Below are 57,236 nucleotides of genomic sequence, written 5' to 3' on the forward strand. Positions count from 1 at the left end.
CGTAAACTCGCAAAAACCAACCAATCACCGAACCTTGCGATCCAGCCCCAATCGACCAGTTTTCCGGAATTTAGAGCGCAGCGCCCTGTCGCCAGCGACGTTGCCGCCGTCGATGAACCGGGTTATAGGCCTGCCCTCTTTCCGGGTCAACAGGGAAAATGAAAGTTTTTGAAGTTTTTTGCAGCGCGGCAGAATGCGGTGGATATTAGGTGAATATTTACCATGAAATTGGCTATATTCTGCCGATCTTAGCCAATTGGCGCGTTTCCGAATCCCATCAAACGCTGTCCGGCATCAACAACAAGGGTATGACCGGTCACCTGTCGGGCATTTAAATAATATCGCAGCGCACCAACAATATCCTCCGGTCCAAGCCCCGGACCCAAAGGGGTCAGCTTCTGGCGTGCATCGAAGTTTTCCTGGGTCTGATCACTGGGCAGGATCAGGCCTGGCGCAATAGCATTAACCCGAATGCCCTTTGGACCAAGGTCATAGGCTGCCAGCCTCGTTGCGCCTTCCAAGGCGAATTTTCCGCAAAAATAGCTGAAGCGTTCCGGAGAGGCCGACTGCATTTGGGTATCGAGCATATTGAGAATGAGCCCCCCGTCCGGAAGCGGATCCTGCTGGGCAAAAGCCTGCATCAAAAACACGGGCGCTGCGGCATTGACGTTCATCAGAAATTGCCAACTATCGAGCGTCAGATCAGACAGGCAATCCGTGTTGAACGCAGACGCGGAGTTTACCAAAACGGATACCGGCCCACCCAAGGCTTCGGCCGCATCGGAAACTAACGTCCCGGCCGTTTCCGGGTGGCTCAGGTCTTTTTGCAAAAGAACTGACTGACCACCGTCAGCACGAATCCGGTCATGAAGTTCTTCAGCGCCGTCAACCGATGAATTGTAGTGAAGACCGACGGCGTATCCTTCGGCAGCTAGACCTTCTGCGAGTGCCTTGCCCAGCCGTTTGCCCGCACCGGTTACTAGTGCAATCTTTTGGTCCGCCATCGTATCCCCTTCCAAAACTCAAGCGCATTACGCGTAATCCTGCAAGTTCAAAACTGGCTGCACCCGCGGAACCTCATGGCTGCGCACCATGTTTGCTTTCGACAGGACAGCTATGGTGGCCGCACTGGTCTGCGCCACACGAACCTCATCCCGGAATAGGAAAACATGACCGGTCAGCTGGACGGTCACCGGCCAGCCCAACTCGCGCAACCGGAAGGATTGCAGAATACTGTCTGTCTGATACCGGATCCGGTCCGGACCATCCGGCAGATTGAGGGCGAAACCGAACCCGGGATCAACCCAGAGGCGCTCGATGCCCGCGTCTTCCGCCATGGCGACACGGTCCTTGAAGAACAGCAGCTGTGCGTCAAAAACCTGGTCAACCGGTGGCAGATCATCGCTGGAGCGTGCGTTTTCTCCGGGCGTGTAACACAAGATCAATCCAGCTTCGTGTTTGGCAATCGCCTCATAGAAACTCTTGTCGTCGACCCGGCCGGTCAGGTTGACCACCCCGGCACCGGCTTCCAGCAGAGCGACGGCGACTTCCGGATGATAGGTTTCAACGGACACAAGGATGTTCTCACTCGCAAGTGCCGACACAGTCGGCCGCATCCGGTCGATCTGGCGTTCTATGGAAACAATGTCCGCTGTTTCACCTGTCGATTCGCCGCCAATGTCCACCATGGCAGCCCCTTCAAGGGTCATGCGGCGCCCCCGGTAAAGCGCTGCCTCAAGAGTGTGGCATACCGTTTCCCGATAGGAGCTGTCCGGCGACAGGTTCAAAACCCCCATTTGGTAGGTTCGGTCCTCGAATGTTTTTCCAAATTTTGGAAAGTCAAAGGTTCGGATCGGGGTATCCAGCGCCTCCCGGTACTTTAGCCAAAGGGGAAGAACGCGGTCTGCGGAAATCATTTAGAAGTATCTCCTGGAGGGGAAAGGCGTGTACCGGCTGGCAGATAGTCCCGTGCATGGCACAGGCAAGGTCAGGCGCGTCGCTTACGTGAAATCCGGATGCCGACGCCGGCCGCGTCTTCAAAGATCTCAGGTTTTGTCACCTTGACCGTCACATAATCGGCAAGCGGGTTCTGCAAGGCAAAAGCTGCAACCGCCTCGGCCCATTCTTCCACCAGTTCAACATGGCCGCCGTTGGCGACTTTGTCCTGAATGAAAAATACAGTGTCCGCATAAGAGACATAGGATCCGGTCTCGGCGACGATCTTCCGATAGCCAGGCACGGTCCTTATTTCGACATCAAAGCGGAGCCCTTGTGTGCGGCCTTTTTCGCTGTCGAGGACTCCAATTTCGGCGGCCACGAGAAGGCCTTCGATCACAATCGTGTCCCGGCCATCCTCAATGATATCTAATGTGCTCTCGTGATCCGTCTGTGCAGATATGTCCATCGTGCCCTGTTCCTGCTTGCATGCTCGAGACAGGGATGGCGTTATTAAGCCCCATCGGTCAAGCCACACTTTCTTGCGAGTTTTCAGAGCGGGTTAACTAGGGGAAGCCTCATAGACATCAACAGTGCGCATGACACCGCGCAATTCGGCAAGTCCGCGCAGACGCCCGATGGCCGGGTATCCAGGTGTCGATGTCTCTTTCAAATCTGAAAGCATACGATGGCCATGATCAGGACGCATGGGAATGGCCTTACCCCTTTTACGCTCCAGCGTCCGCAATGCCCGGACGATTGCGACCATGTCGACGTCGCCCGCCAGATGGGCATCTTCATGAAAACTGCGCGGGTCCGCTTCGCGTTTTGTAGCCCGCAGATGTGCGAAATGGATCCTGTCGTCCAGGGCGTCAATAATCGCCGGAAGATCATTGTCCGGATGAACGCCGAGAGAGCCAGAGCAGACCGTGAACCCATTGGCTTGAGATGTGTTCAGGTTTTTGATCCGGATGAGATCCTCAAGGGTGCCGACGATCCGCGGCAAGCCGAAAAGCGACCGCGGCGGATCATCTGGATGAATGGCAAGCTTCACCCCTTCTTCCTCCGCCACCGGCACAACAATCTCCAGAAAGTTCGCGAGGTTCTGGAAGAGGCTCGCCCTGTCGATTGTTTTGTAAGCTGCCAGATGTTCCCGGAATGTGTCGAGCGTGTAGCTTTCTTCAGATCCCGGCAGTCCTGCAATGATGGTTCGAACCAGACGATCCTTGTCTTCGTCGGTCCGCTGATCAAGCCACGCTTCAGCATGAGCAACATCGTTCTGACTGTAGTCGGCCTCAGCGCCCTCACGTTTGAGGATAAAAAGATCAAATGCCGCGTAGGCAACGAATTCAAACCGCAAGGCGGTTGCCCCATCGGGCAATTCATAATCGAGATCCGTCCGGGTCCAGTCGAGTACCGGCATGAAGTTATAGCAGATGGTGTGGATGTTCTCACGAGCCAGTGCCCGAACCGTTTCGGCCCAGTTTTCCGCCCAGCGCTCCCAACCCGATGCCCCGGTCTTGATGTCCTCGTGGATCGGGATGCTTTCACACACTTCCCAAGTAAGGCCCGCTGTCTCAATCATGCGACGGCGTTTTGCGATTTCTTCTTCCGGCCAATAGGTGCCGTTTGGAATTTGATGAAGCGCTGTGACGATACCGGTAGCGCCGGTCTGACGAACATCGCGCAGGGAAATCGGGTCATCCGGACCAAACCAGCGCCAGCATTCGATCATCGCATCTGTCTTTCTTTTTGTTTCATGCCGCCGAACACCCCCCAGTGCCTCACGTGAACCAGAATGGATTATCCAGCCACGCTAATTCGATACAGCCGCGGGCTTATATAGATACCCGTCAAATTCGGGATCTCCCACATCTGAGAGCTCCAAAAGCGTCAACCGAACATTCTCAAGGTGCTGCCACATGGCTTTGCGCGCAGCTTCCGAATTGCGGTGCCGCAGGGCTTCAAGAATCTCAGCATGATCATCGAGCCACTTGGCGCGGTAGCTGAGATCAAATATCCGATCATGCAAGCGGGCCCACATCGGGCTGTTCTCGCGTTTGCTCCAGAGCTCCTCCACCTGTGCCACAAGAACACTGTTTTGGGTGGCTTCAGCAATTTGAAGATGGAACTGGCGGTCAGCCAAATAATCCTCTTCGCCGTTTGCGATGGCTTTCCGCTCCAGTTCCAGCGTGTCTCGCAGCTGAACGATGTCGCTCTTGGTGATCGTGCTGGCCGCAAATCCGGCAATGCTGCTTTCCAGAAGTTGGCGGGCCTGCAAAAGTTCAAAAGGGCCGAAATCGGGTTTCGGATTGCTCAGAAAGAGCTTCTCGCCGCTGGCAACATAACTCCCGGACCCTTTGCGTACGTCAAGATAGCCCTCAATTTCCAGCATAATGAAGGCTTCACGAACCAAAGACCGGCTGATGCCCAGTTCCTCGGAAATCTGACGCTCTGTTGGAAACTTGTCGCCTGGCTTGTAACCGTCATGGGCGATCCGCCGCGCAAGGATCTGCGCAATTTCCTGATACCGGCGTTTGTGAGTGTCGCTGGTCATGATGCTTTCCTTGCATCCTCCTGACCGGCCGCGATCTGATGATAGTACTCGGCCAGGATATGGAATGCCTTTTTCTTGGTCTTCTTATCGGCGGCGATCAGGCCTTTATGATTGTAGCCATTTTGAAAGATGTTCTGACGCCGTTCCACGCGGAAATCATACAGGATCCACGGCGACATGCCTTTGACATACGCAAGGCGCCGCAGGGTGGCAATCTGTTTGGTGTAGACTTCCGCCATGTAGTCTTCGCTGAAAAGACCTGTTTTCGGGCCTTTGCCGCCAATAACACCATCAGCCCCGGTCTCGGAGATGACCACCGGGCGATCCGGATCTGAGTTCTCGCCGATTGCCGCCAAATCCTCGAAGTCTTCCTCGTACCAGCCGTAGTACTCGTTGAGACCGATGACATCGATGTGCTGTGCAAGACGGTCTTCAATCCGGTTCCGGGCATGATTGACGAGACAGGCTGCAGAGGTCAGCCGTGTCGGATCGAGCCGTTTCGCAGTCTCAGCGAGGTTCTTCATGAAGTCCAGGCGCGCATCAGTGTCGGGGTTTTCATTGCCGACCGACCAAATGACAACGCTCGCCCGGTTACGGTCACGCTTGATCAATTCGCTCAATTGGTTTTCCGCATCCCGGTAGGTTGCCGGGTTTTCAAAATCGATCGCCCAATAGACCGGAATTTCCTCCCAAAGGAGAAAGCCAAGTTCGTCGGCCAGTTGCGCAGCCAATTCATGGTGCGGGTAGTGCGCAAGGCGCAAGTAGTTGCAACCGAGTTCGCGGGCGTGATCAAACCGGGCACGCAGATCGGCTTCGGTTGTCACCTTGCCCAGCGCGGCATCATCTTCATGCACAGAAATCCCGCGCAGAAACAACGGTTCACCGTTTAGAACAATGTCTGTCCCACGGCGTTCGATTTGGCGGAAACCAATGCGATCACTGACTATGTCCCCGCCATAGCCAACCTCCGCTTGATAAAGCACCGGCGTATCCGGGCTCCATAATTGAGGATTTGCTGCAAACTCAATCTTGCCGTTGCCGGATGAACCAAGCGGTACTTCCAACTCCACGCCAAGGCCCGGAATTGAAAGACGCGCCGGTTCGCCGCTAAGTGGGCCATCAATGGCCACTTCGGCACATAGTTTTCCGTAGCTTCCATCCGGCACAAGATAGAGAAAGAAATCCTTGATCAGGCTTTTTGGCGTCTGGAACAGACTGATTTCCCGGTAAATTCCACCGTAGTTGAACCAGTCCGTATTGCGCATTGGGACGCGGTCGCGGGTGCGGGTGTTGTTCACACACGCCATAATCCAGTTCCGGCCGGTTTTCAGCTTGCCGGTGAGTTCAACACAGAACGGGGTCGAGGCACCGTAATGGTTACCAATGAACTCGCCGTTCAGAAAAATCTTGCAGTCGTAAGCCGCCGCACCAAAGCGAAGGAATGTACGTTTCGTCTCGTCAAGGACATCGACGTCCAGGGGGCGGGTGTACCAGGCACTGCCCTCGAAGAAATACCATTTTTCCTTCAGCATGGCCCAGTTGGACGGGACTGGAACGGTTTCCCCCATATAGGGGTCGTAGTCCCACGGTTCTGTCCTGTTTTCCGGGGCTTCCGGCAGCATGGCAAACCACTTCTGCCGGAGGCCGGTGTCGAGGAGGTCGACGCAAAAGGTCCAATCTCCATCCAGACTTTCCGATGCCCGACCGCCCATGAAGATCAAGCCGTCATGGTTTAAAGACTGGGTGTTTAACGGAACATCATAGTCTTCATCATGCAGCGCTTGCAGCGCATTGTCGGCCAAATGGGAACGTTCGAGCATCGGTCAGGTCCTGATTGCAAATTATTGCGGCGCGATCGCCTTGATGCGCTTGATGAGGTCCGCAACTTTTTCGGACTTGGCAGCGGCTTCTTCATGCATCGGCAAGACCGCTTCGATGAACGGGCCCTTGTCAACTTCGATGAATTTCACACCGAGTTCGTTCTTCGCGGTTTCGATACCCTCAGCAACCATGGCATCCCACTGCTCGCGGTGGAAATCCATGGATTCACGCGCTGCTTTGGTCAGTGCACTCTTGTGATCATCGCTGAGTTCATTCCAGGACTTAGTGGAGATCATCACAACAGACGGGATCATGGTGTGACCGTCGTTTGAGTAGACCTTGCTCACTTCGCCGTGGCGGGCGGACGTCAATGCCAGAGGGTTGTTCTCGGCGCCATCAACAACACCCTGCTGAAGTGCGCTGTAAAGTTCACCCCAAGCAATCGGGGTTGGGTTGCCACCAAGCAGTTCGACCATGCGGATCGCGGACGGGCTCGGCTGGACACGGATTTTCATGCCCTGAAGGTCTGCCGGAGAATTGATTTCCTTGTTGGCGTAGAACGACCGCGCACCTTCAACATAGTAAGCTACGCCAATGAAGCCCTTGTCCTCTGAAGCCTTAAGGATATCGGCGCCGATGTCGCCGGACAGAACATCATAATAGTGATCATCGTTGACGAAGATGTAAGGCAGGTTCAAAGCGCCATAGGACTCTTCAAAGGCTTCCAGCTCCGAAGCATTGGAGCGGGCCATATCGAGCGCGCCGTTTTGCATCAGTTCCATGGATTCACGCTGCGTTCCAAGCTGCGCGTTTGCATAGATGCGGATTTTCAGATCACCGTTGGTCAACTCCTCCAAGCGATCCGCCATGAATTCCATGGACTTGTGCAGCGGATGGTCTTCCGGGTTGTTGTGATTTAGGCGTAGCGTCTTGGCGTTGGCAGCTGAGCCGAACGCGACGGCGCCCGCGGCCAAGAGAGCCGCAACCTTGATGAACTTCGACATGACTTCCTCCCAGGTGAGGGCTGGACCCGGCTCGGCTCCCTCATGGAACGTTCCGGTATACCCATTTCACGGCTTCAGGCGCCGTTGAGGTCGAATTGTTCGTCCAATTTCGAAAATCAGTCAACCTTTTTTGCAAAATTGGTTGACCAATTTTGTTTCCTGGCGCAAGTGTAAGGGTGCCAAGCGTGTGGGTGTCCAACTCGCCATGCACGCGATTGACAGGCTGGGAGGATCATCGTGACCGCTTTAACCCGAGGGGTGGACTTCGTTCTGCGCCTCGTCATCACATCGGCTTTCGCCGTCTTGGTTGTCTGTGTCGTTTGGCAGGTCTTCTCGCGATACGTTCTGGAAAGCCCGAGCACCGTAACCGACGAAATGGCACGGTTCCTGTTCATTTGGGTCGCCCTGCTGGGCGGCGCTTACACTCTCGGCCAACGGCGGCATCTGGCAATTGACCTTCTGCCCGTTGTAACGACCGGCAGAGCCAGGTTCGCCGTCAACGCAGGCATCATCGGCGCAATTGCTCTTTTTGCCGGTCTCATAATGATTTACGGCGGCCTCGGATTGGTCAGCCGTACGCTTGAAACCGGTCAGGTTTCGCCAGCGCTCCGCATCCCGATGGGGTTCATCTACGTTGCAATCCCGTTTTCCGGATTTTGCATTCTTTATTACTGCCTGACGTTTTTAGCCGACCTCGTGCGCGATGGCCGCGGCCCCAATGAACAACTTGAACCGCCGGCCCCCGGCGGACCGCTGACCTAGGCCCTGAGGAGCTCATAAATGGATATCCAAGCCGTCGCGGTCCTGTTCGGGACCTTTGTGCTGCTCATGGTTTTGGGCGTTCCGATCGCCTTTTCTATCGGCCTTGCCGCCTTTGCGACTTTTCTCCTGTTCATGTCCTTCGACCAGTCGGTCTATATCGTCGCCCAGCAGGTGGCCTCGGGATTGGACAGTTTCACCCTGCTCGCCATCCCATTCTTTATTCTCGCCGGCAACATCATGAACCGGGGCGGCATTGCCCTGCGGCTTATCGAGTTTGCCAAGGTTCTGGGTGGGCGTTTGCCTGGGTCACTGGCGCACTGCAATGTTCTCGCCAACATGATGTTCGGGTCGATTTCCGGGTCGGCAGTAGCTTCTGCCGCAGCTGTTGGGGGTGTCATGTCGCCCTTGCAGAAAAAGGAAGGTTATGACCCGGCTTACAGCGCGGCTGTCAACATCGCCTCTTGCCCGACAGGCTTGCTTATTCCACCCAGCGCAACCTTCATCGTCTATTCACTGATCACCAACGGGACTTCGATTGCAGCACTGTTCGTGGCCGGTTATGTCCCGGGGATCCTAATGGGTCTCTGCCTCATGCTGGTTGCGGGCATCATTGCAAAGCGCCGCGGATATCCAATCGCGCCGCGGCCCAGCACCCGCGAAGTCATCGACAAAACCCTTGGGGCGGTCCTGCCGCTCGGCCTGATCGTCATCGTGATGGGCGGGATCATCGGCGGGATTTTCACTGCAACCGAAGCCTCAGCTGTTGCTGTCGTGTACACGCTGTTTCTGGCTGTCATCTGGTACCGCGAAATCACCTGGCGCCAGCTGCCCAGCATTATTCTGGAGAGCGCAGTTACCACATCTATCGTTCTTTTGATGATCGGCTGCTCCATTGCCATGTCGAAGGCCATGGCCTTTGCCGATATCCCATATGCAATATCCGATATCCTTCTCGGGCTGTCAGACAATCCGCTTGTTCTTTTGTTGATCATTAACATCGCGCTGCTGATTGTCGGCACCTTCATGGATATGACCCCGGCACTGCTGATCTTCACGCCGATCTTCCTGCCGGTTGTCACAGATCTTGGCATGGATCCGGTGCATTTCGGCGTCATGATGACCTTCAACCTCTGCATTGGGATCTGTACGCCACCAGTGGGTTCTGCGCTTTTTGTCGGTTGTTCGGTTGGTGGGGTCAAAATCGGGGATGTGATCAAGCCGATGCTGCCGTTTTACGCGGTGCTGGTCGGCCTGCTACTGGTCGTCACCTACATCCCGCAAATCAGCCTGTTCCTGCCTCAATTGCTGCTCGGATACTGAGTTCAGATATGAAAGCACTCAAACACTGGACACTGGCCGAGCAGACAGAAACTGGCATCAAGCTTCTCGTCGACGACCGGCATGCGCTTGTGATCCGGGTTCTGGAACAAGCCCTCATCCGGGTCTCGCTTCTCAAAGACGGGGTTCACCGGCTGGACCGGACCTGGGCGATTGCGCCGAAGGACGATGTTCCCTGGGAAGGGCGATCTCGCGATGATCTCAGTGGGTTCACTTGTCCGGAGTTCTCGCTCACCCAGGACGATACCCAGCTGCAACTCATGACAGACTGTCTGCGTCTGACTGTCGAAACACCATTGGCTCTCATCTGGGAGAGCCGGGAAACGCCAAACGCAGAATGGCAGGAAATTGCGCGAGACCGCCCGCAGGACGCCTACATGATAGGCCGCCGCGATCACCGCAAATCTCACTTCATGCGCCGGTTTGATGGCGAACGCTATTACGGCCTGGGTGAGAAAACCGGCTCCCTGGAAAGATCCGGGCGCCGCTTCGAGATGCGAAATCTCGATGCGATGGGATATGACGCCCGAACAACCGACCCGCTCTACAAGCACATCCCCTTCACAATAACGGACCGCGGACCGCTCGGCGCCTATGGGCTTTACTACGACACGCTCGCCCATTGCTGGTTCGATCTTGGGAACGAGAAGGACAACTATCATCCTGCCTTCCGCGCATTCCGCGCTTCGGATGGTGAACTCGACTACTATTTTTCGTGGGCTCCAACGGTGCTGGAGATCGTTAAGCGCCACCACTGGCTCACCGGAGGCACTGCCTTCATGCCACGCTGGGGCTTGGGCTATTCCGGCTCTACGATGGCGTATACGGATTCAGAAAACGCCCAGGAACGTCTGGAAGGCTTTTTGGCAAAACTCGCCGAAGAAGACATGCCGTGCGACAGTTTTCAAATGTCCTCCGGCTACACCGCCATCAAGGAAAAGCGGTATGTCTTTCACTGGAACACGGATCGCTTTCCGAATGTTCGAGCCTTCACCAAAGCTTATGCCGATGCGAACATCAATCTGATCGCTAATATCAAGCCAGTACTTCTGGAAGACCATCCCCTTTTTACGAAAGCCGAAAAGGCCGGTCTTTTCATCAAGGACAGCGAGACCGACGCTCCGGAGCAATCGCCATTTTGGGACGGAACCGGGTCGCATCTCGATTTCACCAATCCAGCAACCATTGCTTGGTGGCAGAAAAATCTGAAAGAAAAGCTGTTCGAAAAAGGCATTTCCAGCACCTGGAACGACAACAATGAATATGAAGTCTGGGATGACGGGGCCGTTTGCACCGGTTTCGGGAAGGAAATCCCCGTTGGTCTGATCCGCCCGTTACACAGTCAGCTGATGACCCGCGCATCCTATGATGCGCAGGTCACAGATCAGCCGGCGAAGCGCCCCTATCTGATTTCCCGTTGCGCCGCACCGGGCACACAGCGCTACGCCCAAACCTGGACCGGCGACAATTTCACCAGCTGGGACACGCTTCGGTGGAATATTCCGATGGGGCTCGGGCTTAGCTTGTCGGGCTTTTACAACATCGGCCACGATGTCGGCGGTTTTGCTGGCCCGAAGCCGGAACCGGAGCTGTTTCTCCGCTGGGTGCAGAACGGCATCTTCCATCCACGCTTCACGATTCACTCCTGGAACGACGACGGAACTGCGAATGAAGCCTGGATGTATCCGGAGATCACCCCGCTGATCCGCAAGGCTCTCAATTTTCGGGCCCAGCTGATCCCGTACCTCTACACACTTCTATACCGGGCCGTTACTGACGGCGAACCGATGCTGCGCCCCCTGTGGCTGGATTTTCCGGAAGACCAGCTGGCGCAAGCCTCTGAGTTCGAATTCCTTCTTGGGACCGATCTGCTTGTCGCAACGGTCATTGAAAAAGGCACGCAGAGCCGCTCAGTTCCCCTGCCCGCCTGTCCGGAAGGCTGGTGGGATTTTGAAGGAACAACCTGGTATCCGGGCGGGCAGATGCTGGATGTGCCAGTCACTCAAGACACTATTCCGCTTTTCGTCCGTGGCGGCACGGTGTTACCGATGGCCGGTCCGAATGCGCGCAGTACGGCACAGACTGACAAGACACGAACGTGGCGCATATACCCGCAGGACCCAGATGCCCCAGCGCGCGAGAACCGTGCTTATGATGATGACGGTGTCTCTGCCAATGCTCTTGTCTCAGACCATTGTCTGACACGCATGACCCTGTCACGAAACAGCGCAAAGGTTATGCTGAACTGGCATATGAGTGGCACTTACAAGCCCGCGTATGATCAAGTCGACCTCTGGCTTGCCGGGTCTTCTCCGCTAGTTGTCAACGGTGCTCCAACCAGCACGGAGACACCCCTTTTCTTTGTTTGAGCCTTTAATATATGTCCGTAAACCTCTCCCTCCCCGACTATGATCGCAGCCTACTTAAGACCCGCGTATTTCATATTGGATTTGGTGCCTTTGCCAAGGCGCATACTGCGGTCTTTCAAGACGAGTTATTGCGCCAAAACAAAAGCGACTGGGGCATGGTGGGTGCCCGATTGAACTCGGGAGCAGACGAACTCTCCGCGCTTGATAAGGCGGGCTGTTTGTTCACGGTCGGTGAAATGTCTGACGATACCCTTGCGCTCAGGCAAGTCGGCGCCGTGATCAAGACACTGCATCCCCATCGCGATGGCATCGGCGCACTGATTGCCCAGATCTGCGATCCGGATCTATGCGTGATCACTTTGACGATCACGGAAAAGGGCTACGGCCTCACCCGCGGGCACCTCGATCTTGAAAATGCTGGCATCGCGGCCGACCTCAAACAGCCAACCAATCCGAAGACGGTCATCGGCCTTTTGGTCGAGGGCTTGCGCCTGAGAAGCCAACAGGAGCTGCCCGGGCTTACAATTCTGTCCTGCGACAATCTCCCGTCAAACGGCAAACTCTGCAGAACGGCCGTTCTTGAGTTTGCCGAAAAACGGGATCCCGAGCTGAAAGACTGGATCTTTGAAAACTGCCGGTTTCCCAGTTCCATGGTCGACCGTATTACGCCAGCCATGACCGAGGCGTCTTTTGAGAAACTGACTGGCGCGCTCGGCGCGCCCGACCCCAACGGCATCTTGTGTGAACCGTTCAGGCAATGGGTGATTGAAGACAGTTTTGCCGGAGAAAAGCCCAGCTGGGATTTGGCAGGGGCAAGTTTCGTCCCCGACGTCGAACCCTATGAAGAGATCAAGCTCCGCATGCTGAACGGCAGCCACTCGTTCCTGGCGTATCTTGGCGCTCTTGCAGGCAAGGAGACGATTGCCGATTGCATGGCTGATCCTGTCTTCAAAACCGCGGTCCGAAACCTCATGATGGGCGAGCAAGCCCCAACTTTGTCCGTTCCGGGTGGCTTCGATATCTCTGCTTACGGCGACGAACTGATCACGCGTTTTTCCAATCAGGCCCTTCGCCACAAAACCACGCAAATCGCTTCAGACGGCAGCCAGAAACTGCCGCAACGGCTTTTGGCGCCAATCAGACGTCATATAGAAGCAGACCGCCCCTGGCAGTTGTCTGCGTTGGCCGTCGCCGGTTGGATGCGGTACTGCCGAGGCACTTCAGAGACCGGTGCAGACCTGCCCGTCAACGACCCGCACGCCGGCCGCATCAAGGAACTTGTAGCGGGATCAGACGATGATGATTATGTGCTGAACATGATGTTGCTGGCCGGTATCTTTGGATCTGACCTTCCTGCCGAGCCCGCTTTTGTCCAGCAGGTGACAGACGCCTACAAAACACTGAAACAAGACGGCGCGCGCGCAGCACTGGCAGCGTAGCTCCAAGGACCTTTTCATGACTGCACCCTTTCTCGGCCCGGACTATCTGCTTGATACCGCGGCCAGCCGTCGCCTCTACCATGACGTTGCAAAGCATCTTCCGATCGTCGACTTTCACAATCATCTGGATCCGGCAGCCATTGCGGAAAATAAATCCTGGCGGTCGATTGGAGAGATCTGGTTGGAGGGCGATCACTACAAGTGGCGCGCCATGCGTTGGAACGGGGTACCCGAAGAGCTCGTGACAGGTACTGCGGACTATCGGGACAAATTCGATGCTTTCGCGCAAACCATCCCGCATTGCCTGGGCAATCCCCTCTATCACTGGACCCATCTGGAACTGCAGCGCTACTTTCAATGGGATGGCAATTTCGGACCCGACACCGCCGAAGAAGTCTGGGAGCTCGCCAATGCTGCCTTGGAGCAGCCGAGCCACAGTGCCCGGGGCCTATTGACCTCTATGAAGGTCGAATATGTGGGCACGACAGACGATCCGACAGACGACCTTGCCTCACATGCCACCCTGCAATCCGATCCGAACTTTCCGTTTCCAGTGGCCCCGAGTTTCCGGCCGGACAAGGCGCTCGTTCCCGCAGCGCCAGGATTTGCCGCTTATTGCCGCAAACTGGGTGAGACCAGCGGCATTGCAGTCGACAGTTTCGACACGTTGATCGCAGCTTTGCTCAAGCGGCTCGACTTTTTTGTGTCTCTTGGCTGCAAGGCGGCGGATCACGGTCTCAACGATTTGCCGGCCTTTGAAAAACGCCCTCCTCGGGAACTCGATATCATCCTGAGGAGCGGGCAAAACGGCTGGCCCATGTCGGCACAAGATGCGGCCGACTTCAAAGCGGCGGTGCTGATTGAACTAGGTGAAGCTTATGCCGAGCGCGGCATCGTCATGCAGTATCACATCGGTGTCTTGCGCAATCAGAACAGCCGTCTGTTCCGAGCGCTCGGCCCCGATGTTGGCGGCGATTGCATGTCAGATGCCGGGATCGGTGCGTCGCTCAATTCCGTGCTCGACCTGATCAATTCCCGAAAAGGCCTACCGCGCACCATCCTTTATGCACTCAACCCGATCCACAACGAGATGCTGGTGACGATTGCCGGTAACTTCCAGGATGGGTCTGAGCCGGGGAAAATCCAGGCAGGGCCAGGCTGGTGGTACAACGATCAGCTGGACGGGATGGAACGGCAACTCACGCAGGTCGCCCAGATGGGCCTCCTCTCACGTTTTATCGGCATGCTGACCGATTCCCGGTCTTTCCTGTCGTTCCCACGGCACGAGTATTATCGTCGGCTTGTTTGCCGGATGGTCGGCCGATGGGTCGAGGATGGATCTATTCCCGCGCATAAAGAGCTGAGCGACGGCCTTATCCGCCGCATCTGCTACGAAAATGCCCGGGACTGGTTCTTGCCCGGAAGTTAGGCCCTTTACTCGATCTCGGCTGTCGCCTCGATCTCGACCAAGGCTTCATCTTCGATCAGACCGGCGACCACGACCATCGACATTGCTGGAAAATGACGTCCCATGACCTTACGGTAAGTCGCGCCAATTTCGCGCTGACGGGCGAGGTATTCCTTCTTGTCGGTCACAAACCAGGTCAAACGGACGATATCCTCGGCCTTACCGCCAGCTGCAAGAACGACATCAAGTATGTTCCTGAGCGCCTGTTCCATCTGCCCGATGAAATCATGGGTCTCAAAAACTTGGTCGGCATTCCAGCCGATCTGACCGCCGATATGCAAAACGCCCTTGCGGCTTAAGACACCGTTGGCATACCCCTTCGCCGGGGCCCAGCCGTCGGGATGAATGATTTTGTGGCTCATAATGCGTCTTTCTTATTTGCCCGGGACTTAAGAAACAAACTCTCTAGATCCCGAGATATTTTTCTCCGGTCTCCGCGTCCAAATCCGCCATCCGGCCTGACCAGACCGTTCGGCCCCGTTCCAGAATGACACCCTGATCGGCGACCTGCTGCAGCTCTTTCAAAGACTTGTCGACCAAGAGGATCGACAGTCCACTGCTGTTCTTCAGATGGCTGATGGCCGCCCAGATTTCCTGCCGGATGATCGGGGCAAGGCCTTCCGTCGCCTCGTCCAGGATGACGAGGATCGGATTGGTCATCAGGGCCCGGCCGATCGCCAGCATTTGCTGTTCACCGCCAGACAGCGAGGCAGCCTTCTGGTTCCGGCGCTCGGCGAGACGCGGAAACAGCTCGGCGACCTTGGCGAAGTCCCAGGTGCCGGGACGAGCTGCAGCGGTCAGGTTCTCCTCAACCGACAGATCGGCAAAGCACCGCCGCCCCTCCGGCACCAGCCCCACCCCTAGGCGCGCGACCTTGTGGCTCGGCATCCCGCCAATCACCTTGTCCTTGAACCGGATTTCTCCGCCGGACGGCAACATGCCGCAAATCGTCTTGACCGTTGTTGATTTGCCCATGCCATTGCGGCCCATCAAGGCGACCACTTCGCCTTCGCCGATTGACAAAGACACGTCAAACAACGCCTGACTGGGTCCATAACTGGCCGTGACATTGGAGAGAGCCAAAAGCGCACTCATGCTTCGTCTCCCAGATAAGCATCGCGCACATCTTTATTTGCGCGGATTTCCTCAACTGTGCCAGTTGCGATGACCTTGCCATAGACCAGCACGCTGATCCGGTCGGCCAATGCAAAAACGGCGTCCATGTCATGTTCAACCAACAGGATCGGCGCCTGATGGCGAAGATCGCCAAGGAACTCGGTCAGCCGCTTGGAACCCTCTGTACCAAGGCCTGCCATGGGTTCATCCATCACAAAGGCTTTCGGTTTCAATGTCAGGGCAACGGCCACTTCCAGCTGGCGTCTCTGACCGTGACTCAGTTCTGCCGTGCGTGTCTTTGCATGATCTTGAAGACCGACGCGCTCCAACGCCTCCATGGCCGTGTCCAAAAGATCCTTGTCTTTCAGAACCGGCTTGAAAAAACGCCACGGATTTCCCTGACCACCCAGCGCACCCAGCACCGCATTTTGAAGAACTGTGTCTTCCATCGCGAGTGCCGAGATCTGGAAAGTCCGTCCGAGCCCGGCGCGGGCCCGTAGTTCCGTCGGCAGATCAGTGACGTCCTCTCCCAACAGCTTGACCGTTCCGGTGTCCGGCTTGAGACCGCCACAGATCTGCTTGATCAAGGTCGATTTCCCGGCCCCATTCGGTCCGATGATCGCGTGGATTTCTCCCGCCATCAGATCAATGGAAACGTCGTCACTGGCCTTCAGCGCCCCGAAGCTCTTGGAGATGCCTTGTGTTGCGAGAATTGCCTCAGTCATGGGCCACCTCCCGGCCGAGCAGCATGCCGATGATGCCACCGCGTGCGAACAGCACGACACCCAGCAACAGGACACCCAAATAGATGTGCCAGTAGTCAGACAAGTCGCCAAGGATGTGCTCAAGCGCCACAAAAACAACCGCCCCCACAACCGGCCCGTAAAGCCGGCCAAGCCCGCCAAGGATGATGAAAATGATCAATTCCCCGGACATCTGCCAGGAGAACATGGTCGGGCTGACAAACCGGTTGAGATCAGCAAAGAGAGCCCCGGCGAGACCCGTGATCGCACCCGACAAGACGAACGCAACCAGACGCAAGCGCATCGGGTTCAGACCAACGGTTTCGACCCGGTCCGGCACTTGGCGTGCCGCGTTGAGCGCAAGGCCAAAAGGCGAGCGTTGCAATCGTGCGGCAAAGAACATCACTGCGGCAAGGATAACAAAGCACAAGGCATAGAACTGGATCGGAACGAGCGTGTTCACGCCCGGAAAACCATTGCGGACATAGATCGACAAGCCGTCTTCACCGCCATAGGCACTCCAGCTGATCGCGAAGAAAAAGAACATCTGTCCGAATGCCAGCGTGATCATGATGAAGTAAACGCCGGAGGTCCTCAGTGACAGGAGGCCAATGAAATAGGCCACAACGGACGACAGAACCACGGCGACCAGCCAGATCACCGGCATGGATTTGGTGCCCTCGATAACGAAGGGCCATTCCATCAATGGGGTGTAAGTCTGCGCATGATGGGCAAGGATACCCATCGCGTAGCCGCCAATCCCGAAAAAGACAGCGTGTCCAAGGCTGACAAGGCCGCCAAGACCCAGGGCGATGTGTAGACCGACCGCCGCCAGCGCAAGAATGACTGCGCGGGTGGCAAGGGTCACAGTGAACGGTTCACCGGAAAAATGCGCCCAGAGCGGAACGAGGGCCAGCGCGGCGAGCGCGGCCGAGTTGAACAGTGTTTCCCGGGTCATGCACGCGCTCCAAACAGACCGGTTGGGCGCAACACAAGGACTGCAGCCATCAGGATGTAGATGGACATGGAGGCGATCGAAGACCCGATGGAAGTGGCCGTTGCCGGGCTGAAGAAGAGTTTCATCAGCTCAGGCAGGAAGATGCCGCCGAGCGTATCTGTGAGGCCGACCAGTATCGCGCCAATGAGCGCGCCCTTGATGGAGCCAATGCCGCCGATGACGATGACAACAAAAGCCAAAATCAGGACAGGCTCGCCCATGCCGACTTGAACCGACTGGATGGCTCCGACAAGCGCTCCGGCAAGACCGGCAAGCGCGGCCCCGAGTGCAAAGACGATGGTGTAGAGCTTGGCAATGTCGACACCGAGCGCTGCGATCATTTCGCGATCGTTTTCCCCGGCCCGGATCTGGATCCCAAGGCGAGTGCGCGAAATCAGGAGGAACAAACCGGCTGCGACAAGCAATCCGACAATGATCAGCGTCAGCCGGTAAAGCGGATACTCAATTCCGCCGGGAAGTGTCACCGGTCCGGACAGCGCATCGGGAATATCCAAAAAGAGCGGAAAAGAGCCGAACAGCCATCGCGTGCCTTCAGAAAAGATCAGAATCAGCGCGAAAGTCGCAAGCACTTGATCCAGGTGATCCTTCGTATAAAGCCGCCGGATGACGACAAGTTCGACAAGGGCTCCGGCTATGGCAGCCCCGGCCAGCGCCGCAATCAATCCCAGCAGGAATGATCCGGTCGCTCCGGCAACAGCTGCGGCGCAAAAGGCCCCGATCATGTAGAGCGATCCATGAGCCAGATTGATTAGCCCCATCACTCCGAAGATTAGCGTCAGACCTGCGGCCATCAGGAATAACATGATCCCGAATTGGAGGCCGTTCAAAATCTGCTCTATCAGCAATATCAAAGACATGCAGTTCCACCCGAAAGCTGGCCCCGATCCAATGACCGAGGCCAAACATCACCTTACATGTTGCACTCGGACCAATAGGCATCTGAATGGCTGTTCAGCGCCTTGCCGATGATCTTGTTGGTGAAGACATCGCCTTCTTTGATGACTTCCCGCACGTAGATATCCTGAATCGGATGGTTGTTGGGGCCGAATCTGAATTCGCCGCGCGTGCTCTTGAAATCAGCTTCCCGAAGCGCTTCCCGGAAAGCATCCGCATCCTTCACGTCGGCTTTTGCCATTGCGGACAGCAGCAGATTGGCGGTGTCAAACCCCTGAGACGCGTAAAGCGACGGCAAACGGCCGTATTCCGCTTGGAAGCTCTCGACGAATGCATTGTTGACCGGAGTGTTGATGTCCTTGGACCATTGGCTGGTGTTGCGGACACCAAGCGCCGCATCGCCAACAGCCTGCAGGATGCCTTGGTCAAAGGAGAACGCCGGGCCAACAACCGGCAGGTCGATCCCGCTGCCGGCATACTGCTTCAGGAATGAGATGCCCATGCCGCCTGGAAGGAAAAAGTAGACACTGTCTGCACCAGACGCGCGGATTTGCGCCAGTTCGGCCGCATAGTCGGTTTGCCCCAGCTTGGTGTAGAGCTCGCCTGCCAAATCGCCTTTGTAAAGACGCTTGTAGCCTGTGAGCGCGTCTTTGCCGGCCGGATAGTTCGGCGCGAGAATGAAGCTGTTCTTGTAGCCTTCGACATTCGCAAACGCACCGGCGGCTTCATGCAGGTTGTCGTTCTGCCAGGCCACATTGAAGTAGTTCGGGTGACACCCCTTGCCGGCCAGCATGGACGGGCCGGCGTTCGGCGACAGATAGAACTTTCCCTGCGCTGTTACGGATGGGATCACCGCCATGGCAAGGTTCGACCAGATGAGACCGGTCAGAACGTCCACATTTTCGGCCTGCACAAGTTTGTCGGCAAGCTTCACGGCAACATCCGGTTTGCGCTGATCGTCTTCGATGATGACTTCAATCTCTTCATTGCCGGACTGCTTGACCGCCAACATGAAGCCATCGCGAACATCGATGCCAAGACCGGCGCCGCCGCCGGACAAGGTGGTGATCATGCCGACCTTCACCGGCTCTGCAGACGCCACAGCAACGCCGAGGCTGAGTGCGGCAACCGCCGCAAGTAGTGTTTGTTTCATGTTGGTTCTCCTAAAGAATTTGACCTGCTGTTCCCGAGTTACGTGGCTCTGCGGCGTCTTTGACCGTCTAAAACCACGGGGCCATGTGTGATCCCCGACGCTGCCCAAACGCCGGTTTATTCTGAGTGCTGTCCTACAGCTCTTCCCGAAGCCGGAACCTTTGAACCTTCCCGGTCGCCGTTTTCGGCAATGTGTCTGTGAAAATGACGGAGCGCGGATATTTGTAAGGTGCGATGACCGCTTTCACGTGATCCTGCAACGCCTTGGTGAGATCGTCCGTTGGTTCATTGCCGTCAACAAGGACAATGTGTGCCTGAACGATGGACCCGCGATCCGCGTCTGGCGCGCCGATGACGGCGCATTCCAGCACTGCATCATGCGCCAAAAGCGCGGCTTCCACCTCCGGTCCGGCGATGTTGTAACCGGCGGATATGATCATGTCGTCATTGCGCGCTGCAAAGTGTAAATGTCCGTCTTCGCTCATGGAGAAGCTGTCGCCGGTGATATTCCAGCCATCAACGACGTAGTTTTTCTGACGTTCATCCGCGAGGTAGCGGCATCCGGTCGGACCGCGCACGGCCAAGCGTCCGACTTCGCCAGGCGCGACAGGCTTTCCATCCTGACCAACAATCTTGACTTCGTAGCCCGAGACCGGTTTTCCGGTGCAGGCTGGCTTGTGATCGTCAAACCGGTTGGAAACAAAAATATGCAGCATTTCGGTGGCCCCGATGCCGTCGAGCATCGGTTTCCCTGTCTTTGCCATCCAGGCGTCATAGACCGGTGCGGGAAGCGTTTCACCCGCTGAGACTGCCGCCCGCAGGGACGACAGGTCTGCGCCTTCTTCCATCGCCTGCAACATGACCCGGTAGGCCGTCGGCGCGGTGAAACACACCGTTGCCTTGTAGGTCTGGATGATCTCAATCATGTTGGGCGGAGAAGCGTTCTCCAGAAGCGTGGCTGCAGCCCCGAAGCGTAAGGGGAAGACCGCCAGTCCACCAAGACCGAAGGTGAAGGCGAGCGGCGGAGATCCGACAAACACATCGTCCGGTGTGACGCCGAGCACTTCCTTGGCATAGCCATCCGCGATGATCAGGATGTCCCGGTGAAAATGCATTGTCGCCTTGGGCGATCCTGTGGACCCGGAAGTAAATCCTAGCAGGGCGACATCGTCCCGGCCGGTATTGACCGCGTCAAACCGGACGGATTTGGTCAGCGCAAGACGGTCGAGTTCGGCATCATGGTTGGACGTGCCGTCAAAGCCGATGACTTTTTTGAGAAACGACGATGTCTTGGCGCAGGCGACCATCTCGTCCATCAACCGGGTATCACACAGTGCAAACTCGATTTCGGCCTTGTCGACGATCTTGGCAAGTTCCCCGGCGCGCAGCATCGGCATGGTGTTGACAACAACCGCCCCCGCCTTTGTCGCCGCCAGCCAGCAGGCCACCATCGCCGGATTGTTGGCCGAGCGGATCAGAACACGGTTGCCCGGCTTCACACCCAGATCTTCCACCAACGCATGGGCGAGGCGGTTGGTCCAGTCGGAGAGTTCCTTGTATGTCCGGCGGCGGCCATTGCCGATCAACGCCGTATGATCTCCAAAGCCCTTCTCGACCATCTTGTCGGTGAGTTCGACGCCGACGTTGATATGATCGGGATAGTCAAATCCATCCAGAAGAAACTCCGGCCATTGGTCCTGGGGCGGAAGGTTGTCCCGGGCAAAGGTGTCGGTGTGAGCGGTGGGACCCAGCATTGGCTATCCTCCCTGACTGGCGCTGTCGGCGGCAAAAGCGCCAAGTGTCTGACGTGCAATGACGATTTTTTGGACGTCCGTTGCGCCCTCATAAATGCGCAAGGCCCGGATTTCGCGATAGAGCTTCTCGACGGTTTCGCCGGAGCGCACGCCGTCACCCCCATGAAGTTGAACGGCCTTGTCGATCACTTGCTGCGCTTGTTCGGTGGCGAAAAGCTTGGCCATCGCCGCTTCACGGGTGACGCGCGGCGCGCCGCTGTCCTTGGCCCAGGCGGCGCGGTAGATCAGCAAGGCAGCTGCATCCACATCAAGCGCCATATCGGCGATATGCCCCTGCACCATCTGAAGATCGGCGAGCGGTGCGTCCTGGATCTGTCGTGTACTCACGCGCTTTAGCGCTTCGTCCAGCGCTCTTCTGGCAAAGCCCAGTGCAGCGGCAGCGACTGTGGAACGGAAGATGTCGAGCACAGACATTGCGATCTTGAAACCATCGCCCGGATTGCCGATCAGATCGGATTTTTTGACCCGGCAATCGGTGAAGCGCAGCGTCGCGAGAGGATGCGGGGCAATCGTGTCGAGACGTTCCGCAACCTCAAATCCTTGAAGATCCGGTGTTACGACAAACGCGGACAATCCCTTGGCGCCAGGCGCTTCGCCAGTGCGGGCAAACAACGTATAGACGTCGGCGATACCGCCGTTGGAGATCCAGGTCTTTTCACCATTCAGAACGTAGCTGTCGCCATCATCAGTCGCAGTCATGGTGGAATTTGCGACATCGGAACCGGATTGCGGCTCGGTCAATGCAAATGCGGAAATCGCTTCTCCCGATCGCGTCTTCGGCAGCCAGGCAGCTTTTTGCTCTGCGGTTCCAAAAAGCGACAAAGCTCCAGTGCCAAGACCCTGCATGGCCAAGGCAAAATCGGCCAGCCCGTCATGGCGCGCAAGAATTTCACGGGAGAGGCACAGGGTGCGGACATCCAACGGTGCGCCATCCTCGGAGGCTGTCGGCTGAAGCCACCCGGCGGCCCCCATTGCCTTGACAAGGGACCGGCACGCCTGATCAGTGTCAGAGTGATCGACGTGAAGCCCTTTTGCAAAGGCCTCGAGGTCTTCGGCCAGTTTGCGATGCCGGTCTTCGAAAAAAGGCCAGGAAAGAAAACTCTTGTCTGCCATCAGTTGCCCTCGAACACCGGTTTTTCCTTGTTGACAAAGGCGTTGTAGGCCCGCTCGAAATCCCCGGTCTGCATGCAGATCGCCTGCGCCTGGGCTTCGGCTTCAATGGCCTGTTCGATGGACATGGACCATTCCTGAGCCAGCATGGTCTTGGTCATCATGTGCGCAAAATTCGGCCCGGCCACTATCCGCTCGGCAAAGGCAACGGCTTCACCTTCCAACGCATCTGCAGCAACAAGACGATTGAAAAACCCCCAGCTTTCGCCTTCCTCAGCGCTCATGGAGCGGCCTGTGTAGAGCAGCTCCGCCGCCCGGCCCTGGCCGATGATCCGGGGCAAGATCGCGCAGGCGCCCATATCACAGCCTGCAAGGCCTACACGGGTGAACAGGAAAGCCGTTTTGGCTTCTGGCGTCGCAAAGCGCAGGTCGGAAGCCATGGCGATGATCGCCCCGGCACCAACGCACACCCCATCGATAGCGGCAATAACCGGCTTGCCGCAATTGACGATCGCCTTGACCAGATCCCCCGTCATCCGCGTGAAGGCAAGCAGTTCTTTCATCGACATCTTTGTCAGAGGGCCGATGATGTCATGGACATCGCCGCCGGAGGAGAAATTGCCGCCATTCGGCAGGAACACCACGGCATGAATGTCGTCGCTATAGACCAGATCCCGAAACCAGTCGCGCAGCTCTGCATAGCTCTCAAAGGTCAGCGGGTTTTTCCGCTCCGGCCGGTTGAGTGAGACCCGCGCGATGCCGCCATCAACGGACAAATTGAAGTGTTTCGGGGCTTCGGTCATGAGCGGCCTGCCTTTTTCAGTGCTGTCTCCGGCTCGCCGGAAGATCCAAATTGTTCAAAAATCTCGTTGCAAGCTGCAATGGCACTGCGATCGAGACCGCCCATCAGCTCATCGATCCAGCCCTCGTGCTTGGCGGCCAGATCTGCGAAAACCGCGTGCCCTTCCGACGTCAGCTTGACCCGGTTGGCGCGTTTGTCTCCCGGCACCGCCATGCGGACCGCATGACCGTCTTCGACCAGGCGCTCAACGATACCGGTGACATTGCCGTTCGAAACTTTCAGAAACGCGGAAATCTCGCTCATCTTCAGCCCGTCCGGATAGCGCGACAGAGCTGACAGGACATCAAACCGCGGCAGCGTGGTGTCACATTCATCGCGCAAACGCCGGCGAAGTTCGGTTTCAATGCCAGATGTTGCCTTGAGCAAGCGAAGCCAGAGACGCAGCCGGGATTTGGAGATCGGTTCCGGGGACGTATCGTGCGCGGCCATCAAATCTCGCCTCCCGAAAGACTGAGCGCATGTCCGTTAACGCTGGCCGCTCCGTCGGAGCACAGCCAGAGCGCGGTTTCGGCAACTTCTCGTGGTTGGACGAAGCGGTTCTGCGGATTGATCTTGCGCAGCGTTCCAGCCGCTGCCTCCCGGTCCATGCCGGTCTTTTCCATGATGTTTTCAATGGAACGCTCCAGCATGGGCGTTTCGAGAAAGCCGGGGCAGATTGCGTTGACCGTGATCCCGGTGCGCGCCAACTCCACAGAAAGCGACCGGGTCAGACCGACAACGCCGTGCTTGGCGGCGCAATAGCCGGACACATAAGGGTAGCCCTTGAGACCCGCTGTTGAGGCGATTGCGATCATCCGGCCCCAACCGGCATCCTTCATATCGTCCAACGCAGCCTGGAAGGAGAACGCAACGCCGGTCAGATTGACCGCCAAATTGGCGTTGAAGGCCTCGGGCGACATCTGGGAAAACGGCACGCTTTCCGTTGCACCCGCATTGGCAATAACGATTGAAATCGGACCTTGCTGCTCCCTGGCTGCATTGAAAGCCAGTTTGATCGCGGCCGGGTCCGAGACATCACACACCTGATAATGCAGTTTCTGCGCGGCGAGCTTCTCCGCATTCCGGCCCATGATGGTGACTTTGGAACCGGCCGTCTCAAAGGCATGCGCGATTTCCGCGCCTGCCCCGGATCCGCCGCCCGTCACGATCACATGTTTGCCGGCAAGCGTCATACCTTGCCCACCGTCTCGGCGTTCTTGTCTGCAAGCCGCCACAGCTGGTCGCGGCCTGCGAGATACGGCAGCGGCCAGTCGGGTGCAGCGCGGTCGCCGATCTTCGCCCCTTCATGCAGGGTCCAGTAGGGATCGGTCAGATGCGGACGGCCAACGGCGACGAGATCCGCGCGGCCTGCCATCAGGATTGAATTTGCGTGATCGGCCTCGAAAATGTTGCCGACGGCCATGGTGGTCAGCCCCGCCTCATTCCGGATACGGTCAGAGAACGGTGTCTGGAACATACGGCCATAGACTGGCTTGGCGTCAATCGTCGTCTGACCAGCGGAAACGTCGATAAGATCCGCACCAGCATCTGCGAACATGCGGGCAATCTCGATCGCTTCGTCCGGCGTGACACCGTCTTCACCAACCCAGTCGTTGGCGGATATGCGGACCGACATCGGCTTTTCTTCCGGCCAGACAGCCCGCATGGCTTTCAGGACTTCCAGCGAATAGCGCATCCGGTTTTCAAGGTTGCCGCCATAGTCATCCGTGCGGACATTCGAGACCGGTGAAATGAAGGATGACAACAAATAGCCGTGGGCTGCGTGCAGTTCGATCATGTCGAAACCGGCGCGGTCCGCCATCTCAGCCGAAGCAACAAACTGATCGCGGATCTGGTCCATTTCCGCGCGGGTGATTTCGCGCGGGGTCGCATTGCGCGACGACCAGGGGATAGCGGAAGCCGACACCAGATCCCAGTTGCCGTTTTCAAGCGGCAGGTCCATGCCTTCCCAGCCAAGATTGGTCGAGCCCTTGCGGCCGGAATGTCCGATCTGACAGGCGATCTTTGCGTCCGTGTTCTCGTGCACAAAATTGGTCAGGCGCCGCCAAGCTGTCTCGTGCTCCGGCGCATAAAGGCCCGGGCACCCAGGCGTGATGCGGCCTTCGGGGCTGACACAGGTCATCTCGACATAGACGAGCCCGGCACCGCCTTTCGCTCGCTCCCCATAATGGGTCAGGTGCCAATCGGTCGGACAGCCATCCACGGCCTTGTACTGCGCCATCGGCGAGACGACGATCCGGCTTTTCAGCTCCATCTCACGCAGCTTGAATGGCGCAAACATCGGCGCGCGCGGTGGCGTGTTCTCATTGTCTGCGACCGGCAAGCCTGCGTCCTTGCGGGCCTCGCCCATAAACCAGCTTTCAGCGCTTGCCAGCCATTTCGGATCCCGCTCGCGCAGGTTCTCATGACTGATCCGCTGGGACCGGGTGAGCAGCGAATAGTTCAGCTGGACCGGATCAAGATGGAGGTAGCGCTCGACATTTTCGAACCACTCCAGCGAGTTGCGCGCAGCAGACTGCAGGCGCAAGACTTCCAGGCGGCGCTGATCCTCATAAGTCGCAAAGGCCGAGGCAAGGTCCGGCTCGCTGTGAAGCAGATCCGCCAGCGAAATAGCGGACTCCAGAGCCAGCTTTGACCCGGAGCCGATCGAAAAATGCGCCGTTGCAGCCGCATCGCCCATCAGGACGACGTTCTCATGGGACCATTTCTCACACAGCACCCGCGGGAACTGGATCCAGGCAGATCCGCGAATGTGGTTGGCATTGGTCATCAGGCTGTGACCGCCAAGATGATCCTTGAAGATCTCTTCGCAGGTCTTGATGCTTTCCTGCTGGCTCATATCAGCAAAACCAAAGGCTTCGAAAGTTTCCGGCATGCATTCGACAATGAAGGTCGCCGTATCATCGTCGAACTGATAGGCGTGCGCCCAAACCCAGCCGTGTTCAGTCTTTTCAAAGATAAAGGTGAAGGCGTCGGAGAAGGTCTGATGGGTGCCGAGCCAGACGAAGTGGCATTTACGCACATCGATGTCCGGCTTGAATGTATCGGCATAGAGCGTGCGGGTCCTGGAATTCAGTCCATCGGCGGCAACGACCAGATCGTAGTCCTTGCGGTAGTCTTCAGCGCTGCCCACTTCGGTTTCGAATTTCAATACAACGCCGAGTTCACGGGCGCGCTCCTGCAGCAAGAGCAAGAGTTTCTTGCGGCCGATGCCGCAGAAGCCGTGGCCGCTGGACAGCTGTTTTTCTTGGCCGACCAACAGCGCGATGTCATCCCAATAGGCGAAATTCGCGCGGATTGTTTCCGCGCTGACCGGATCGTTGGCAGCCAGATTGTCGAGGGTTTCATCGGACAAAACCACGCCCCAGCCGAATGTGTCGTCCGCCTTGTTGCGCTCAATCACGGTGATCTCGTGAGAGCTGCCCCGCAGCTTCATCGAAATGGCGAAGTAAAGACCGGCCGGCCCGCCTCCAAGACACACGATGCGCACGTTCATTCTCCCCGGAACTGATCTTAGCCAAAACGTCTGGGACTGATCCTGCGCTCGATTTTCAGATATTTCAAGTATGAAATTTTATATTTAAAATATATCGCGGTGCAGTATACGCTGAATAAAGGGATTGCGGCGGGTTTGGACGCCTTGCCTAAAATGCTCTACGAACGAGTGGATCCCGGACGGCCGCTCCGCTGCGTCCGGGATGCCGGCCAACGGAAGCATTAGCCCATCGATAATGCCCGCTTTGACGGAGCTCACAGGCGGTTCACACTTCCACAACTTCTGGCATTTATAGGACGAAAGACAATTTTTTGGATTTCCTGATGCCGGTTCATCTATCGCTTGAGTACCAAGACTATTCCACACCCATGTTCGAGTTCGTTACAGAGCCAGAGAATATGGCGCTGATCGGCCTAAGCGTTGGATATCCGGTCGATGCCGGTCGTTTTGCAACGGTTGCCCGGCAGCAAAAAAATAAGAAGATCCACGATGTCTTTCCTCTGCCCGGCGTCAATGCGGTCAGCGAACGGTTCAAGGAAATTGTCGAGTCATACGAGCCGGGGGTTCATCAGTTTTTGCCCGTTGAATTGTTCGACAAAGCGGGCGATCGCGTGCCGGCCAACTATTACATCTTCAATTGTACCGTTTGTGTCGATGCAGTGCTTGTTGAACACTCCGAGGTGCGCTGGAGCCAACGGCGAGTTGAGCCCTATGATCCATTCCCCCGTGTGAAGCATTTGGACGAGGAAATCCTCAGTGCTCAGGCGATATCTGGACATCATGTTTGGTGCGGCGGTCTTTTTGAAACCAATGGCATCTATGTTTCGGATGCACTCTTTGACGATCTGAAACGCGCCAAGATCAAATACTTCAAGGAAAAGCCTTTGGCGACGATCGATGTCGCCTGGCGCCCTGAAGACAACATCCAACCGATCCTTGACTGGGTAAAACAGAACGGCCTGCCAACTGAGGGCCGAGTATCCCGGTTTTTGAAAAACTACGTTTAGCAGCAAGCCTGCCAGTTTCTCCGTCGCCACTGCCAGACTTGATCCACTGCTGTCCGGTTCAGCCAAACGACCCTTTATCGGCAGAGCCGGGCAATTTCCGCACCACTGCCCTCAAATGCACCGCCCACCATCAACTTCCATGGCAACGCCGGTGATCATCGAGGCTTCGTCCGAGCAGAGATAGCAGGCCGCGTTGCCGAGATCTTCCGGGGTGGAGAAGCGGCCGATGGGAATTGTCGAGAGGAATTTCGCCCGCATTTCCGGGGTGTCCTCGCCCATGAAGCTTTTCAGGAGCGGGGTTTCGCCGGCAACCGGGCAGAGCGCATTGACGCGCACGCCCTTCGGTGCCAGTTCGACGGCCATCGTCTTCGTTGCGGTGACCATCCAGCCCTTGGAGGCATTGTACCAGTTGAGGTTCGGGCGCGGGCTGAGACCGGCCGTGGATGCGACATTCAGGATCGCGCCGGAGCCGCGCTCGATCATTCCCGGCACAAAATGCTTCGCCATCAGGTAAACGGACTTACAGTTGACCGCCATCACACGGTCGAATTCGTCCTCGGTGACGTCCTGCATCGGCTTCGGCAGATGAGTGATCCCGGCATTGTTGACCAGAATGTCGACACCGCCGAGCTTGGAGGCCGCAGTTTGTGCAAGCTCCGAAACGCTGTCGTTGCTGGCCACATCTGCTTTTTTGGCGAAGCCACCAACCTCAGATGCAACCTGTTCCGCCAACTCGAGATTCAGATCCGCGATCAGTACCTTGGCGCCCTCAGTCGCGAACTTGCGCACAATGCCAGCACCAAAGCCGGATGCCCCGCCGGTGACAATCGCTGTTTTGCCCTGCAATCTCATGGGTCCAACTCCCTTAAATCATTTATCGTTTTGAAGATCAGCCGTGATAGGCGGCGACCGTTTTCAGCGTGGTGAAGCCATAAAGCGCTTCAAAGCCCTTTTCCCGGCCATGCCCGGATTTGCCGATACCGCCAAACGGCAGCTCCACGCCGCCGCCCGCGCCATAATTGTTGATGAAGACCTGACCGGTACGGATCTTCTTGGCAAGCCTCATTTGACGGGCGCCGTCCCGGCTCCAAATGCTGGCAACAAGGCCATAGTCCGTGCCGTTGGCAATCGCGACCGCTTCGTCCTCATCATCAAAGGGGATAATCACCTGAACGGGGCCGAAAATCTCATCGCGCGCCAGAACATGGTCCGGCTTGACCCCAGCGAACAGCGTTGGCGTCACGTAGCTACCGCCTTCCGGCGCATCCTGCAAAACGCCTTCAGCGGCCTTTTCAAGATCTGCACCCCGGTCGATGAAGGTTGAAACAATGCCCTGCTGCTTTTTCGAGATCAGCGGTCCGACATCAAAATCGGAGAGCGCTGGTCCCACCTTGAGTGCGCCGTAGCGGCCGGCCATGCGCTCAACGACCTGATCATAAAGCCCACGCTGAACCAGAATGCGGGAGGAGGCCGAACAGGTCTGGCCCGCATTCTGAATACCGGCATTCACCAGGAACGGCAGGGCCGCATCGAGGTCGGCATCATCAAACACAAGCTGCGGTGATTTTCCCCCAAGCTCCAGGGTGACCGGAATGACGTTTTTGGCAGCTGCCGTTTGAATGTGCACGCCGGTCGCAACGGAACCGGTAAAGCTGACATGATGAATGCCCGGATGGGACGAAAGCGCTGCGCCCGCCTCCGACCCAAGCCCCGGCACGACGTTCAACACCCCGTCCGGCAGCCCCGCTGCCTTGGCAAGATCGGCGAAGGCGAGGGCTGTCAGGCAGGCGTCTTCCGCAGGCTTCAAGACACAGGCGTTGCCGGTCGCAAGCGCTGCGCCAATCGACCGGCCGATGATCTGCATCGGATAGTTCCACGGAACGATATGACCGGTGACGCCGTGCGGTTCGCGCAATGTGTAAACCGTGTAGCCGTCGAGATAGGGAATGGTCTCGCCGTGGAGCTTGTCTGCGGCGCCACCATAGAATTCCAGATACCGGGCAAGGGCGATGGCGTCAGCGTGTGCCTGTTTCAGCGGTTTGCCGACATCAATCGCCTCGATACGCGCCAGATCCTCAACCTTCTCAAGAACCAGCTCGCGGAGCTTGAAGAGGATCCGTCCACGTTCGACCGCTGTCGTTTTGCCCCAAACGCCTTGGCGGGCGGCTTCGGCGGCTGCAACGGCGGCGTCAATGTCCTCCGATGTACCCCGGGCAATTGCACCGATCTCTTCCCCCGTTGAGGGATCGAAAAGCGGCAGCGTGCCGCCGCCTGCGGGCGCGGTCCACTCACCGTTGATCAGGCACTTGGCCGGATCGAACCAGAGATCCAACTCCTTGCGCATCGTTCCTCCTCAGGCCGCGCTAATATCGGCCGGCAAAACCGGCGCGGCGGCCACCAATTGTTTTGTGTAATCGTGTTTGGGCGCATCAAAGACGGCCCCGGTCGGGCCTTCCTCAACGATTTCGCCGGATTTCATGACCAGCACCCGGTCAGTGATCGAGCGGACCACGGACAGGTCATGGCTGATAAACAGATAGGTGAGATCGAGCCGGTCACTCAAATCCGCCAGCAAATCCAGAACCTGCGCGCGGACGGAGACATCGAGCGCGGACACCGCTTCATCCAGAATAATCAGATCCGGCTTGATGATGAGCGCCCGGGCAATTGCGATCCGCTGCCGCTGGCCACCACTGAACTCGTGGATGTATTTGTGCCGGTCCTCAGCGGTCAGGCCAACGCTCTCCAGCGCCTCGGCAATTGCCCGGTCCCGCTCCGCGCCCTTCGGCGGGTTATCCAACAAATGAAATGGCTCGGTGATCAGGCGCTCAACCTTCCAGCGCGGATTGAAACTTCCATACGGATCCTGAAACACGACCTGCATCCTGCGGCGGACCGCAAGGTTGGCGTGGTGATGGGTAAAGACCGGTTGACCATCGAACAGGATCTCGCCGCCCTGAACTTCTTCAAGGCCAAGGATGGCGCGGGTCAGAGTGGATTTTCCGCAGCCGGATTCCCCGACAAGACCAAGGCTTTCGCCTTTCTTGATTTCAAAGCTGACAGTGTTCACCGCTCGGAAGTGGACGGTCTTGCCCCACCAGCCGTGGGTGTGTGTGACGTAGTCCCGAACAACATTCTGAACCTTCAGAAGTGGTTTCTCCTGCACGAGCCCCTCCCGGTCCGGCACATGACTTGAGGCGGCAAGCAAAGCCTTGGAATAGGGGTGCTGCATGGTACGGAAGACCGTGTCTGCAGGCCCTGCTTCAACCACTTCACCGTTCTTCATGATCACCAGATCATCGGCAAGGTCTGCAACAACCGCCAGATCATGGCTGATCAGCATGAGACCCATGTTGTCTTCCGACACCAGCTTTTTCAAAAGCTCCAGAATTTGAGCTTGGGTGGTGACGTCCAGCGCAGTCGTCGGCTCATCCGCGATTAAGAGCTTTGGCCGCAAGGCAATCGCCATCGCAATCACCACCCGCTGCCGTTGACCGCCGGAGAGTTCATGCGGATAGCGGCTCAAAGGAAACTTATCTTGGGGGAGTTCTGCGCGGCGCAGCGCTTCGGCGGCCCGGACCATCGCCTCGGATTTTGAAACGTTTTCGTGCACCAGAATGGTTTCAGCCACCTGCGCCCCGATGGTTTGCAGCGGGTTGAGCGCGGTCATGGGCTCCTGAAACACCATACCGACGTCCCGCCCCCGAATGCGGCAGAGGTCCGGCTCGCTGAGTGCCAGGACATCTTGTCCGGCGAGCGAAATCTTGCCGGAGCAGGAGGTTCCATTTGGCAAGAGTTGCATGACGCTGAAAGCCGACATGGACTTGCCCGAGCCGCTTTCCCCAATCACGCCCAGGATCCGGCCCGGTGCAACCCGCATTGAAACATCTTTGAGAACCGGGATCCCGTGGATGGACAGCGACAGGTTTTCGATCGATAGAAGGCTCATACCCGCGCCCTCCGGAGTTTCGGATCAAGAAGATCCCGAAGGCCATCGCCCATCAGATTGAGGCCGAGCACCGTCAAAAGGATCGCAAGGCCTGGAAACAGCGCCAGATGGGGGGCCAGTGAGATCATCGTCTGACTGTCGGCGAGCATCCGCCCCCAGCTCGCCGTTGGCGGCTGAGCGCCGAGACCAACATAACTCAAGCCCGCTTCGGCCAGAATGCCGAGGGAAAACTGGATGGTGCCTTGCACGATCAGCAAGTTGGCAACGTTCGGCAGGATGTGTTCCATCGAGATCCGGGCCGGTCCTTTGCCTGCAACACGGGCCGCCAGAATGTAGTCCCGGTTCCACAAGGACAGCGCGGCGCCGCGTGTCAGGCGCGCAAATACCGGGATGTTGAAGATACCAATCGCAATGATGGCGTTAAGTGCGGATGCCCCGAAAACCGCGGTGATCATCACCGCAATCAAAAGGCTCGGGAAGGCAAACACCAGATCGTTTGCGCGCATGATGACTTCATCCAACCAGCCGCCTTTGCGCGCGGCGGCGGCCAGACCAAGAGGCACGCCGACAGACATGCCGATACCAACCGCGACCAGCGCGACGGCAATGGACGTGCGGGCACCGACCATAATCATGCTCAAAATGTCCCGGCCGAACTGATCCGTGCCAAGCCAGTGCTCCCAGCTTGGCAGTTTCATCCGGTTGGCGATGTTCAAGACGGTCGTGTCATACGGCACCCAGACAAGACTGATCAGCGCAGCAGCAACGAACAAAAGTGACAAAAACAGGCCCGGCAACAGGGTGCGGCTGTGAAAAAGGACACTCATCAGCGGCGCCTCCGCAGGCGCGGATCAACCCAGGCATAGGCCATGTCGACCGCGAAATTGACGACGATTACCGCGAACACCAGAAGCATCACCACGCTTTCAACGACAATGAGATCGCGGGCGCTGATCGACTGGAACACCAGACGGCCGAGGCCGGGCAAAAAGAAGACATTTTCTATGATGATCGCCCCAGCCAGCAGGAAGGAGAATTGCAAGCCGAGAATGGTGAGCACTGGAATCAAGGCGTTGCGCACAGCATGCCGCCAGAGCGCCTGCCCTTTTGTCAGCCCCTTTGCGCGTGCTGTCCGGATAAAATCCTCCCCAAGCGTGTCCAGCAAACTGGACCGCATCACACGCGTCAGGATGCTAGCTTGCGGCAGCGCCAGAGCGATCGCTGGAAGGGTCAAAGCCTTCATACCTGCGAAAAACCCGGCGTCCCAGCCGGGAAACCCGCCTGCGGAAAACCAACGCAGATTGATCGCGAAGACAAGCACCATCAGCATCGCAAACCAGAAGTTCGGGATCGCCACGCCAAGCTGGGTCACACCCATAACAGACGCATCGGCGGCCGAGCCTCTGCGGGACGCCGCCCAGATACCCGCTGGGAAGGCGATCAGTGTGCTGAGCGTGAGGGCGTAAATCGCCAGCGGTAGAGAGACCCACAACCGGTCACCGATCATCTCGGACACGGGCGTCCGGTAGGTATAGGAAACACCAAAGTCTCCAACCAACAACCCGCCGGCCCAGGACAGGTACCGTTGAAAGATGGAGCCCGTCAGTCCCAGTTCTTCGCGGAGCGCCTGGAGCGTATCTTCCTGCGCATTGAGGCCGAGCATGTAAGCCGCCGGATCGCCCGGCACGACTTCGAGCGCCAGAAAAATCACAATCGACGCAGCGACCAGGCTCAAGCTCAAAGACAACAGACGTTTTAGAAAATAGTGGAGCATGGACTTTCTGTTCGGCAACCGGCAAAGGCCGCCCTTGCCATGGCGTTAACTTCGGCTTGGAACGCCGAGCCGGCGCTATGTCATCTGATTTCAATCTCTTCGCAAAACCAAGAGACTGAAGGCTCACCTTGAGGAAGCGTGGCACGGGTTTCACTGTGCCAAGCCCCCTCAAGGTGATGCTTAACCCCGCGTTCCGGTGGGTTGAAACGCTTGAGGAGTTAAGGTCAAGTCAGGATCACTCCTCCCAATAGACAGCCGTCATATCTGCCGCAGGGGTTGGCTGGTTGACCCAAAGGCCCTGTATCTTCGCATTTGCCACCGTCGGGAAGGCAAGCTGGAACAGATAGCCGTTCACATAGTCCTTAGAGAGCATTTCCTGAGCCTGTTTCAAAAGCTCGGACCGCTTTTCCGGATCGTTTTCGGCGGTGAGGTTTTCAAAGAGCTTCTGGAACTCGGGATTGTCGTACTGGAAGTAATAATCCGGGCGAGCATAGATGCCGATATCCATCGGTTCCACGTGACTGACGATTGTCAGACCATAGTCCTTGCCACGGAACACTTGTTCCAGCCACTGCGCCCATTCCAGATTGGAGATCTCGGTTTCAATGCCGACAGCGCGCAGCTGCGCGGCAATGATTTCCCCTCCCCGGCGGGCATAGGAGGGCGGCGGCAGTTTCAGGGTCGTCGTAAATCCGTCCGGGTAGCCCGCTTCCGCCAGCAGCTTCTTGGAGAGTTCCGGGTCGTAGGCGCTGTTGGCGGTCAGATCGACATAGTCCGGATTGTGCGGGGCAAAGTGTGTGCCGATTGGCGTGCCATAGCCGAACATGGCGCCATCAATAATTGCCTGACGGTCGATGGCATGCGCGATCGCCTCGCGGACTTTAACGTTGTCGAGCGGCGGCAGCTTGTTGTTGGTCGATAGGATTGTCTCGCCTTCGGTCGATCCAACCAACACCTGAAACCGCGGATCAGCCTCGAATTGCGGAAGGTTTTCTGGTGCAGGAAACCCAACAAAGGCATTGACGTCTTCCGCCATCACAGCGGCGAAGGCTGCGGTCGGATCGGAAATGAACTTGAAGGTTACATTGTCCAGTTTGGCTGGGGTGCCCCAATAGTCAGCGTTTTTCTCAAGATCGATCCGGTCACCCTGAACCCAATTCGAGAACCTGAATGCGCCCGTACCGATCGGGTTGGTTTTGATGTTTTCAATAGACTCCGGCGCAACGATCACCGCATCGCCCCAAGCCAAATTGAACAACAGACTGCCATTTGGCGCTGAGAGCGTGACCGCCACGGTCTGCGGGTCGACAACTTCAACGGACTCAATGCCGGTGAACAACGCTTTTTGCGCATTCTGACTGTCATCAGATCGCGCGCGATCCAGACTGAATTTCACGTCTTCGGCCGTCATATCGGTGCCATCGTGGAACTTGACGCCGGACTGCAGTTTGAAAGTGTAGGTCTTGCCGTCTTCGGAAATCTCCCAGCTCTCTGCGAGGCCGGGCAAAATGGATCCGTCCGGTCCGAAGCGGGTCAGTCCTTCAAAGACATTTGAATAAAGGACCGAATCAATAGCGCCGGCAGCCGCACTGGTCGGGTCCAGGTGCGGTGGTTCCAGCTGCATGGCCACAGTAATATCGCTCTTTGCATGGGCCAACCCCATGCTGGCAGACAATGCCAAGGCACTGATCAGGCCTGTTCCGACTTTTCCCAAACGCATAGCTACTCCCCTTTTGCTGTCCCGCTTACCGCGGCTTTACCAGCAGCTCGACCAACGAACGCGCGACCGCCTTCACTGACACAAGCGTATCAACTACTCCGGCACCGTCGTCCGGCTTTAGCGCCACACCCAGAGTGCCAGGTCCATAGCCTACACAATTTTTGAGTTTGCCGGTCCGGTCAACAAGCTTTTGATCCTACATGCCGCCTCTGATGAGGTGGCTGACCCGTTTGCCCGCGGTCATAGGGATCGCGCACTCCAATGCATCCGCCCACTGTGGCCTGCTTTCGGTCATGCCCGGGACCATCCGGTGAAAATCGCACACATTGTAGCAAGCTCATTGTTGGCAACTCATCGATAAACTATGCTACGAACTACCTACGGTTCCTACACCGTACAATCACGGTGACTTATGCTTGAGCTCGACCAAATAGCCTACGACCATGCCCCGATGGGTCTTGTTCTGACCGAACATCGGGTTATCCGTACCTGCAACGACACATTTGCGCAGATGTTCGGATATGAGAAGGAAGATCTGATCGGCCAGAGCTTTCGGCTGCTCTACGGAACGGATCACGAGTTTCATCAGGTCCGAGACATCGGACTGGGACCCTTGCGACAGTCCTTACCGTATTCGGATGAGCGGCTGATGCGGTGTGCCGACGGAAACCGGATCTGGTGCCGGTTCCGCGCACGGACGCTGACACCTGAAGATCCACTGGCGCGGACCGTTCTGAGTTTTGCCCTGATAGAAACAAAGGACAGCGGCCCACAGCTCACCAAACGGGAGCGGGAAGTTGTCCTGTTGTTGTCTCAGGGCAAGACGAGCAAGGAAATCGCCCGCGACCTTGGCCTTTCGCCACGCACTGTCGAAGATGTACGCGCCCGGCTTTTGAAGAAATTCGAAGTCAAGAACGTTGCTGTTCTGCTCGCCCGTTTGGCGGGTCTGTCTGGGCTCTCAGGGCCTGGCTCTCCAATGAGCTAGAGGCGCTCGGCCTTCTCCGCTTCATAGAGCGAAAGGACGTCCGTCCGGCGGCAGAGTTCAGTGCCGGAGGTCAAGGCCGTTGCAGCGCCAGCCGCCACCCCCAGCAGGAAGGCCTCCTCCATCGGGTGTCCTTCCGTCAGCGACCAGACCAGCGCGCCAACAAAACTGTCGCCCGCACCAACGGCTGACTTTGCTGCAACGTGCCGGGCCGGCACCCGCAAGACGGTGTCCTTGTTAACCAGAAGCGCGCCCTTTGTGCCCAGCGTGACTGTGACGTTTTCTGCAGCGCCTTTGTCGACCAGTTTTTTCGCGAAATTCCGCACGCCGTCTTCATCAAGCGGCCGGCCTGCAAGTTTTTGAAGTTCGCCCAAGCTTGGTTTGAATAAAAACACGTTTCCATGATCCAGCGCCGCCTTCAAAGCAGGCCCGGACGTGTCGATCACAAACCGCCCCCCGCGCTGAACTACTGGATCAATCATCTTCGCATAGGTGTCTTCCGGGACACCGCGCGGCAAGGATCCGCTGGCCACCACATAGTCCGCATCGGTTTCACCAAGGAGATCAATGATCGGCTGGAGCTCGCTGCTGGCCACCTCCGGTCCTTCCGGTACAAACCGGTATTCAATCCCCGAGGTTTCCTCGTGCACCGCAAACGCCATCCGGACCGGATTCGAAATGGGAAAACTGTGCAGGGCAATTCCGGTTTCGGCTAAAAAAGCATCTAGCAGAATTCCCGTTGCGCCGCCCGAAAGATAGGTCAGTTCCGGATTTCCACCGAGTTCGAAAATCACACGCGCTACGTTGACACCGCCACCGCCCGGATCCTGCCGTTGATTGGTGGTGCGCGTCTTGTGCATGGACTGCACCCGCTCTGCATCACAGGAAACATCGATGGTGGGATTGAGCGCGATGCAAAGAACTTTGGTCATGGGATCCGTTTCGCTGGTGTCCCACTTGTTTTGCAAAAGTCTGGGGTCGTTCTCAAGTCCGGTGAACTGCGCAAGAGAAAACCCCTCTCCGATTGGGGAGAGGGGTTCGGGACTTTAGACTTCAACTGTTGTTTACCCGGCCGCGCGCCGGGGTTCAGCTTCGGTGAGGTCCCGGCTCACGGCCGGGACAGCACACACCTAAGGACTGAAAGCCAGTTATCACCCAGCCGCTGCCACAGCCCGTTTTGCCATGACTGTGACCAGATTGGCGCGGTAAGCAGCCGAACCATGCAGATCCGACAAGAGATCATCCGCATTCGGCGCAATACCGGAGACCGCGTCCGCCGACCAGTTGCTGCCAAGAGCGGCTTCCATGTCGTTCATACGGAAAACGCCATCTTGCCCTGCTCCGGTGACAGCAACCTTGACGGCCCCATCTGAGCCCTGAGCAACGAACACACCGGCCATGGCATAACGGGATGCCGGGTTCGGGTATTTGGCATATGCGCTCTTCTGGGCGCCCGGGAACTTCACGGACTGAACCACTTCGTCTTCGTCCAGAGCGGTCTCGAACATCCCGGTGAAGAAGTCTTCTGCGGAAAGTTCCCGCTTGTTGGTGACAACAGTCGCGCCCAGCGCCACAAGCGCCGACGGATAGTCAGCGGCGGGATCGTTGTTGGCAATGGAACCGCCGATCGTACCCATGTGACGGACCGCCGGGTCGCCAATGCCGCCTGCCAGAGACGCAAGGCCCGGCAGTTTGGATTTGACGATATCGTTGGACGCGACTTCCGCATGGGTGGTCGCCGCGCCGATGGCGACACCGTCGCCGTCAGCGCAGATGCCCTTCATTTCGGCGATCTGGGTCACATCCACAAGATCGGACGGCGCTGCGAGGCGCTGCTTCATGGTCGGCAGCAGGGTTTGGCCGCCGCCCAGGATTTTGCCGTCGTCAGCTTTTGCAAGCAGGTCCGCGGCTTCGGCAGCAGAACCGGCCCGGTGATAGGTTGTTTCATACATTTCAGGGTCTCCCCAAAAAAACTTCTCAATTAGGCGGGCGGCACGAACCGCCCGGAATGATGTTCGCCAACGGCCTTATTCGGCTGCCTGCTTCATGCCGGACTGCGCCAACGCCCAGACCCGCTCCGGTGTTGCCGGCATAGTTAGGTCATTGGAGCCCAAAGCATCCGTGATCGCATTGATCACAGCTGGTGGAGAGCCGATCGCCCCCGCCTCGCCGCAGCCTTTCATGCCAAGCGGATTGCCGGGGCACTCCGTGACATGGGTGGAAAGCTGGTAGGACGGCACGTCATCCGCGCGCGGCATAGTGTAGTCCATGTAGGATGCCGTCAGAAGCTGACCGCCTTCGTCATAGGCCGCATTTTCAAGGAGCGCTTGGCCAATGCCTTGCGTGATCCCGCCATGGACCTGGCCTTCCACAATCATCGGATTGATGATCTTGCCGAAGTCATCCGCAGCCGTGAAGTTGACGATTTCCGTCTTTCCGGTTTCCGGATCGATCTCGACCTCACAGACATACGTTCCTGCCGGGAAGGTGAAGTTGGTCGGGTCGTAGAATGCACCTTCTTTCAAGCCCGGCTCCATGCCCTCCGGCAGGTTGTGCGCGGTATATGCCGCAAGCGCGACCTCAGTGAAGGTCAGCTTCTTGTCGGTGCCGGCCACTTTCAGCTCGCCGCCCTCGATCTGGATGTCACCTTCGGCGGCTTCCATCAGGTGCGCTGCGATCTTCTTGGCCTTGGATTCGACCTTGTCGAGCGCCTTGACAATCGCGGACATGCCCACGGCTCCGGAGCGGGACCCATAGGTGCCCATGCCGAACTGCACTTTGTCGGTATCGCCGTGGACGATGGAAACCGTATCGGTATCGAGGCCAAACCGCTCACTGATCAGCTGGGCAAAAGTGGTTTCGTGCCCCTGACCGTGGCTGTGCGAGCCAGTTAAAACCTCGATGGTGCCAACCGGGTTGACCCGGACTTCAGCCGATTCCCAAAGACCGACACCAGCACCAAGTGACCCGACCGCTGCAGACGGCGCAATGCCGCAAGCTTCAATGTAGCAGCTGAGGCCAATGCCGCGCAGCTTGCCACGGGACGCGGCTTCCGCCTTGCGTGCAGCAAAACCATCGTAGTCTGCTGCCTTCAAGGCCGCATCCAGCGTCGCGTCGTAGTCGCCGGCGTCGTAACACATGATCACCGGAGTCTGATGCGGGAAGGCCCGGATGAAGTTCTTCCGGCGGAACTCCGCCGGAGACAATCCGACCTCCCGTGCCGCCGTTTCCATCATGCGCTCAACCAGATAGGTCGCTTCCGGACGCCCAGCGCCGCGATAGGCGTCAACCGGGGTCGTGTTGGTGTAGACCGCTTTCACGTTGGCGTGGATGGCCGGAATATCGTACTGGCCCGACAGCAGAGTTGCATAGAGATACGTCGGTACGGACGACGAAAACAGCGACATATAAGCGCCAATGTTCGCAACGGTCTTGACGCGGAAGCCAAGGATCTTGTTGTCGGCATCAAGCGCCAGTTCCGCCTCGGAGCGGTGATCACGGCCATGCGCATCGGTGAGGAACGCCTCGGTGCGGTCCGAGACCCACTTAACCGGGCGTCCGACGCGTTTGGACGCCCACAGGCAGACCATTTCTTCCGGGTAGATATAGATCTTGGACCCGAATCCACCGCCGACATCCGGAGCGATTACACGGAGTTTGTGTTCCGGCGCAACGGCGTAAAACGCGGACAGCACCAAACGGGCCACATGCGGGTTTTGTGATGTGGTGTAGAGCGTGTAGTGCTCTTCGGCATCATCATATCCGGCAAGCGCCGCGCGCGGCTCCATCGGATTGGGCACCAGACGGTTGTTGTGGATCTCCATCTTGGTAACGTGAGCGGCCTTTTCAAAGGCTTCGTTCGTTGCAGCCTCGTCGCCAATTTCCCAATCGAAAATCAGATTACCTTCGGCTTCCGGGTGGAGCTGCGGCGCGCCGGGCTTCAGGGCATCGAGCGGATCGACGACGGCGTCCAGTTCCTCGTAATCGACAACAACCGCATCCGCAGCATCGCGTGCCTGGGCTTGAGTATCGGCGATAACAACGGCAACAGCCTGACCGACATGACGGACGATTTCCGGCTCAAGGGCGCGCCAGCCGCCCATTTTCATCGGTGTGCCGTCCTTGGAATGGATCATCCAGCCGCAGATCAGGTTGCCGATCCCGTCGCCAACAAGTTGATCTCCGGTCAGAACGGCATCAACACCGGGCATCGCCAAAGCGGCCTCGGCATCAATGCCTGTTACTTTTGCATGTGCGTGCGGTGACCGCACAAAAGCGGCATAGCCCATGCCCGGCATGGTCATATCATCGGTGTACTTGCCCTTGCCGGTGATAAAACGCTTGTCTTCCTTGCGCAGGGCGCGGGCGCCAATCCCTTCTACTGCCATCACTCTCTCCCTAAAACTGTGTGGCTTTGGCCTCTACCGTCTGTGCTGCACCGTTCCTCCCGGCAACACATGGACAGTCAGGCCGTGTATCCGTCCCATGCACCGCAGTGCATGCGAGATTGCTGCGAGTAACTTGTGTTACTCGGCGGCCTGGGCCATTCCGGCCATTTGGTCAGAAGCGGATTTGATCGCCTTGACGATATTCTGGTAACCGGTGCAGCGGCAGATGTTGCCTTCCAGCTCGTGGCGAATGGTTTTTTCATCCAGGTTGCCGGCACCATGGCGGTTGATCATATCGATCGCGCTCATGATCATCCCGGGTGTACAGAAGCCGCATTGCAGACCGTGATGCTCGCGGAAAGCTGCCTGGACCGGATGCAGATTGTCCGCACTGCCGACGCCTTCAAGGGTCACAACCTCGGCGCCATCGGCCTGAGCCGCCAGCATGGTACAGGATTTCACGGCCTTGCCGTTCACATGCACCACACAGGCTCCGCACTGCGAGGTATCGCAGCCCACATGGGTTCCAGTCAAACCGCGCACATCCCGGATGAACCCGACCAGAAGCGTGCGGTCCTCCACATCTGCCGAAACGGACTTGCCGTTCAGCACCATCGACACTTTTGCCATGAATTCTTCTCCCTCAGATACTTCCAGATCGGAACACCCGCGTCCAAAGGGTCTTCTGATCCAATTTCCTCCGGCTTAGCGCCGGTTGTTCGGCTTGTCCGGTCTGGCTCTAAAGTCAGTCCCGGATCCTCCATCCAGAGACTTTCCAAAACACCGGACCATACGTCAACTGCCGCCGAAACGGCGGCAGTCAAATTCAGCTGGCCAATGCCAACACAACGATGAGGCCTGCCAAGGCAATCAATCCCCAGACCATGGGGCCGCCAAACGCTCCGCGACCGGCTGCCGCTTCAATGTTTTCTTCCGCCTTGTGCAGCTGGTCTTCGACAGCGTGTTCGGCTTCTTCCAGTGCATGAACGACCCCAGAAGGGGTGTCTTCAACCGCAAGCCGCTTGGCTTCTTCTGCAACGCCAGGGTCCAATTCCTCGGCGTTTCCAGCAGACGCCTCTGCAACCGTTTCGGTGGTTTCTTCTGCCGCGGGTGCAGGACCGGCAACGGCTTCAGAAAACTTTGCGAAAAAGTCTTCCGCCATTTTCTTCGCAGTGGAATCGATCAGCCGGCTGCCAAGCTGCGCCAGCTTGCCGCCAACTTGCGCCTTTGCGGTGTACTCCAGCAACGTGCCGCCTTCGACTTCGGTCAGCTTCACGTCTGCGGAGCCTTTCGCAAACCCAGCGACGCCGCCCTTGCCTTCACCCACGATCGTATAGCTCTCCGGAGCATTGATGTTCTCAAGGGTGACCGCACCTTTGAACTTGGCTTTCACCGGACCAATCTTTGAGGTCACGGCTGCCGTCATTTCGGTGTCGGATGTTTTTTCGAGGGATTCACAACCGGGAATGCTGGCTTTCAAAATCTCCGCATCATTCAGTGCGGTCCAGACAGCATCCCGCGATGCTGCAATCACCTGACTGCCCGATATATCCATTGTGGTCCTCCAAAGCCGATTTTTTTCCAAAATCGTTGGTTCATAGAAAAGAACAGAGTGCTGTCCCTGTACACTGTACTTTAGGTCACGCCCTCCAAATCCGATACCGCGACCAGAGCAGGAACCAGGCTTGCTTTACAAGTCTTCGTTTCAACAGCTACAAATTTATAGTGGTGACGGCAATCCCGGAGACAAGAGGCCGCTGTCATCCGGGAGGATACTTTGGACGCGAATGCCTGGACGCAATTTGGCTGCGGGGTCGTAGCTTTGACCGCTCGCCAGCCAGACGATGCTCGATTTTGGGCAGATCTGGAAGCCGCCGCTCAAACTTTGGCGTATTCCCTTGGATTGATCTTTTATTCCCAGGACAGTTTTCCGGCGGAACTAATTCAGTCGAGAATGGCAAAGCACGCTGGCGGTTTGCCCTATGCGGCGTGTTCAACAGCCGACGAAATCGGCGGTGTGGATGAGGGCGCCGGCCGGTGTCTGGCCATCTTGTTCCCGAAAGATCAGTTTGCGATCACGCCATTCAGGATCGACGGGATCCGGTCCATCGGTTTTGACCGCATCGTAGCCCAGGTGAAACAGGAACGGCAGGCCTTTGAACACGACCCAGAACCATTTCCGGGCACGGAAGACAAAGGCGACACCTTTGCCCTATGCCTGATCGACGGTCTTTCCGTTGTGGAGGAGATGGTCACCGCTGCCCTGCACTGGGCTTTGGAGGACATCCCTCTCCTTGGCGGCTCCGCTGGCGACAGCATGCATTTTTCAAAGACATCCCTGATCCTCAACGGGGCAGCAGGGGATGATTGCGCCATCGTCCTTTTGTGCCGCAGCCGCATCCCTTTCAAGATCTTCAAGACCGACAACTTCATTCCGACCGACCGAAAGCTGGTTGTCACCCGTTCCGATCCAGCACGCAGGATTATTTACGAGTTCAACGCCGCTGAAGCTGCGTCCGAGTATGCCCTTGCTGTCGGGCTTGATCCTTCGTCGCTGTCTCCGCTGAGTTTTGCATCCCATCCGCTCGTCGTCCGGGTTGGCGGTGAGTATTACTGCCGCTCGGTGCAGAAGGTAAACCCGGACGGGTCGCTCTCCTTCTTCTGTGCAATCGACGACGGGATTGTCCTGACCGTTGCCGAGCCCACGGGCATGAGCCGGTCAACGCGGGAAGCGTTTGAAAGTGTCGATGCGGAGATCGGCGGCATCGATTTTGTACTCGGGTTCGACTGCGCCCTTCGCCGGATTGATGCGCAAAACCGGCAGGCAACGCAGCGCATCAACGCGATCTACGACGCTTACAATGTGCTCGGCTTCAACACATACGGCGAGCAGTATCTGTCGATGCATCTCAATCACACGTTCACCGGAATTGCCTTCGCGAAACCTCCAGCCGAACCGGAACCACCGTCATGAGCCTTTACGATATCGACGACCCGGTCCGGCTGAAAAAGATCAATGCGGCGCTGGTCAACCGGGTCGAACAGGCGGTTGATCAGCAACGCAATGCGTTTTCGCTGTTTGAAACGGCGATTTCCCTTGAGGGGCAAATCCGAAAACGGACCGATGAGCTGACATCCGCCTTGCGCCGCGTGGAAGAGATCAACGTGGAGCTTGCCCGCCAGAAAGACATATCCGAGCGCGCCAACCGGTCGAAAACACAGTTTCTCGCGGCTGCCAGCCATGACATTCTGCAGCCGCTCAATGCAGCCCAGTTGACGATCTCGTCTCTCTACGACCTGCAGCACTCCGACAAGGCGAAAGCTATGGTCGCGCAGGTCGAACGGTCACTCGACACGATGAATGAGCTCTTGCGCACGCTGCTTGATATTTCGCGTCTGGATGCCGGCGTGACGATGCCGCGGTTCACTTCCGTGCCGATCCCACCGATCTTGGACAGTCTTTTGTCTGATCTCCGGCCCATGGCGGAAAAGAAGGGGCTGCGGCTGCGGGTGGCCGTGACAAATGACTGCGTCTACACCGACCGGCTCATGCTGCGGCGCGCACTTCAAAACCTGATCTCCAACGCCATCCATTATACGGACAAAGGCGGTGTCTTGATCGGCACCCGGCGTCAAGGGGATCGGATTTCAATTGAAGTGATCGATACCGGTCGCGGAATACCGGAAGACCAGCAGGAAAAGATCTTTGAGGAATTTCATCGCGGACCGCTATCGGAGGGAGCAGCAGATCAAGGAACCGGACTGGGCTTGGGCCTTGCCATCGTCAATCGTCTTGTGACCGCGCTCAATCACGAGGTCTCCGTTCAATCATCTCTCGGAAAAGGTAGCGTCTTCCGCATCAGTGCGCTTAGGGCCTCCACTCCCCCGGCATTGCAAACTACAGAAGCACAGCCGTCGGCTCTACCCGCAGCCAAGGGCAACCTTTCCGGCCGCAAGATAATGGTTCTGGAAAATGATCCGGCCGTTATTGAAGCAATGGAGGGGTTGCTTGCCAATTGGGGCTGCGAATTCAAGGTTGGGCGGTCCACACGGGATGCGCTGGAAGCTCTAGAGAGCTCACACTGGATCCCGGACCTGATCATCGCCGATCACCATTTGGATCATGGCACTCTCGGAACTGAAACACTGGCCAAGCTTTTCACCATCCTGCCAACCAAAGTGCCAGCAATCCTTGCGACAGCCGATGCCTCCGAAACTGTTGTTGAAGAAGCCAAGCGGCTTGGTGTTGAACACATGCCGAAGCCTGTGAAACCGGCGCAATTGCGGGCTCTGGCAACGCATCTGATCAACGGCGGCGAATAGTCTCTATCAGCTATTGGACCGATTAGGCGGGCGCTGTTGCTGTTGACAGCTCAAACGGACTGGCGGTGCCCAGCGCCTCAAGGCGATTGACCTCAATGACGGCCTGCGTCCGGCTGGAAACACTCAATTTGCGCAAGATTTCAGACACATGCGCCTTGACTGTGGTTTCGCCAACCGACAGCTCATAGGCAATCTGCTTATTGAGAAGGCCATTGCAGATCATTTGCAACACACGGATCTGCTGAGGCGTCAGGCTGGACAGCCGTTCGATCATCTTGCGGGTATCATCGTCAATCGGGTCTTCCGCACCATCAGCATAGGTTTCCGGCACATAAACTGCCCCGTTCATAACCTGCTGAATGGCATCGGCCAGCGTCGTCTTCTTCGAGGATTTCGGAATGAAACCAGCCGCACCATAAGCCAGCACTTGCGCAATGATCGGTGGATCCTCAGCCCCTGAGACGACCACGACCGGAAGGCGCGGATAATGGGTTCGCAAATGCAGCAGCCCGTCCATTCCCTTGACGCCAGGCATCGATAGATCCAGGAGCGCCAGATCAAAGCCAGCGTCGTCCTGCAAGAGCTGGTTCGCCTCATCAAGTGAGGCTGCATCGAGCGTATCTGAGTTCGGATAGGCAAGCTCAACGGCACTGTGCAACGCTTCGCGAAACAGCGGGTGATCATCGATGATCAGAAATTTGCTGGCGTTGCCGGTCTCCATGGACATTGCTGCGGACCTCCCTTCCGCGTCTTGATATCTGCCGCCTCATAGCCACTGTGCCTATTATCTGGCCACGGTGCGAACAGACCACCAGTCTTTCGCGGTCCCTGTCCGAACTCAACTGTTCTTTAGATCAAGTACAAGAACCGTGACGAATGCGTTGGCCTATAGGTCCGCGACCTTGATCACCGTCGTACCGATTTTGGTGCCAGCTTCCACAAAGGCATGGGCTTCGGCAGTCTGGTCCAGTGAGAACGTACGGGCAACTGGATGCTGCAATTCGTTGTTGGTCAGCCAGCCGGTGATGTCGACAACAGCAGCGGTTCGCGCGGCTTCGGGCAGGACATAGACCAGCACCATCCGCAAGGTCTGCCCGGCAAACATCATTGGGTAAAACGGAAGTTTCGGTTCCGGGTCCGCCATGGAGCCATAGGCAGCAACCGTTCCATTCTGCGCCAGCACCTTTTGTGTGACGGAGAGATTGCCTCCGAACTCCACCTCGACGATCCGGTCCACACCCTTTCCATCCGTTGCGTCCAAAATGGCTGCAGCAACATCTTCGGCGCGATAGTTCAAAACGACATCCGCGCCCATCTTCCGCGCATGCTCAGCCTTTTCCTCAGAGCTGACGGTGGTGAACACCCTGGCACCGCGCAGTTTGGCCATCTGGATGGCATAAGACCCCACAGTTCCCGCGCCGCCGGTCACCAAAATATGCTGGCCGTCGATTGGACCATCGGCAAAGAGGCAGCGGTGCGCGGTCATTGCAGGAATGCCGAGACAAGCGCCCGCCTCGAAACTTGCCTCCGGAGGCAGATAGACCGCCTGCTCCTCGTGCAGGGCGACCAGCGTGGCGTTCGATCCATGTGGCCGTTTCCAAGCCGCATTCCAAAGCCACACCCGCTCGCCGATACGCTCTTCATTCACACCTTCACCAACGGCCACGATCCGGCCGGCACCATCGCTGTGCGGAATGATGCGCTCAAAAGCCATCGGCCCCCGAGCACCTGCCCGGGATTTCACATCCGAAGGGTTGGGAGCTGAAGTTGCCACTTGCACAAGAACTTCGCCTGGAGCCGGTGTGGGATCGTCCAGATCTCCAACGATAATTACTTCGGAGGCCGGTCCATTTTTTTCGTAGTACGCGGCTTTCATGTCTTTGTTCCTGCTCTTGGTTTTAGCGGGTGACCGGTTTGCGGGTCATTGAGCACCAATATGGTGTGCGAATAGGACCGAGCCCGAAAATAAAAGTGTTTTCCCGGCATATTTTCTCATTGCTCCACCCATCACCGATCCTTCCTTGGAGGAGATCCGAACTCAAGCCGGTAGGCGCGGGTCATCGCACTGGCGTTTTGGTATCCGCAGCGCACGGCGATCTCCGCGATGGTCAGATCCGTCGACTGAACCAGACGGCGCGCTTCCCTGAGCCGGATTGATTTGTAAACCGCCAACGGCGTCATTCCGAACTCGGACCGAAACCGGGTTTCCAGCAGACGCTGGTCAACTTTAAGCCTTCCTGCAACAGCGGGAATAGCGAGCGGAGTTTCAATGTTCCGCCGCATCAACGCGGTTGCTTCGCGCATGAGGGCATCACCGGAACGCACTGGCAACAGGTCCGGACGCTCGCCGCTGCTGCCGTGCATGAACAGCGCAGCCACTTCCAGCGCAAAGAGCGGACTATGGTCTTTCTTGATAATCTCCAGCATCAACTCAAATGTCGTAGACGCCCCGCCACAGGAGGCAATCCGGTCTTCCAGCACAAACCGGTCTTCAACAACGTCGATATCTGGAAAGGTTTCGGAAAAACCTGAAAACTCATCCCAATGAATGGTGACACGAGCATCTTCGAGAACGCCGGCGGCCGCGAGCATCCATGCACCCGTGTCGAGACCTCCAAGCAACTTGAACCGCCTCCGGGCCGCCCGGAGGATCTGATGCAGCTTTGGAGTTGAAAAGGCCTTGAAGCCGTAACTCGGCATAACGAACAGATAGTCCCCGCCCGGCGGCGCGTGCTGCCACTTGAGCGTTTCAACTGGTAGCCCGCTGGACGACATCACCGTGCCGCCCTCGACGCTGACATGCTGCCAGGAATAGAGCTGCTTACGAGCGATGGTGTTGGCGGCCCGGAAAGGCTCGACAGCGTTCGCCAGGCAATGATTGGAAAAGTTGTCGAACAGCAGCACGCAAATTGACCGACCCTGCGGAATATTCTCGTTTTCAGTTTTTCTCAAAACCTGCATGATTTCTTACCAAAACTGCACAGACGATCAGCTTGCTTTCTCTCACTCTCAATCCATCAAATCAAGAGAGGCGCCGGCGATGCATTTTGGCCTGACCGAAGAACAAGAAATGATCGTGTCCACCGTACGGTCTTTCGTTGAGAACGAAATCTACCCGCACGAGGAGATGGTGGAGAAGACCGGTCAGGTGCCCCATGAGCTTGGAGAAGAGCTGAAACAAAAGTGCATCGATCTCGGATTTTATGCCTGCAACTTTCCGGAAAGTGTTGGCGGCGCGGGCCTCGACCACCTCGATTTCACACTTGTGGAGCGCGAGCTTGGCCGTGGATCCATGGCGCTTAACCACTTCTTCGGACGTCCGCAAAACATCCTGATGGCCTGTGAAGGCGAGCAGAAAGAGAAGTACCTGCTACCGGCTGTGCGCGGCGAGAAAATGGACGCGTTGGCCATGACGGAGCCGGACGCCGGGTCCGATGTCCGGGGCATGAAATGTCTGGCCGTACGCGATGGCCGGGACTGGGTGATCAACGGCTCCAAACACTTCATTTCCGGGGCCGAGCATGCCGATTTCTTTATCGTCTTTGTGGCGACCGGCGTGGATGAAACGCCAAAAGGACCAAAAAAACGGATCACCTGCTTTCTGGTGGATCGCGGCACGCCTGGTTTCGAAGTGCGCGACGGCTACAACTCCGTCAGTCACAAGGGTTACAAGAATTACATTCTGTACTTCGACCAATGCCGTTTGCCGGATGCGCAGGTGCTGGGTGAAGTCGACGGCGGCTTTGAGGTCATGAACGAATGGCTTTATGCCACGCGCCTGACCGTTGCGGCCATGAGCGTTGGCCGCGCACGCCGCTGCTTCGACTACGCGGTGAACTATGCTGCCGAACGCAAGCAATTCGGCCAGTCCATTGCAAAGTTCCAGGGTGTTAGCTTCCAAGTCGCCGACATGATCACCGAGATCGACGCGGCGGACTGGTTGACACTTGCCGGTGCTTGGCGTCTCGACCAAGGCCTGCCCGCCAACCGGGAAATTGCCAGTGCCAAGGTCTATGCGACCGAGATGCTGGCGCGCGTGACCGACACTACGCTGCAGATCTTTGGCGGCATGGGTCTGATGGATGATTTTCCGATCGAACGTTTCTGGCGCGATGCGCGGGTTGAGCGGATCTGGGACGGCACCAGCGAAATTCAACGACACATCATCAGCCGGGACATTTTCCGTCCGCTGGGAGCATAAGGATGCGGTCCTTGAACCGGCTGCTGAACCCGCGCTCGATTGCGGTTGTGGGCGGGGGCACTTGGTGCGAAAGCGTACTCAATCAATGTCACGCCTTTGGCTACACGGGCCAATTGACGGCCGTTCATCCAAAACGCAGCGAGATCGCAGGTTTTCCGGCGGTCTCGTCCCTTGACCAGTTGAATGAGGTGCCGGACGCGATCTTTGTCGGCGTCAACCGGCATGCGACCATCGAGGTGATCCGTCAGGCAGCAAAATTGGGCGCAGGCGGTGCAGTTTGTTTTGCGTCCGGCTTCCGGGAAGCTGCGGCAGAACTGAAAGATGGCGCCAACCTCCAGGAAGAGCTGGTTGCCGCCGCCGATGACATGCCGATCCTCGGGCCCAATTGCTACGGGTTCATCAACGCGCTGGAGACCGCGTCGCTCTGGCCGGATCAGCACGGCCTTGCGAAAGTTTCCGGCGGCGTTGCCATTATCTCGCAAAGTTCCAACATCGCCCTGAACCTCACTATGCAGGCGCGCGGCCTGCCGATTGCCTACATCATGACCGTCGGCAATCAGGCGCAGTCGGGATTGTCTCACATTGGCGAAGCTTTGCTCGACGATGACCGGGTTACAGCGATAGGCCTTCATATTGAGGGGATCGATAATCTCAAGTCTTTTGAAGCCTTCGCGAGAAAGGCCTGGGCCTGCGGAAAACCGGTTGTGGCGCTGAAGACCGGCCGTTCCGATCAGGCTCAGGCCGCCACGGTCTCGCATACGGCCTCCATTGCCGGCTCGTCCGCAGGCGCGACGGCCCTGTTTGACCGGCTCGGTATTGCAGAAGTCCAGTCACTGCCGGTGCTTCTGGAAACGCTCAAGCTCCTGCACGTCCATGGACCGCTTAAATCTGCGCGGATCGCATCGCTCTCCTGTTCCGGTGGCGAAGCCAGCCTGATGGCGGATCTCGGATTGGCCCATAATGTTGTTTTTCCCAACCTCATACAAATCCAGTCAGACGGACTGAGAGACGCGCTCGGGCCCAAGGTCGCGCTCGCCAACCCGCTCGATTATCACACCTATATCTGGGGTGACTCGGATGCGATGACGGCCACTTTTGCCGCCATGATGGCCGGAGATCTGGCACTTGGCCTCGTGGTCCTGGATTTCCCACGGGAAGACCGCTGCGATGGCACCGAGTGGGAAAAGGTGATCGGCTCCATCGAGATGGCTGCCAACCTGTCGAACAAGCCGATGGGCATTGTAAGCTCTTTGGTCGAAGCACTGCCGGAAACCATTGCGACCGACCTGATCGACCGTGGCTTGGTTCCCTTTTCAGGCATGGAAGAGGCCCTTGCAGCCATCGCCGCGGCTTCAAACATGAGCCCCCCTCCGGCTGATAACGTCTTCACCTCACCACCATTGACGAACCCTGAAACCCTGAGCGAACACGAAGCCAAGCGACAGCTTGAAGCTTTCGGGATCTGCGTCCCCAAAAGCGCTTCCGCAGCCTCCCCGCAGGAGGCGGCAGAAGTGGCCGAACACGTTGGTTTTCCCGTTGTTTTGAAAGGGCAAGGCATCGCGCATAAAAGCGAAGCCGGGGCGGTGGTTCTCAATCTCAATTCCCGGGAAGATGTTCGGTTGGCTGCGGAAAAAATGTCTGTCGGTACCTTTCTCGTGGAGGAAATGGTCACCGGCGCGCAGGCAGAGCTCCTGATCGGCATCGTGAGGGACCCTGGGCACGGGCATGTTCTGACTATCGCTGCCGGGGGCGTTTTGACCGAACTCCTGCAAGACGGCGTGTCCCTCACCGTTCCCGCAGGCCGTTCAGAAATTGAAAAAGCTCTCGGAAAACTGAAAATCTCAAAAGTGCTCGCCGGCTACCGCGGCCGGCCTGCTTGCGACCTTCCCAAAATTCTCGATACGATCATGGCTCTCCAAGACTACGTTCAATCCGGAACAGTCGAAGAGGCCGAGATAAATCCCCTTCTTTGCGGCCGGGACTTTGCGATTGCGGCCGATGCCCTCATCAGATGCGGACAAAACCATGACGGATAATCCAATCAAGACAAGCGTCTCCGGCCATATTTTGGAGGTCACACTGGACCGGCCAAAGGCCAATGCCATCGACCTCAAAACAAGCCGGATCATGGGAGATGTCTTCACTAACTTTCGCGACAACCCGGATCTGCGGGTGGCGATCGTAACAGGCGCCGGTGAGAAGTTCTTCTGCCCGGGCTGGGACCTTAAGGCTGCCGCTGACGGTGATGCGGTGGATGGTGATTACGGCACAGGCGGCTTTGGCGGATTGCAGGAATTACGCGGCCTCAACAAGCCGGTGATCGCGGCCGTCAATGGTATTTGCTGCGGCGGCGGGCTGGAGCTCGCCCTGTCTGCCGACATCATCCTGGCTGCCGATCATGCGACGTTTGCCCTGCCGGAAATCCGCTCCGGCACCGTGGCCGACGCAGCCAGCATCAAGCTGCCCAAACGCATCCCTTATCACATTGCCATGGAAATGCTCCTGACCGGCCGCTGGATCGATGTCGAGGAAGCTGCCCGCTGGGGTCTCGTCAATCACGTCTATCCGGCTGCTGACTTGATGACAGAGGCACGAAAGATGGCCGAGTTGCTCGCCTCCGGCCCACCGCTTGTCTACGCCGCGATCAAGGAAGTCGTGCGTGAAGCGGAAGACATGAAATTCCAGGACGCAATGAACCGCATCACCAAGAGCCAGTTCGAAACCGTCGAACGCCTCTATCGATCGGAAGATCAACTTGAGGGCGCCCGCGCCTTTGCTGAAAAACGCGCCCCGGTCTGGAAGGGCCGATAAAAGAGGAAACCATGCCACTTCAAATGAATCGGGATGTCTTCATCACCTGTGCCGTCACTGGCTCCGGCTCAACCCAAGACAAATCGCCTCACGTTCCGCGAAGCCCGAAGGAAATCGCGGACAGCGCCATCGATGCAGCCAAGGCGGGTGCTGCAGTCGTTCACTGCCATGTCCGCGATCCGGAGACCGGTGCCCCCTCCCGCCGTCTGGAGCTCTACCGTGAAGTCACGGACCGCATTCGCTCGGCCGACGTTGATGTGGTCCTCAATCTGACAGCGGGAATGGGCGGCGATATCGTTTTTGGTTCAACCGAGGCGCCATTCCCTGTGAACGAGGCCGGCACAGACATGATCGGGGCAAGCGAGCGTATGGCCCACATCGCCGAGTGCCTCCCGGAAATCTGCACTCTTGACTGCGGCACCATGAATTTTGCCGAAGCCGATTATGTCATGACCAACACTCCGGGCATGCTCCGGGCCATGGGCGGCATGATGACCGAGCTCGGCGTTAAGCCGGAAATCGAAGCCTTTGACACCGGACATCTCTGGTTTGCCAAACAGCTGGTCGAAGAAGGCACGTTGACATCCCCGGCCCTCGTTCAGCTGTGCATGGGCGTTCCCTGGGGCGCGCCAAACGATCTCAACACCTTCATGGCGATGGTGAATGCGGTGCCGCAAGACTGGACCTGGTCGGCCTTCAGCCTTGGCCGCGATCAAATGCCGTATGTCGCAGCTTCCGTTCTGGCAGGTGGCAATGTCCGGGTTGGCCTGGAAGATAATCTCTTCCTGGAAAAGGGCGTTCTTGCCACCAATGCCCAGCTTGTCGAAAAGGCGGTCGGCCTCATTGAAGGCATGGGCGCCCGAATAGCTGGCCCAGACGCCGTGCGAGAAACACTGGGTCTGACCAAGAGGGCCCCAAAATGAAGGCGGCAATCATTGGCGGCGGCGTCATCGGCGGCGGTTGGGCCGCCCGGTTTCTGATAAACGGCTGGGATGTCGCCGTTTTTGATCCGGACCCGGACGCGGAACGCAAGATCGGCGAAGTGATCGCCAATGCGCGGCGCAGCCTTCCCGCCCTTTATGACACGGCGCTGCCGGCCGAAGGGACCTTGAGTTTCCACTCCGCGATGGCAGATGCTGTTCGGGACGCAGACTGGATCCAGGAGAGCATTCCAGAGCGGCTGGACCTGAAACACAAGATCCTGGGAGACCTGAGCGCACTGGCGCCGGAAACCGCGGTCATCGGCTCATCAACATCCGGCTTCAAGCCATCGGAGCTGAACGAGAAAGGCGCGCGCGCAATCGTCGCTCACCCGTTCAATCCGGTTTATCTCCTGCCGCTCATTGAGCTGGTTGGAGATGCCAGGACCCGCGAGACGGCTGCGTCCATTCTCCGCTCGATCGGCATGTTCCCATTGATGGTCCGCAAGGAAATCGACGCTCACATCGCCGACCGGTTTCTGGAAGCGGTCTGGCGCGAAGCCTTGTGGCTGGTCAAGGACGGCATTGCCACCACGGAAGAAATCGACGAGGCCATCCGGATGGGTTTTGGCATCCGATGGGCGCAGATGGGCCTGTTCGAGACCTACCGGGTTGCCGGCGGTGAAGCTGGTATGAAGCATTTCATGGCCCAGTTCGGTCCGGCCTTGAAGTGGCCCTGGACAAAACTGATGGACGTCCCGGAGTTCACCGAAGAACTGGTTGACTTGATCGCGGGGCAATCCGATGCGCAATCCGGCCATATGTCGATCCGCGAGCTGGAGCGCCTGCGGGACGACAATCTCGTCGGCATGATGCGGGCGCTCAAAAAGACCGGCAGTGGTGCCGGCGGCGTCATCCATCGCCATGAGGCAGAATTGCCAAAACCTTATGCCACGGATTTGCCAATTACCGCTGACCGGCAAATTCCGGTTAGCTGGACGGACTACAACGGCCATATGAACGAGACCCACTATCTCGAGGCCGGGTCGCTCGCAACAGATCGGTTCATGGAGCTGATCGGTGCGGACGCAGACTATATCGCGTCGGGCAAAAGCTATTTTACCATCGAAACCCATGTCCGCTATCTCAGCGAGCTTCACGCCGGTGACAGGCTGATCATCCGCACCCAGGTGCTTAAGGGTGAAGGCAAGAAGCTGCACCTCTTCCACTTCCTTTACGGGCCGGACGACACGCTTGCAGCAACGGTAGAGACACTGCTTTTGCATGTGGACCTGACGACCCGCGCAAGTTCTCTGCCGGATCAAGCGGTTGCGGAGAAGTTGGGGGCCTACCATCAAGCCCATGCGGCGCTTGGACAGCCAGAGGGAGCGGGACGATCCGTCGGCCAAAAGGCCTGACTTCAACAGTATGTACACCGCACAACTAAAAAACCCGCCTCTTTGGGCGGGTTGATTTGTTGCTTTAGCCTGTGCCGAAATTCACGCTCAAGTACGTTGCTGTCCTTTGTGGTCGCTACAAGCCGGGCAGCCATAGCGCCAGGCCAGGAAACAAGACCAGCAATGCGACAACCAGCAGCGAGCAGCCAATGAATGGGAAAGCCGAGGTGTAAATGTCGCGCATGGTTGTGCCAGGGGGCGCGACCCCCTTCATCACAAACAACAGCAGTCCAAAGGGCGGTGTTGTGAAGCTGATTTCCAGCGACAACAGCATGATGAGGCCAAACCAGATCGGATCGAAACCCAGCGTCAGTGCAAGCGGGAAAAAAATCGGCACGGTCAACAGCATGATGGAGATCTGCTCCATAAACATGCCAAGGATCAAAAGAACTGCAAACATCACGAGCAGCATCGCGATCGGTGCAAGCTCAAAGGATGTTGCCCAGTTGACCAGACCGCGGGACGCTCCGGAAAATGCAAGCAACTGACTGAAGGTAGCCGACCCGAAAACGATCAGATAGGCCATCAGGGTAACCCGAAGCGCACCGGTGATCGATTTGCGCATGGCCTCCCAAGTGAGGCAGCGGAAGATGGCGGCCAGGATCAGAACGCCCAGCGCGCCGAAGGCAGCCGCTTCTGATGGCGTGATGAAACCATTGATCATCAGCGTGATGATAATGACCATCACGCCCACCATCGGAACCACCTCGCGCACCAAGAGCGAGAGTTTGGCACTGAGGGACATCGGCTCCACATCATAGGCCGGCGCAGCGGACGGATCGATTTTCGTCTGAAGCCAAATGGTGGCGATGTAGAAACCAGCCAGGATGAGCCCCGGAATGACCCCTGCAATCAGCAAGGCGCCAACATCAATCTGCGCAAGCGTTGCCAAAAGCACGGCAAGAGCAGATGGCGGGATGATGATGGCCAAACCACCGGTCCCAAGGATCGGACCAATGCTCATATGAGTCTTGTAACCGCGCCGGTTCATCTCAGGGACCATGAGCGAGCCAAGAAGCGCGGTCGATCCCATGGACGAGCCAGAGAGAGTTGAGAACGCTGTCCCGCCCATGACGGTGACATAGCTAAGGCGGCCGGGAAGCCGGCCAAGCAGCTTGTCGATGGCCGTAAACATCCGGTTGCCTAGCCCCGTGTGAAAGAAGATCTCCCCCATCAACAAGAACAATGGAATGGGGACCAGGGCAAACTTCGTCATGGACCCAAGGCCATTGTTGAGCAGCTGGCCAATGCCGCGCTCCCCGCCCATAAAGATCCAGGCTCCCACGATGTTCGCCGCAAGAAACGCCAAGGCGACCGGCATCCCGATCGCCATGAGGGCCACGATCACACCCAGCAAAAGGGCGAGCGCCTCATACCATTCCATTATTCGTGTATCCCTGCTTCGCCGGTATGGAGGGTGTCCGGCCCGGCGACAAAGCGCGAAAACTCTATTACCATCAGCCCGAAGCTGACGGGAAAGGAGATCGTGAGAAGCCAACGGGGGTAATAATAGGCACGCGTGTCATAATCACCGCGCTCGATGTTTTTCAAAAACAGTTCAACGCCTTGCCAGGCCAGAATGAGGCATACAAGGACACATGCGAGCGCAACGCTCCGGCTCACAACGTTCCGGACGGCCGTTGGCAAGATCGACGTAATGAGCTCGATATGCACATGCCCTTTTTCGCGCACCAGCCAGGGCGCGCCCAGCATGGTCATGTAGAGAAGTCCGTATTCGGCTGACGTAAACAGCCAGGCAAACGGCTGCATACCCATATTTCGCATGAGCACAGAGCCGACCACCGATACCATCAGCCACACCAGCGTTGCCCCGGCTGCAATCGCCATTGCATCGATCAAGGCGTTATAGGCTTTCTTAAGTGCTGTCATGAAGACCGCCTGCTCCAGCAAAAAAGAGGGCCCGCGGTCCCCGCGAGCCCATGTTTCAAGCGCTTATTTTGCAGCGTCGAAATCGTAGAACAGTTCGATCAAGCGGTCGTAATTGTCGGTACCGCCAGGCTGTTCTGCCATCAGGCCCTTCATGCGCTCCCAGGTCTTTTCGCGGGCTGCTGCGAGGTAGTTGGCTTTGGCTTCACCTTCCAGAGAGACAGAGATCATGCCGGCAGCATCAAGAGCTGCAAAGTCCTCATCCCGCTTCTTGCGCAGAGCCTCAACACTGTCCTTCTCATGCTGAATGGCGACATCCTGAAGGATTTTCTTGGATTCGTCAGACAGGGAGTTCCACTTCTCCAGGTTCACGATCACACCAAGGTCGGTGGAGAAGAAGCACGGCTCAATCCGGTAGTTCAGGAACTCGTTCCATTTCAGATCAATCAGACCGATCTGGGTCCAGCCGGTTGCATCAACAACGCCCCGCTGCAGGGCAGCATAGACTTCACCGGTCGGCAAATCGATCACTTGTGCGCCGAGGTAGTTGGAGAAAAACGCGTTGTAGACGTTGTTGCCGCGCAGCTTCAGGCCTTCCACTTCAAGATTGCCGTCGGCATCAAAGGTCGGCTCGTCGCGGGTCCAGAGATTGTAGCAGACACCACTGTCGAACCAGCCGAGATATTTCAGGCCCATTTTTTCCTGGTGGATCTGATCAATCAGCTCCGTACCGCCGTTCTGACGGGTCTCAACAGCGGTCAGGTTGGAGCCAACCATCGCGTCTTTTTCCGGCAGGGCACCGCCATAGAAGGAACCCGGCGTGTAAACCATGTCGACAATGCCGTCACGAACAGCATCCGGCTGCTGGAACATGCCGATCGCTTCCGGACCGCCGCGCACATCAATCTGGATCACGCCC

The 57,236-nt window shown here is 57.5% G+C and carries 50 protein-coding genes (1 of these 50 running past the window's edge); 14 read left to right on the top strand and 36 right to left on the bottom strand.

All coding sequences use genetic code 11. The features are described from left to right. Nucleotides 1-248: 248 nt before the first annotated feature. The 7 genes from ACVDG4_RS23595 to ACVDG4_RS23625 all read right to left on the bottom strand — a co-directional run bounded on the left by ACVDG4_RS23595 (nt 249) and on the right by ACVDG4_RS23625 (nt 7,317). Nucleotides 249-1,004: an SDR family oxidoreductase gene (locus tag ACVDG4_RS23595; RefSeq protein ID WP_447236899.1), complete on the bottom strand. Its 756-nt coding sequence runs from the start codon at nt 1,002-1,004 to the stop codon at nt 249-251. Between the two features lie 27 nt (nt 1,005-1,031). Further along, on the bottom strand, nt 1,032-1,916 hold the full coding sequence (locus tag ACVDG4_RS23600) for a dihydropteroate synthase (RefSeq protein WP_447236900.1): 885 nt from the start codon (nt 1,914-1,916) through the stop codon (nt 1,032-1,034). A gap of 71 nt (nt 1,917-1,987) precedes the next feature. Beyond that, nucleotides 1,988-2,404, bottom strand: coding sequence for a dihydroneopterin aldolase (locus tag ACVDG4_RS23605; RefSeq protein WP_447236901.1), 417 nt, complete (start codon nt 2,402-2,404; stop codon nt 1,988-1,990). Between the two features lie 93 nt (nt 2,405-2,497). Beyond that, on the bottom strand, nt 2,498-3,670 hold the full coding sequence (gene uxuA / locus ACVDG4_RS23610; protein WP_447236902.1) for a mannonate dehydratase: 1,173 nt from the start codon (nt 3,668-3,670) through the stop codon (nt 2,498-2,500). 81 nt (nt 3,671-3,751) lie between these two features. Continuing rightward, nucleotides 3,752-4,492, bottom strand: a complete 741-nt coding sequence (locus ACVDG4_RS23615) for an FCD domain-containing protein (protein WP_133945665.1) — start codon at nt 4,490-4,492, stop codon at nt 3,752-3,754. Then, complete coding sequence (locus ACVDG4_RS23620) at nt 4,489-6,312, bottom strand: glycoside hydrolase family 2 protein (protein WP_447236903.1); 1,824 nt, start codon at nt 6,310-6,312, stop codon at nt 4,489-4,491. Before ACVDG4_RS23620 ends, ACVDG4_RS23615 begins: the two co-directional genes overlap by 4 nt. A 21-nt stretch (nt 6,313-6,333) precedes the next feature. Next, on the bottom strand, nt 6,334-7,317 hold the full coding sequence (locus ACVDG4_RS23625; protein ID WP_447236904.1) for a TRAP transporter substrate-binding protein: 984 nt from the start codon (nt 7,315-7,317) through the stop codon (nt 6,334-6,336). A 237-nt stretch (nt 7,318-7,554) separates the two neighbouring features. Between ACVDG4_RS23625 and ACVDG4_RS23630 the strand changes: the two genes are divergently transcribed. The 5 genes from ACVDG4_RS23630 to uxaC are packed head-to-tail and all read left to right on the top strand — an operon-like array spanning nt 7,555 to nt 14,654. Then, a complete protein-coding gene (locus tag ACVDG4_RS23630; RefSeq protein ID WP_133945657.1) occupies nt 7,555-8,079 on the top strand; it encodes a TRAP transporter small permease in 525 nt (174 codons plus the stop codon). An 18-nt stretch (nt 8,080-8,097) separates the two neighbouring features. Next, nucleotides 8,098-9,399 (top strand): TRAP transporter large permease, encoded by a 1,302-nt coding sequence (locus ACVDG4_RS23635; RefSeq protein ID WP_133945654.1) that lies wholly within the window; start codon nt 8,098-8,100, stop codon nt 9,397-9,399. 8 nt (nt 9,400-9,407) lie between these two features. Next, the gene (locus ACVDG4_RS23640) at nt 9,408-11,786 is read left to right on the top strand and encodes a glycoside hydrolase family 31 protein (RefSeq protein ID WP_447236905.1); all 2,379 of its coding nucleotides are present in this window, start codon (nt 9,408-9,410) and stop codon (nt 11,784-11,786) included. 11 nt (nt 11,787-11,797) lie between these two features. After that, nucleotides 11,798-13,225: a mannitol dehydrogenase family protein gene (locus ACVDG4_RS23645; protein ID WP_447236906.1), complete on the top strand. Its 1,428-nt coding sequence runs from the start codon at nt 11,798-11,800 to the stop codon at nt 13,223-13,225. Between the two features lie 16 nt (nt 13,226-13,241). Next, on the top strand, nt 13,242-14,654 hold the full coding sequence (gene uxaC, locus ACVDG4_RS23650) for a glucuronate isomerase (RefSeq protein WP_447236907.1): 1,413 nt from the start codon (nt 13,242-13,244) through the stop codon (nt 14,652-14,654). 5 nt (nt 14,655-14,659) lie between these two features. Here the strand turns inward: uxaC and ACVDG4_RS23655 are convergent, their stop codons facing one another. From ACVDG4_RS23655 to ACVDG4_RS23710, 12 genes are all read right to left on the bottom strand, one after another. Next, nucleotides 14,660-15,055, bottom strand: coding sequence for a RidA family protein (locus tag ACVDG4_RS23655; RefSeq protein WP_306150387.1), 396 nt, complete (start codon nt 15,053-15,055; stop codon nt 14,660-14,662). 43 nt (nt 15,056-15,098) lie between these two features. Next, nucleotides 15,099-15,788: an ABC transporter ATP-binding protein gene (locus ACVDG4_RS23660; protein WP_008195321.1), complete on the bottom strand. Its 690-nt coding sequence runs from the start codon at nt 15,786-15,788 to the stop codon at nt 15,099-15,101. Beyond that, nucleotides 15,785-16,534, bottom strand: coding sequence for an ABC transporter ATP-binding protein (locus ACVDG4_RS23665; RefSeq protein WP_133945632.1), 750 nt, complete (start codon nt 16,532-16,534; stop codon nt 15,785-15,787). The genes ACVDG4_RS23660 and ACVDG4_RS23665 overlap by 4 nt, the downstream gene beginning before the upstream one ends. Continuing rightward, entirely contained in the window at nt 16,527-17,510 is a 984-nt protein-coding gene (locus ACVDG4_RS23670) for a branched-chain amino acid ABC transporter permease (protein WP_209176695.1), read from the bottom strand. The genes ACVDG4_RS23665 and ACVDG4_RS23670 overlap by 8 nt, the downstream gene beginning before the upstream one ends. Beyond that, the gene (locus ACVDG4_RS23675; protein WP_209176694.1) at nt 17,507-18,427 is read right to left on the bottom strand and encodes a branched-chain amino acid ABC transporter permease; all 921 of its coding nucleotides are present in this window, start codon (nt 18,425-18,427) and stop codon (nt 17,507-17,509) included. Before ACVDG4_RS23675 ends, ACVDG4_RS23670 begins: the two co-directional genes overlap by 4 nt. A 53-nt stretch (nt 18,428-18,480) precedes the next feature. Further along, nucleotides 18,481-19,617 carry an ABC transporter substrate-binding protein gene (locus tag ACVDG4_RS23680; protein WP_447236908.1) on the bottom strand — a complete coding sequence of 379 codons (1,137 nt, stop codon included), beginning with the start codon at nt 19,615-19,617 and terminating at the stop codon, nt 18,481-18,483. 133 nt (nt 19,618-19,750) lie between these two features. After that, nucleotides 19,751-21,370, bottom strand: coding sequence for an AMP-binding protein (locus ACVDG4_RS23685; protein WP_447236909.1), 1,620 nt, complete (start codon nt 21,368-21,370; stop codon nt 19,751-19,753). 3 nt (nt 21,371-21,373) lie between these two features. Next, nucleotides 21,374-22,543: an acyl-CoA dehydrogenase family protein gene (locus tag ACVDG4_RS23690; RefSeq protein ID WP_447236910.1), complete on the bottom strand. Its 1,170-nt coding sequence runs from the start codon at nt 22,541-22,543 to the stop codon at nt 21,374-21,376. Then, nucleotides 22,543-23,343 (bottom strand): enoyl-CoA hydratase family protein, encoded by an 801-nt coding sequence (locus ACVDG4_RS23695; protein WP_447236911.1) that lies wholly within the window; start codon nt 23,341-23,343, stop codon nt 22,543-22,545. Before ACVDG4_RS23695 ends, ACVDG4_RS23690 begins: the two co-directional genes overlap by 1 nt. Then, nucleotides 23,340-23,831 (bottom strand): MarR family winged helix-turn-helix transcriptional regulator, encoded by a 492-nt coding sequence (locus ACVDG4_RS23700; RefSeq protein ID WP_447236912.1) that lies wholly within the window; start codon nt 23,829-23,831, stop codon nt 23,340-23,342. Before ACVDG4_RS23700 ends, ACVDG4_RS23695 begins: the two co-directional genes overlap by 4 nt. Then, on the bottom strand, nt 23,831-24,574 hold the full coding sequence (locus ACVDG4_RS23705; RefSeq protein WP_447236913.1) for an SDR family NAD(P)-dependent oxidoreductase: 744 nt from the start codon (nt 24,572-24,574) through the stop codon (nt 23,831-23,833). Before ACVDG4_RS23705 ends, ACVDG4_RS23700 begins: the two co-directional genes overlap by 1 nt. After that, nucleotides 24,571-26,892, bottom strand: coding sequence for a bifunctional salicylyl-CoA 5-hydroxylase/oxidoreductase (locus ACVDG4_RS23710; protein ID WP_447236914.1), 2,322 nt, complete (start codon nt 26,890-26,892; stop codon nt 24,571-24,573). Before ACVDG4_RS23710 ends, ACVDG4_RS23705 begins: the two co-directional genes overlap by 4 nt. Before the next feature lie 329 nt (nt 26,893-27,221). Between ACVDG4_RS23710 and ACVDG4_RS23715 the strand changes: the two genes are divergently transcribed. After that, nucleotides 27,222-27,905, top strand: coding sequence for an imm11 family protein (locus tag ACVDG4_RS23715; RefSeq protein ID WP_447236915.1), 684 nt, complete (start codon nt 27,222-27,224; stop codon nt 27,903-27,905). Between the two features lie 111 nt (nt 27,906-28,016). Here the strand turns inward: ACVDG4_RS23715 and ACVDG4_RS23720 are convergent, their stop codons facing one another. From ACVDG4_RS23720 to ACVDG4_RS23745, 6 genes are all read right to left on the bottom strand, one after another. Next, nucleotides 28,017-28,757: an SDR family oxidoreductase gene (locus ACVDG4_RS23720; RefSeq protein ID WP_447236916.1), complete on the bottom strand. Its 741-nt coding sequence runs from the start codon at nt 28,755-28,757 to the stop codon at nt 28,017-28,019. A gap of 37 nt (nt 28,758-28,794) precedes the next feature. Continuing rightward, a complete protein-coding gene (locus tag ACVDG4_RS23725; RefSeq protein WP_447236917.1) occupies nt 28,795-30,249 on the bottom strand; it encodes an aldehyde dehydrogenase family protein in 1,455 nt (484 codons plus the stop codon). 9 nt (nt 30,250-30,258) lie between these two features. After that, nucleotides 30,259-31,854 carry an ABC transporter ATP-binding protein gene (locus ACVDG4_RS23730; protein ID WP_447236918.1) on the bottom strand — a complete coding sequence of 532 codons (1,596 nt, stop codon included), beginning with the start codon at nt 31,852-31,854 and terminating at the stop codon, nt 30,259-30,261. Next, nucleotides 31,851-32,681 carry an ABC transporter permease gene (locus tag ACVDG4_RS23735; protein ID WP_447236919.1) on the bottom strand — a complete coding sequence of 277 codons (831 nt, stop codon included), beginning with the start codon at nt 32,679-32,681 and terminating at the stop codon, nt 31,851-31,853. The genes ACVDG4_RS23730 and ACVDG4_RS23735 overlap by 4 nt, the downstream gene beginning before the upstream one ends. Next, nucleotides 32,681-33,628 carry an ABC transporter permease gene (locus ACVDG4_RS23740; RefSeq protein ID WP_209176682.1) on the bottom strand — a complete coding sequence of 316 codons (948 nt, stop codon included), beginning with the start codon at nt 33,626-33,628 and terminating at the stop codon, nt 32,681-32,683. The genes ACVDG4_RS23735 and ACVDG4_RS23740 overlap by 1 nt, the downstream gene beginning before the upstream one ends. Before the next feature lie 235 nt (nt 33,629-33,863). Further along, nucleotides 33,864-35,348 carry an ABC transporter substrate-binding protein gene (locus ACVDG4_RS23745; protein ID WP_306150402.1) on the bottom strand — a complete coding sequence of 495 codons (1,485 nt, stop codon included), beginning with the start codon at nt 35,346-35,348 and terminating at the stop codon, nt 33,864-33,866. 412 nt (nt 35,349-35,760) lie between these two features. Between ACVDG4_RS23745 and ACVDG4_RS23750 the strand changes: the two genes are divergently transcribed. Next, a complete protein-coding gene (locus tag ACVDG4_RS23750; protein WP_133945598.1) occupies nt 35,761-36,333 on the top strand; it encodes a LuxR C-terminal-related transcriptional regulator in 573 nt (190 codons plus the stop codon). On the opposite strand, the gene ACVDG4_RS23755 is transcribed toward ACVDG4_RS23750, so the two are convergent. From ACVDG4_RS23755 to ACVDG4_RS23775, 5 genes are all read right to left on the bottom strand, one after another. Continuing rightward, on the bottom strand, nt 36,330-37,262 hold the full coding sequence (locus tag ACVDG4_RS23755; protein WP_447236920.1) for a 1-phosphofructokinase family hexose kinase: 933 nt from the start codon (nt 37,260-37,262) through the stop codon (nt 36,330-36,332). The two genes, ACVDG4_RS23750 and ACVDG4_RS23755, sit on opposite strands and share 4 nt — an antisense overlap. 219 nt (nt 37,263-37,481) lie before the next feature. Continuing rightward, nucleotides 37,482-38,282, bottom strand: a complete 801-nt coding sequence (locus ACVDG4_RS23760) for an FAD binding domain-containing protein (protein ID WP_447236921.1) — start codon at nt 38,280-38,282, stop codon at nt 37,482-37,484. 75 nt (nt 38,283-38,357) lie between these two features. After that, a complete protein-coding gene (locus ACVDG4_RS23765; protein WP_447236922.1) occupies nt 38,358-40,718 on the bottom strand; it encodes a xanthine dehydrogenase family protein molybdopterin-binding subunit in 2,361 nt (786 codons plus the stop codon). A gap of 138 nt (nt 40,719-40,856) precedes the next feature. After that, on the bottom strand, nt 40,857-41,348 hold the full coding sequence (locus tag ACVDG4_RS23770; RefSeq protein WP_133945589.1) for a (2Fe-2S)-binding protein: 492 nt from the start codon (nt 41,346-41,348) through the stop codon (nt 40,857-40,859). Nucleotides 41,349-41,544: 196 nt separating this feature from the next. Beyond that, nucleotides 41,545-42,273, bottom strand: coding sequence for an SRPBCC family protein (locus ACVDG4_RS23775; protein ID WP_447236923.1), 729 nt, complete (start codon nt 42,271-42,273; stop codon nt 41,545-41,547). Nucleotides 42,274-42,495: 222 nt separating this feature from the next. Here ACVDG4_RS23775 and ACVDG4_RS23780 point away from each other — a divergent pair, with 222 nt between their 5' ends. Together ACVDG4_RS23780 and ACVDG4_RS23785 are read left to right on the top strand one after the other, a co-directional pair. Then, the gene (locus tag ACVDG4_RS23780; protein ID WP_447236924.1) at nt 42,496-43,692 is read left to right on the top strand and encodes an FIST N-terminal domain-containing protein; all 1,197 of its coding nucleotides are present in this window, start codon (nt 42,496-42,498) and stop codon (nt 43,690-43,692) included. Next, nucleotides 43,689-45,041: an ATP-binding response regulator gene (locus ACVDG4_RS23785; protein ID WP_447236925.1), complete on the top strand. Its 1,353-nt coding sequence runs from the start codon at nt 43,689-43,691 to the stop codon at nt 45,039-45,041. The genes ACVDG4_RS23780 and ACVDG4_RS23785 overlap by 4 nt, the downstream gene beginning before the upstream one ends. A gap of 22 nt (nt 45,042-45,063) precedes the next feature. Here ACVDG4_RS23785 and ACVDG4_RS23790 read toward each other — a convergent pair whose 3' ends face one another. The 3 genes from ACVDG4_RS23790 to ACVDG4_RS23800 all read right to left on the bottom strand — a co-directional run bounded on the left by ACVDG4_RS23790 (nt 45,064) and on the right by ACVDG4_RS23800 (nt 48,002). Further along, a complete protein-coding gene (locus ACVDG4_RS23790) occupies nt 45,064-45,768 on the bottom strand; it encodes a response regulator (protein WP_447236926.1) in 705 nt (234 codons plus the stop codon). A 159-nt stretch (nt 45,769-45,927) separates the two neighbouring features. After that, nucleotides 45,928-46,917, bottom strand: coding sequence for an NADPH:quinone reductase (locus ACVDG4_RS23795; RefSeq protein ID WP_447236927.1), 990 nt, complete (start codon nt 46,915-46,917; stop codon nt 45,928-45,930). Nucleotides 46,918-47,048: 131 nt separating this feature from the next. Further along, on the bottom strand, nt 47,049-48,002 hold the full coding sequence (locus ACVDG4_RS23800) for a GlxA family transcriptional regulator (RefSeq protein WP_447236928.1): 954 nt from the start codon (nt 48,000-48,002) through the stop codon (nt 47,049-47,051). Between the two features lie 79 nt (nt 48,003-48,081). Here ACVDG4_RS23800 and ACVDG4_RS23805 point away from each other — a divergent pair, with 79 nt between their 5' ends. The 5 genes from ACVDG4_RS23805 to ACVDG4_RS23825 are packed head-to-tail and all read left to right on the top strand — an operon-like array spanning nt 48,082 to nt 54,391. Further along, entirely contained in the window at nt 48,082-49,242 is a 1,161-nt protein-coding gene (locus ACVDG4_RS23805; protein WP_447236929.1) for an acyl-CoA dehydrogenase family protein, read from the top strand. A gap of 2 nt (nt 49,243-49,244) precedes the next feature. Next, a complete protein-coding gene (locus ACVDG4_RS23810; protein WP_447236930.1) occupies nt 49,245-51,278 on the top strand; it encodes an acetate--CoA ligase family protein in 2,034 nt (677 codons plus the stop codon). Next, a complete protein-coding gene (locus ACVDG4_RS23815; RefSeq protein ID WP_447236931.1) occupies nt 51,268-52,053 on the top strand; it encodes a carnitinyl-CoA dehydratase in 786 nt (261 codons plus the stop codon). The genes ACVDG4_RS23810 and ACVDG4_RS23815 overlap by 11 nt, the downstream gene beginning before the upstream one ends. A gap of 11 nt (nt 52,054-52,064) precedes the next feature. Then, nucleotides 52,065-52,976, top strand: coding sequence for a 3-dehydrocarnitine:acetyl-CoA trimethylamine transferase BcoG (gene bcoG / locus ACVDG4_RS23820; protein ID WP_447236932.1), 912 nt, complete (start codon nt 52,065-52,067; stop codon nt 52,974-52,976). Next, complete coding sequence (locus ACVDG4_RS23825) at nt 52,973-54,391, top strand: carnitine 3-dehydrogenase (protein WP_447236933.1); 1,419 nt, start codon at nt 52,973-52,975, stop codon at nt 54,389-54,391. The genes bcoG and ACVDG4_RS23825 overlap by 4 nt, the downstream gene beginning before the upstream one ends. 115 nt (nt 54,392-54,506) lie before the next feature. On the opposite strand, the gene ACVDG4_RS23830 is transcribed toward ACVDG4_RS23825, so the two are convergent. From ACVDG4_RS23830 to dctP, 3 genes are all read right to left on the bottom strand, one after another. Beyond that, entirely contained in the window at nt 54,507-55,814 is a 1,308-nt protein-coding gene (locus ACVDG4_RS23830) for a TRAP transporter large permease (RefSeq protein ID WP_447236934.1), read from the bottom strand. Then, on the bottom strand, nt 55,814-56,320 hold the full coding sequence (locus tag ACVDG4_RS23835; RefSeq protein WP_447236935.1) for a TRAP transporter small permease: 507 nt from the start codon (nt 56,318-56,320) through the stop codon (nt 55,814-55,816). The genes ACVDG4_RS23830 and ACVDG4_RS23835 overlap by 1 nt, the downstream gene beginning before the upstream one ends. A 63-nt stretch (nt 56,321-56,383) precedes the next feature. Next, on the bottom strand, nt 56,384-57,236 hold the 3' portion of the coding sequence (gene dctP, locus ACVDG4_RS23840; RefSeq protein ID WP_306150420.1) for a TRAP transporter substrate-binding protein DctP. The gene runs 161 nt beyond the window's last position; only the last 853 of its 1,014 coding nucleotides appear in the window; the start codon falls outside the window, past its right edge — the gene reads right to left on this strand; it ends in the stop codon at nt 56,384-56,386.

The sequence above is a fragment of the Roseibium sp. MB-4 genome (assembly GCF_053005265.1).

What these genes read in the sequence shown, in the direction of transcription:
- ACVDG4_RS23700 (WP_447236912.1), bottom strand. Translation starts at nt 23,831, where the DNA reads ATGGCCGCGCACGATACGTCCCCGGAACCGATCTCCAAATCCCGGCTG.
- ACVDG4_RS23725 (WP_447236917.1), bottom strand. Translation starts at nt 30,249, where the DNA reads ATGCGCAAGGAGTTGGATCTCTGGTTCGATCCGGCCAAGTGCCTGATC.
- uxaC (WP_447236907.1), top strand. Translation starts at nt 13,242, where the DNA reads ATGACTGCACCCTTTCTCGGCCCGGACTATCTGCTTGATACCGCGGCC.
- ACVDG4_RS23655 (WP_306150387.1), bottom strand. Translation starts at nt 15,055, where the DNA reads ATGAGCCACAAAATCATTCATCCCGACGGCTGGGCCCCGGCGAAGGGG.
- ACVDG4_RS23665 (WP_133945632.1), bottom strand. Translation starts at nt 16,534, where the DNA reads ATGACTGAGGCAATTCTCGCAACACAAGGCATCTCCAAGAGCTTCGGG.
- ACVDG4_RS23600 (WP_447236900.1), bottom strand. Translation starts at nt 1,916, where the DNA reads ATGATTTCCGCAGACCGCGTTCTTCCCCTTTGGCTAAAGTACCGGGAG.
- ACVDG4_RS23620 (WP_447236903.1), bottom strand. Translation starts at nt 6,312, where the DNA reads ATGCTCGAACGTTCCCATTTGGCCGACAATGCGCTGCAAGCGCTGCAT.
- ACVDG4_RS23765 (WP_447236922.1), bottom strand. Translation starts at nt 40,718, where the DNA reads ATGGCAGTAGAAGGGATTGGCGCCCGCGCCCTGCGCAAGGAAGACAAG.
- ACVDG4_RS23805 (WP_447236929.1), top strand. Translation starts at nt 48,082, where the DNA reads ATGCATTTTGGCCTGACCGAAGAACAAGAAATGATCGTGTCCACCGTA.
- ACVDG4_RS23660 (WP_008195321.1), bottom strand. Translation starts at nt 15,788, where the DNA reads ATGAGTGCGCTTTTGGCTCTCTCCAATGTCACGGCCAGTTATGGACCC.
- ACVDG4_RS23625 (WP_447236904.1), bottom strand. Translation starts at nt 7,317, where the DNA reads ATGTCGAAGTTCATCAAGGTTGCGGCTCTCTTGGCCGCGGGCGCCGTC.
- ACVDG4_RS23715 (WP_447236915.1), top strand. Translation starts at nt 27,222, where the DNA reads ATGCCGGTTCATCTATCGCTTGAGTACCAAGACTATTCCACACCCATG.
- ACVDG4_RS23745 (WP_306150402.1), bottom strand. Translation starts at nt 35,348, where the DNA reads ATGCGTTTGGGAAAAGTCGGAACAGGCCTGATCAGTGCCTTGGCATTG.
- ACVDG4_RS23640 (WP_447236905.1), top strand. Translation starts at nt 9,408, where the DNA reads ATGAAAGCACTCAAACACTGGACACTGGCCGAGCAGACAGAAACTGGC.
- ACVDG4_RS23680 (WP_447236908.1), bottom strand. Translation starts at nt 19,617, where the DNA reads ATGAAACAAACACTACTTGCGGCGGTTGCCGCACTCAGCCTCGGCGTT.
- ACVDG4_RS23720 (WP_447236916.1), bottom strand. Translation starts at nt 28,757, where the DNA reads ATGAGATTGCAGGGCAAAACAGCGATTGTCACCGGCGGGGCATCCGGC.
- ACVDG4_RS23685 (WP_447236909.1), bottom strand. Translation starts at nt 21,370, where the DNA reads ATGCTGGGTCCCACCGCTCACACCGACACCTTTGCCCGGGACAACCTT.
- ACVDG4_RS23790 (WP_447236926.1), bottom strand. Translation starts at nt 45,768, where the DNA reads ATGTCCATGGAGACCGGCAACGCCAGCAAATTTCTGATCATCGATGAT.
- ACVDG4_RS23815 (WP_447236931.1), top strand. Translation starts at nt 51,268, where the DNA reads ATGACGGATAATCCAATCAAGACAAGCGTCTCCGGCCATATTTTGGAG.
- ACVDG4_RS23770 (WP_133945589.1), bottom strand. Translation starts at nt 41,348, where the DNA reads ATGGCAAAAGTGTCGATGGTGCTGAACGGCAAGTCCGTTTCGGCAGAT.
- ACVDG4_RS23775 (WP_447236923.1), bottom strand. Translation starts at nt 42,273, where the DNA reads ATGGATATATCGGGCAGTCAGGTGATTGCAGCATCGCGGGATGCTGTC.
- ACVDG4_RS23735 (WP_447236919.1), bottom strand. Translation starts at nt 32,681, where the DNA reads ATGAGTGTCCTTTTTCACAGCCGCACCCTGTTGCCGGGCCTGTTTTTG.
- ACVDG4_RS23740 (WP_209176682.1), bottom strand. Translation starts at nt 33,628, where the DNA reads ATGCTCCACTATTTTCTAAAACGTCTGTTGTCTTTGAGCTTGAGCCTG.
- ACVDG4_RS23635 (WP_133945654.1), top strand. Translation starts at nt 8,098, where the DNA reads ATGGATATCCAAGCCGTCGCGGTCCTGTTCGGGACCTTTGTGCTGCTC.
- uxuA (WP_447236902.1), bottom strand. Translation starts at nt 3,670, where the DNA reads ATGATCGAATGCTGGCGCTGGTTTGGTCCGGATGACCCGATTTCCCTG.
- ACVDG4_RS23795 (WP_447236927.1), bottom strand. Translation starts at nt 46,917, where the DNA reads ATGAAAGCCGCGTACTACGAAAAAAATGGACCGGCCTCCGAAGTAATT.
- ACVDG4_RS23830 (WP_447236934.1), bottom strand. Translation starts at nt 55,814, where the DNA reads ATGGAATGGTATGAGGCGCTCGCCCTTTTGCTGGGTGTGATCGTGGCC.
- ACVDG4_RS23800 (WP_447236928.1), bottom strand. Translation starts at nt 48,002, where the DNA reads ATGCAGGTTTTGAGAAAAACTGAAAACGAGAATATTCCGCAGGGTCGG.
- ACVDG4_RS23675 (WP_209176694.1), bottom strand. Translation starts at nt 18,427, where the DNA reads ATGTCTTTGATATTGCTGATAGAGCAGATTTTGAACGGCCTCCAATTC.
- ACVDG4_RS23810 (WP_447236930.1), top strand. Translation starts at nt 49,245, where the DNA reads ATGCGGTCCTTGAACCGGCTGCTGAACCCGCGCTCGATTGCGGTTGTG.
- ACVDG4_RS23695 (WP_447236911.1), bottom strand. Translation starts at nt 23,343, where the DNA reads ATGACCGAAGCCCCGAAACACTTCAATTTGTCCGTTGATGGCGGCATC.
- ACVDG4_RS23605 (WP_447236901.1), bottom strand. Translation starts at nt 2,404, where the DNA reads ATGGACATATCTGCACAGACGGATCACGAGAGCACATTAGATATCATT.
- ACVDG4_RS23730 (WP_447236918.1), bottom strand. Translation starts at nt 31,854, where the DNA reads ATGAGCCTTCTATCGATCGAAAACCTGTCGCTGTCCATCCACGGGATC.
- ACVDG4_RS23785 (WP_447236925.1), top strand. Translation starts at nt 43,689, where the DNA reads ATGAGCCTTTACGATATCGACGACCCGGTCCGGCTGAAAAAGATCAAT.
- ACVDG4_RS23835 (WP_447236935.1), bottom strand. Translation starts at nt 56,320, where the DNA reads ATGACAGCACTTAAGAAAGCCTATAACGCCTTGATCGATGCAATGGCG.
- ACVDG4_RS23690 (WP_447236910.1), bottom strand. Translation starts at nt 22,543, where the DNA reads ATGGCAGACAAGAGTTTTCTTTCCTGGCCTTTTTTCGAAGACCGGCAT.
- ACVDG4_RS23595 (WP_447236899.1), bottom strand. Translation starts at nt 1,004, where the DNA reads ATGGCGGACCAAAAGATTGCACTAGTAACCGGTGCGGGCAAACGGCTG.
- ACVDG4_RS23705 (WP_447236913.1), bottom strand. Translation starts at nt 24,574, where the DNA reads ATGACGCTTGCCGGCAAACATGTGATCGTGACGGGCGGCGGATCCGGG.
- ACVDG4_RS23825 (WP_447236933.1), top strand. Translation starts at nt 52,973, where the DNA reads ATGAAGGCGGCAATCATTGGCGGCGGCGTCATCGGCGGCGGTTGGGCC.
- ACVDG4_RS23615 (WP_133945665.1), bottom strand. Translation starts at nt 4,492, where the DNA reads ATGACCAGCGACACTCACAAACGCCGGTATCAGGAAATTGCGCAGATC.
- ACVDG4_RS23670 (WP_209176695.1), bottom strand. Translation starts at nt 17,510, where the DNA reads ATGACCCGGGAAACACTGTTCAACTCGGCCGCGCTCGCCGCGCTGGCC.
- ACVDG4_RS23750 (WP_133945598.1), top strand. Translation starts at nt 35,761, where the DNA reads ATGCTTGAGCTCGACCAAATAGCCTACGACCATGCCCCGATGGGTCTT.
- bcoG (WP_447236932.1), top strand. Translation starts at nt 52,065, where the DNA reads ATGCCACTTCAAATGAATCGGGATGTCTTCATCACCTGTGCCGTCACT.
- ACVDG4_RS23645 (WP_447236906.1), top strand. Translation starts at nt 11,798, where the DNA reads ATGTCCGTAAACCTCTCCCTCCCCGACTATGATCGCAGCCTACTTAAG.
- ACVDG4_RS23760 (WP_447236921.1), bottom strand. Translation starts at nt 38,282, where the DNA reads ATGTATGAAACAACCTATCACCGGGCCGGTTCTGCTGCCGAAGCCGCG.
- ACVDG4_RS23755 (WP_447236920.1), bottom strand. Translation starts at nt 37,262, where the DNA reads ATGACCAAAGTTCTTTGCATCGCGCTCAATCCCACCATCGATGTTTCC.